Below are 57,671 nucleotides of genomic sequence, written 5' to 3'. Positions count from 1 at the left end.
GAATCCCGCCACCGGGGACGTGATCGGATGGGTGCCGAACCAAGGGGCGGCTGAAGCGACCGCCGCTGTAGATGCCGCTTCTGTGGCGTTCCACCCCTGGGCCGCAAGGACGGCAAAGGAACGCAGCGTCATTTTGCGCAAGTGGTTCGACCTGATTCTTGCCAACCGCCAGGATCTTGCAACCATTCTGACAACCGAGCAGGGCAAGCCTTTTGCCGAATCCTTGGGCGAGATCGACTACGCGGCGTCCTACGTTGAGTTTTATGCCGAAGAAGCCAAGCGCATCGCGGGCGAAGTGCTGCCGTCGCATCGTGCCGATGCCCGCATCATGGTGTTACGCCAGCCGATCGGAGTGGTGGCGGCAATCACCCCGTGGAACTTCCCCGCAGCGATGATCACCCGCAAGATTGCACCAGCGTTGGCTGCTGGTTGCACCGTTGTGGTCAAGCCGGCCCTTGAGACGCCGTTGACGGCGTTGGCACTGGCCGAACTCGCTCATCGTGCTGGCTTTCCGGCAGGGACCGTCAATGTCGTGACCGGCGATGCGCGTGCTATTGGCGGCGTGCTCACCAGCCATCCTAAGGTACGACTGGTCGGCTTCACTGGCTCGACACCGGTGGGCAAATTGCTGATGGCGCAAGCCTCCACGACTGTCAAGAAAGTGGCTCTCGAACTAGGCGGCAATGCCCCTTTCATCGTTTTCGATGATGCAGACCTGGACGCCGCGGTGGACGGTGCCATGCTGTCCAAGTTTCGAAATATGGGCCAGACCTGCGTATGCACCAATCGCATTTACGTGCAGTCCACGGTGCACGACGCCTTTGTGGACAAGCTGACATTACGCGTCGACGCCCTCAAAATCGGCGACGGGTTCAGCGAGGGTGTCAATCAGGGGCCATTGATCACTGAGGCGGCGGTCCGCAAGGTCGAGGCGCATATTGCCGACGCGCTTGCCAAGGGCGCAAATGTTGCCACGGGTGGCGGCAGGCATGCTCTCGGACACACCTTCTTCCAGCCCACGATTCTTACCGGCGTGACGGCAGAAATGACTTTGGCGCAAGAGGAAACCTTCGGCCCACTAGCGCCGGTGTTCCGCTTCGAGACGGATGACGAGGTCGTCGCAGCGGCCAATGACACAGAGACTGGCCTCGCGGCCTATTTCTACGCACGGGACGTGGGCCGCATCTTCCGTGTTATGGAGCGACTTGAATACGGCATGGTCGGCATTAACACCGGATTGATCTCGACCGAACTCGCACCCTTTGGCGGCGTCAAGGAGAGCGGCAACTCCCGTGAAGGATCGTCCCACGGCATCCTGGAATTTACAGAACTCAAATATGCATGCATGGGCGGACTGGCAGCCGAGTGACTTCGCCGTATGAAGAAGAAGACCGGTCGTGATCACTTGGCCGATGGGTGGCCGCGTGGGGGCCGCGGACTGACAGGTCGCCCACCGCCCATTGATATCCCACCATGATCCCAGGACGCGTTTTGTCAGCGATCTGATTCGCCGAGCGCGGGCGGCCGTCGGGATGCCGCTTGGTCGGTGCGGGTAAGGAGACGCTGACGAATGCCGACCGCAACTTCAGCCTCGGCGTGAGAACATTTTGCACGGACCCTCTAATCGACCTTAGCGAGGTGTGAACCACCTAGCCGGCGCTCACTTGGGGTCATCCCGTAGTACTCTTTGTAGCGGACGGCGAAATGTGACTGGCTGCAAAAACCACAAGAGTAAGCAATCTCGGCAATCGGAACGGGCGACGAGCTGCGCACAGAAGACGATCTCAAGAGGCGGTCCGCTTCGCGAAGTCGAAGCCTCAAGAGCTCGCGGCCGAACGTGGTCCCGTGTATCTGAAAGACTTTGTGGACGTAGCGCGGCGAAACCCGCAACGAGTTGGCCGCGTGCTCGGGAGCTAGGTCCGGGTCCCCGAAGTGGTATGAGAGGAAAGCCGAAAGCCGCTGGAACGTAACGTCGGACACAGCCGCCGTGGTGCTCTCGGGGATGTCGCGAACGTCACGAGTCTCCAGCATGAGGCACATCAGATCGAGAATGTTGTCTTCGGTGCGTTTCAGAACGCTGGCATCGAGCGACGGCACCATATGAAAAGTTTGCAGAGCCAATTGCGCTACAATGGGCACCAGACCTGCATTTGCTACGTCTCGACGCCCGTACCTATCGTCGAGGAAGGGAAGCCGCTCGCGGATGAAATTAGCAGGCACTTTGATTGTGACATTCTGTGTTTCGTTTCCGATTTGGGTCCAATAACCCTCGGAAGAATTCAGAATATACATTTCTCCAGGTCCAACGTCGGCTTCAATGCCACGTTGGCCAAAACGCTCGCGTTCCCTTGTTGGAAAGATGAATATCACATCTTCGGTATCGGTCGACTGATGGCGACGTACAGTTCGAACGGCATTGGCCGAGAATTTTGAGATCCCGATTTTATGAAGCTGCAAGGCAGTGAGGCTGCCCTCAAACGAGGCCGGATCCGTGGGAGTGCATTCCAGTGGGAAGTAGACTTCCTGCATGTAGTCGCACCAAAGCTGTGCGCTACGACCCTGTCTCGCCTCTCGAGTTGTGAACAATGTTTTGGTTAAAGGCTGCACGCTCCACTGCTCCCGCGCACGGTCAGCAACGGTAGTAGCAAGCCACACCCCAGGTCAAGCAAGTCGGGACCCTGCGGCCTTAATCCAGGCATCAATCGGCCGCGGGTCATCGCCAACGGTGCAGACCCACAGCGTGAAAAGCGTCGGCAATTCCCTTTTTGATCCGTCTTGTCAATATCGAGACTTGAGGGAGGACGCAGCGCTGAGGTCTCGGCCGCAACACCTTCTGACAGCTCGACGCGCCCGGTCTTTCTTAGGTTGCGCTTTGACCCCCGGGCTGCCGACCTAAGGAACCCTGGGCCTTCCATGGGCGACGCCGCTTTACAGCGGTTCAAATCTGGTACCCTCACCAATTGCGTGCCTGGAGCCCGTGCGCCCTCGGAAAAGTCACCGTTCACTGTGGTGATATACGGTGCCCCCTCCCACTCCTATTCTCTGCAAAATTGACCTGCTGTGATGGCACCAGGCCAGAAGCATGCGGTGCCCAACTCTCGGGGTGCATCAATCAATCGTCACCTACCGCCTGAGGAGATAGTAGAATGCAGATCAAGCGCCCAGGACGCGAAGCCGGCGAGATCATGTTTGTCGGGCAGATCTGAGAGGCATAGCGATGCGCACCAGTGAGCACCGCATGACTGAGTTGAGCGACGTTTTCAAGCGACGTTTCAACGCTCGGCTCCTTGCAGATTTTACGGATGACGTCGTCGCGGCTTATCAAAACGCTCCGCTTGGCCCGCACGATGACAAAACCGCCAGGGTGGTTCGCGCCTTGGGCGGTGCCGCCATTGCTGACAAGGAGATCGTTATCTCGCTCGGCGCAAATGGGCCGTGGGCTATCGGGCGGATCGCCTTGGGCAAGGCCGGAAATTTTGTGCGCCTGGCGGATACTTTCACCAGCTACCAGGACGCGCTGAGAAGCGTCTTTTCAATACGCCACCAAGCATTTCTTGCGACTTTCAGATCTCCCGGTGAATTGCGCCTGAACGAGGGAGCGGGGAACAAGCCATGACGAGCCGCCCCCAGCAGATTTTTGGATACAGCGATAGGTTCGCGGCGCGGCCGGGTGAGGCGTTGTCCTTTCACGTCAGCTGTGAATATGTGGCAAATTATCAGGCGTCACTTGTCAGCCTTCGTCACGGCTTTACTGGACAGGCCGGCCCCGGCTTCCTGGAAACGGCGGTCCCGGCAGAGTTTGAAGGAACCTATCGCGGGGCGTGGTTCGCCTGTCAGCCTGGCTCCTATGTCGAAGTTCTCGACGAAACTGGTGTGCTGGGTGCCCCCGACGACTTCTTGATCGAGGCCCATATTTTTCCCACACTGCCTCAGGGGACGCGCTCCGGGCATTTCGGCGCCTACCATGTGACACAAAACTCGTTCGGCGAAAGTTCGGGTTTTCAGGCCGTACTGGGCAATTGGTCCGAGGCTACCCAATCCGGTTACGCCTTGGTCCTCGACGAGGGCAAACCGGCTTTCATCTGGAACGACGGCGTCGCCACAAACAAGCTATGTCTGGACGCCCCGGTCGAAGCCCATCAATGGTATAGGCTCAGGGTTCGGATCGTCGCCCGCGACGGCAAGGTCCACCTTGAGCAGACCCCAGTCAGCAACATAATGAATCGGTTCTCTGCCCTGGCGACCGGGCTGGCCCCGCAATCGGCTTCTGCGTCGACCTCCGGGCAGTGGTCGCTGAGCGAGGCGCCGTTCCGGATCGGTGCGTTGGCGCGGCGGGACGGATACCGGTGGCTCTCGGCCAACGCCTTCAACGGAAAGATCGGCGGCATCAAGATCTGGCGAGGCCAATCGGACCGCACGGGAGACCTCGTTGCGGCCTGGCATTTCGGGCGCAGCGACCGCGCCGACAGCCTGCTGCTTGACGACGTCATGGATCAATCACCCAACAAGCTCCATGGGCGCTGCTACAATGCGCCGACCCGCGGTGTTGCTGGGCACCGGTTTGCCGGTCTGATCGACGATTTCCGCCTCGCGCCTGATGAGTATGACGCCATCCACTTCCATGACGATGACATCACGGATGCGGAATGGCCGGCGGCCTTTTCGTTCAAGATCCCGGAGGCCCTGCCCAGTGGCGTCTATGCGGTCAAATTGACCAGCGAGGATGCCGAATATTACATTCCATTCTTCGTCCGAGCAGGGAAGAAAAAGGCCGACATTGCCGTCCTGTTCTCCACTGCGACCTATCTTGCTTACGCCAATGACAGAATTGCGTTCGAGGCGAACGGCGCCGAAATCATAGTCAGCCGCACGCCGATCATCGACCGCGCCGATCTAACCCTTCAGGATCATCCCGAATTTGGAAGGTCCTGCTACGAAATCCACAATGACGGCTCGGGCGTGGTGTTCGGTAGTGTGCGCCGACCCATACTGACCCTGCAGCCCAAGCATCGTGCGTGGTTCCAGGCGGAGGGCGTGTGGGGTCTGCCGGCGGATCTCTGCATTGTCCATTGGCTTGAGATCATGGAGCTCGGGTTCGATCCAATCACGGACGAAGACCTGGACCGCGAAGGTTTTGAGCTGTTGCAGGACTATAAGGTGGTGATAACCGGCAGCCATCCCGAATACGTGACACGCAACGAAATCGCCGCGATCGACCAGTTCTGCAGCCGCGGCGGTCGCCTGATGTATTTGGGCGGGAATGGTTTCTTCGCCACCGTGTCGTTCGACCCCGAACAACCGTCCCTGATGGAGCTCCGGCGCTCCGATGCTGGCACCCGTCCGCATCAGTCGCCGTTTGGCGATAGGCGCCACACCACGTCGGGTGAGATCGCGGGCCTTTGGCGCAACAAGGGGCTTCCTCCGCAACGTCTCGTCGGCGTTGGTTTTGCGGCGCAGGGGTTCGACCGTTGCACCTACTACCAGCGTCTGGAAGACAGCCATAATCCCATAGCCGGCTTTGTCTTCGAAGGCATCGGCGCCGACGAGCAGATTGGCGGATTCGGAATAATGGGTGGTGGGGCGGCCGGCGCCGAAGTTGACTGCTATCAGCCGGTCCTCGGAACGCCCCCTCAAGCACTGCTCCTTGCGACATCTGGCCCGCTGTCGGACGCATACCTGCTGGCTGCTGAGGAGGTTTATGAGTCCATTCCTGGAATTGGGGGCACGGAACAGCCGGGCGTTCGCGCGGACATTGTTCTTTGTCCGCTAAGCGGTGGCGGCGGGTTCTTCTCGGTAGGCTCGATCGCCTACACCGGCTCTTTGTCGCACAACAGCTATGACAATAACGTCGCACGAATGACCGGCAATGTGCTTCGCCGGTTCCTACGGCCGGAGCCACTCGACGTCGTCCTTAGAGAAGCTGCAATCGCATGAACGGGCCGCTCACCAAAATAGCAAGTTAGGTGAGAATTCGAGCAACCAAGGGGAACAAAAATGTCGAATCTGCAGAACCCAAACCTTTCAGGAATTTCGCGTCGCGACGTTTTACGAAGCGGCCTAATTGGAGGTGCTGGCCTTGCCTTCGCAGCGTCCTCGGGCCTGTCGGCCTTTGCTCAAAGCTCGGTTCCAAAACGAGGTGGCAATCTACGTGTTGCCTTTCTCGGCGCGACCCCGACCGAGACGCTGGATCCGCACGCGGGGGTGGTCCAGCAGGACTTCGCGCGCGCCCTCGGACTTTATGAGCCGCTGGTGGAAATGCAGGCGGATGCCAGCATCAAAAACGCTTTGGCAGAATCCATGGAGCCGAACGCGGATGCCACCGAATGGACCATCAAACTTCGCAGCGGCGTCAAATTTCACGACGGAAAGACGCTATCGGCGAAGGACGTGGCCTTCACCTTTCAGCGGATTGTCAATCCCAAGGCGCCGCTGAGCGGGGCCATTACCCTGGCGCCGCTCGATGTCGACAACATGAAGGTGGTTGACGATCTGACGCTCAAGATCCCCATGAAGGTGCCGTTTGCGGTCTTCCCAGAATGCATCTGTTCGGCGGTTTACTATGCGATTGTGCCGGAGGGGTTTGACCCGGCCAAGCCCGTCGGCACAGGCCCCTTCAAATTCCAGAGCTTTACACCGGGACAGCAAAGCACGTTCGTGCGATTTGACGACTACCATGGCGGTGGCGCATATATCGATACGCTTACGATCACGTCCTTCGCCTCCGACGTTGCGGCGTTCAACGCGCTGCAGAGCGCGCAGGTGGACGCGCTCGCAGCGGCCCCTCTCTCGCTGGTCCGCCAGGTAGGAGCCGGCGGCGCCATCAAGGCCCTGATTTCGGAGCCTGGGCAATGGACTCCGTTTACAATGCGTGTCGATCAACCGCCATTCGACAAGCCCGATGTCCGCAAAGCCTTCCGGCTGTTGGTCGATCGCAAGCAGATGATCGATATTGCCCTGAGCGGCTATGGCGAAGTTGGCAACGACGTCTTCTCCCGCTGGGACCCCTTCTATGACACTTCTCTACAGAGAACTCGCGACGTTGATCAGGCCAAGTTCCTGCTGAAAAAGGCCGGCGAGGAAAATTTGGCGGTCGAACTGGTCACATCTGACTTCGCTAACGGTGTTCCGCAAATGGCGCAGGTATTCGCACGACAAGCTCGAGACGCAGGCGTCACGGTGTCGGTGCGGCAGGTAACGCCGGACGTTTTTTACGGTGACCAGTATCGCCAGTGGAATTTTGCTCAGGATTTCTGGCTGCATTTTCCATACCTGCCCCAAATTGCTGAATGCCATTTGCCAGGCGCTACCTTCAACGAGACTCACTGGGGGAACGAGCAGTATATTAAACTGTATAACCAAGCCGTTGGGACAACAGACCCGGCTCTTCGGAAAGAGATTGTTCATGCTCTGATGAAAATCGACTTCGAAGAAGGTGGATATATCATTCCGTCATTCAACAAGATGGTAGATCTTTTGGCGAATAACGTGGAGGGACTCACGCAGGCTCGCACCGGTTACGCGATGGGACACTTCGGATGGAAGTCTGTGTGGCTATCGTGACGACACAGGAGAAATCAAGCGGAACGGCCAAAGCCCAGCATCAGTTACTGAGGTTTGCCGTTCGTCGTGTCTGTCTTGGCGCGCTAACGCTCTTCGCGGTCTGCGTTGTGGTTTTCCTGGCGACCCAAGTTCTGCCTGGCGACGCGGCGCAGGCGGTCCTCGGGCGCAGTGCGACGCCGGCACGCCTGCAGGAAATCCGGACTCAACTGCACCTTGATCAGCCTTTGATGATGCAGTTCTGGACCTGGGTTTCGGGAATCTTGACCGGCGATCCGGGTCGATCCCTGGTAAACGGTACACAGGTTTCGGCCTTCGTTTATCCGCGCGTAATCAACTCCGCCATGCTGCTGTTGTTGACATCGGCCGTCAGCTTCCCGGTCTCGATAATTCTGGGCGTGGTGGCAGCCTTGTACTCTGGCCGTTTCATGGACACCGGAATTTCCATCGTCGCCTTGTCGCTAGCGGCGCTGCCTGAATTTGTGGTTGGCATCCTCCTGATCCTTCTGCTGTCGACATCCGTGTTCCATCTCCTGCCGGCGGTTTCCCTGGTCCCACCTGGTAGTTCGGTCCTGCAAAACCCGATCATTCTTGTGATGCCGGTACTGACCCTCTCGGTGGTCTGCTTCCCGTATTTGTTTCGCATGACACGGGCGTCAGTGATTGAAGTTCTGGGGAGCGAATACATCGAAATGGCCCGGCTGAAGGGGGTCAGCACTCCAAGGCTCATATTCGTTCATGCATTGCCAAATGCACTTGCCCCAGTCGTTCAAGTTATAGCCCTTACCTTAGCCTATCTCGCTGGTGGCGTGGTGTTGGTTGAATTCGTTTTTGGATATCCCGGCGTGGGTCAAGGGTTGCTTGACTCGATCGTTGCTCGGGACATCCCGGTGATTCAGTTGATCGTCCTTCTTCTCGCTGCGGTCTACGTCCTTCTAAATCTTACCGCTGATTTGATCGCAGTGTTACTCACACCAAAGATGAGCGCTCACCAATGGCAATCGACTTAAACGGAAGAAGCGCACCGTCCATGATAGGCACGTGTTGGCGGTGGTTTCGCGATCTGAAAGCCGGCGCAGCCGGTCTGGTGATTGGACTTCTCATTATCGGCGGCGCCATCTTCGGCCCTTTTTTGGCTCCTGTGCCGCCCACTGATTTCGTCGGTTCGCCGTTTGACCTTCCCTCGCCATATGCACTCCTGGGAACGGATTTCATGGGCAGAGACGTATTTTCGCGCGTGCTCTCGGGTGGTGTACAGGTCCTCGGGTTGTCAGCCGTCGCGACGGTTGCCGGGGTACTCATCGGTACATTGCTGGGCATTATCTGCGGATATCTGAAAGGGAAAACCGACGACGTCATAATGAGGCTGTTGGACGTGGCGATGGCCTTTCCACAAACTGTTCTTGCGCTCCTGTTCGTTAGCATAGTCGGGCCAAAGCTATGGCTGATCGCACTTCTCGTCGCCGCAATCCATGCGCCGCAAGTTGCTCGCGTCATGCGCTCCGTGGCTCTTCGTGTATCGGAGGAAGATTATATCCGTTACGCCGAGGCGATCGGCGTGTCTACGACGCGGATTATTACGCGAGAGATCCTTCCAAATCTGGCCGCGCCCTTAATGGTTGAGTTGGGCCTGCGCTTTTCCTATTCGATTGCACTGATCGCCGGACTGGGATTTCTCGGTTTGATGGCGGATCCTTCCGTTCCCGATTGGGGAATGATGATCAACGAAAATCGAATTGGCCTCCTTTTGAACCCTTGGGCCGTCGCGGCGCCAGTGTTCATTCTTGCGGTTCTAACTATCGGAACCAACGTTTTTACTGACTCGCTGGCTCGGACGAAGCGTGGAATGCCCGCCGCGGATGTCGACGACACCATCAGCGATGAGATACTCGCCGATGGACAGGTAGCCGGCTTCGGTAATGGCCCTGGTGCGGGCAAGGAGAGGCTATGACTGTGCATCCCAGAGAAACGGACGGCCTTGGTACTGCTAGTCTAGCGCTAGAAATCAGCAATCTACGTGTGTCAGTCGCCGAAAGCGACGTGGACATCGTTCAGGGTGTTTCACTTGCGCTTGCCCCCGGAGAAATTCTGGGCTTGGTCGGAGAATCTGGCTCCGGAAAGACGACGGTGGGGCTCGCAGTCCTGGGTTATTGTCGGAAGGGCCTCACGATTGGCGGAGGGTCGATAAAGATTGACGGACAAGACGTCCTGTCAATGGGAGCCGGAGAGCTTCAGAAAGTTCGAGGGCGCCTCGTATCACTAATACCGCAGGACCCAGGTACTGCGCTCAATCCGATCCTTCGCATCGGAACCCAACTGGCCGAATGCTTCGATCAGAAGAACTCGGTCACGGAGGAAATGCTGCTGGAGCTGCTTCGTCTGGTGAAGCTGCCTGTATCGCCTGAATTTCTTCGCGCGTATCCGCACCAGCTCTCCGGCGGGCAACAGCAGCGCGTTGGCATAGCCATGGCGTTTGCAAACCGCCCGCGGGTAATCGTGATGGACGAACCAACCACGGGCCTTGATGTGACGACGCAATCCCACGTGCTCGACACCATTCGCAGTCTATGCAACGAACACTCCGTCGCGGCGATCTATGTGAGCCATGACCTTGCGGTTGTCGGAGCACTCTGTAACCGAATAGCTGTTATGTACTCTGGGCGAATTGTCGAAGTGGGAAGCACTTTACAATTGCTTTCTAGCCCAGCACATCCCTATACGCGGGCGCTAATTCACGCGGTGCCTGATCTAGACCGCAAATCCGCAGTTAGCGGCATCCGGGGCAGTGCGCCCGAGCCGTCTCGCCGTCCCAGAGGGTGCGCGTTTGCCCCGAGATGCGACGCAGCGGAACATCGCTGCACCACCTCAATCCCAGAGGCTACAGAAATCAGAAAGGGTCAGTACGTAAATTGTGTAAGGGCAGATGAGATTCAGGCTATCTCAACTCCGATTCGATCGATTGAGCTTGAATCCGCCGCCGACCGCCCAGTCGCTTTGGAGGTTATAGAGCTGGAAGCGTTTCATGGAAGCGCTCGGATACTCAAAGGGCTTTCCTTCAAAATTCGTCAAGGCAACTGTGTTGCCCTGGTGGGGGAATCGGGATCGGGTAAAACGACAACGGCACGTTGTCTGGCTGGGCTTCATCGTAATCAAAATGGCAAAATCATCTTCGATGGTAAGATGATACCCCCGCACGCCTCTCACCGGTCAGTCCATGCGCGTCGTCGGATTCAGTACATTTTCCAAAATCCGTACGCGTCCCTGAACCCGAGGAGAACAATCGGCCAGTCGGTGGCCATGGCGCTTGAACAGTTTGAGTCAACGTCGAGCGCAGAGATGCGTAGGCGCGTTCTTGCCTCATTGGATGAAGTGTCCTTACCCTCCGCATCCGCCAATCGATATCCGCATCAGCTCTCGGGGGGTCAACGACAGCGCGTGGCGATCGCACGCGCGTTGATAGTCGGCCCCGAATTGCTGATTTGTGACGAGGTAACCTCCGCTCTGGACGTGTCGGTTCAAGCCGTTGTGGTCGAACTACTTCAGCAGCTTCAGCGCGATCACAATCTCGCGATGCTCTTCGTCACACACAACCTGGCGGTGGCGAGCAATATTGCGCAGCATGTTGCGGTCATGCAGGGCGGGCACATCGTGGAGTTCGGTAGGGTTGAGGATGTCCTACGCGCGCCAGCCGCAGACGAGACACAAAGACTTCTAGCGGACACGCCTAGATTTGCATTTTCAATGGCCTAGCCCGGCCCTGCGCGTTCTGATCGAGCCACCTCAACTCGGTTTCCTGGTTGGAATGATATCGAAGCGTCGCTCGAGCACATCGCCCGTTTGACTGTGCTGCGCCGTGCGTAACTTTCTGCACTTGGCGAACTGATCAAGGACAAGTCTTGCGGCGACAAGATCGCGGCAAACTGAGACCATAAGGAGAATTCATGGACACTGAGTTGCTGATCGGCTCTAGCTTCGAACCAGGAACTGAGTTTGAGGAGACGATTTTTAACCCCAAGACCGGTGGAAGAATCATCGACCTTGCTGAAGCTTCTGAAGGCCAAATCGATGCAGCGGTCCATGCTGCTGAAAAAGCATTCAGCCGCTGGTCGCGCACCACGCCAGCCGAGCGCTCGGCTTGTCTTTTGCAGATCGCTGACGCCGTTGAAAGACATGCCGAAGATTTTGCCGCACTCGAAGCACTGAATTGCGGCAAGCCGATCAACTCGGTGCGCAATGATGAATTGCCTGCGATCATTGATTGCTGGCGCTTTTTCGCTGGCGCCGTCCGATCTATGCACGCGCCTGTGGCCGGAGAGTATCTGCCCGGCTATACCTCGATGATCTGCCGCGATGCAGTGGGTGTTGTCGGTTCGATAGCGCCGTGGAACTATCCTCTGATGATGATGGCGTGGAAGCTCGCACCAGCAATAGCTGGCGGCAATACAGTCGTTTTCAAGCCCTCAGAGCAAACCCCGCTTACCGCACTGAAGATGGCGCGGCTCTTGGCGGACATTCTTCCCGATGGCGTCGTCAACGTTATCCTTGGTCGCGGGGAAACGGTGGGAAATGCGCTAATCAATCACCCCAGCATTAGCATGGTGTCGATCACGGGCGACATCGGCACTGGGAAGAAAGTAATGCATGCCGCCGCCGCGACGATCAAGCGGACACATCTGGAACTTGGAGGGAAGGCTCCGGTCATCGTTTACGACGATGCAGATCTCGAGGCCGTGGTGCAGGGCATCCGTACGTTCGGATTTTACAACGCGGGCCAGGACTGTACGGCCCCGTGCCGTATCTATGTGCAGGATAGAGTCTATGATAATTTCGTCGCAGATCTGAGTGCTGCGGTTTCTACAATCCGCTACAATCAAAGTGACGACAACAGCAACGAGATTGGCCCCCTTGTCTCGAAGCGCCAACGGGACCGCGTCGCAAGTTTCGTTGAGCGGGCGGACGAGCAAAAGCACATCCAGGTCACCACAGGCGGTGCCACCAGTGGCGAACAAGGGTTCTTCTATCAGCCAACCGTTATTGCCGGTGCGACCCAGGACGACGAGATCGTGCGTCGTGAGGTCTTCGGGCCGGTCGTTTCAGTTACTCGTTTCACAGACGACCAACAGGCCGTGGAGTGGGCGAACGACAGCGACTACGGATTGGCCTCCTCGGTTTGGACAAGCAATATCTCCAAAGCGATGAGCGTCGCGTCGCAGCTCCAGTACGGTTGCACCTGGGTCAACGCCCATTTCATGCTCGCGACAGAAATGCCCCACGGCGGCGTCAAGCAATCTGGATATGGCAAGGATATGTCTATCTATGCGCTGGAGGATTACACATCAGTACGCCATGTGATGATCAAGCATTCGTGAGCAACGCGTTCCGGCGGTCAGTTCACAAAGTTTGGAAGCTGGCAGACCTTGATGCCTACCCCCAGTTCGGCGATCCGCCGGCTGGTCGTCGGATGCTCATGGCCCATGGTATTATCGAGCCACGCGACCAGACCAAGCGTGTGTCGAGCGCCTTCGGCGGGCCTATATTCGCAAGACCGAGGCCCGCTTTCGCAGGGCGGTTCCCGAAAGCCGCCTGACAGGAATCGGCCCCATTTCAGACCACTAGTCAGCCAACGAACAAACTTCGGTTGTAGCGCGAGGTTGGCGTCTATGAAGGCTTTTGCAGCATCATCGCTGGCCTCTGAAAAAACCTCAAAAATTCCTGTTGCGGCTTCTCCGCAATGCACTATCCCAAATTTTAGCAACTGGTGGGGGACCGCATGTACCGCATAAAGGCTGATACTGGAGAGATTCTCGTCCCGCACAGGTTCGCGGATACCACATACGGGGCGGCCGATCCGGCGCTTGGCCGGGAACGGCATCACATCGCGAATAGGGTGAAGGCAACGACGCTCGACGAACTGCGAACCTACTTGCGGAGAGGCTGGCCGATCTGGATGGAAATCAGGGGCACGCGGGATCGCCGACTAATTTCTGCCGACATCGTGGACGCCGAGCCACCTGCGCTCGGGGATGCTGTGCCTGCGGAGCCAGTGAGCCGACAGATTTCAATCGAGCGTGTTGTCAAACCTGCCCCTGCGCAAAAAGTACCGTGGCAAAACGCGCCGATTGCAAGCCATACAGAGAGGACCCTGGCATCATCGGGCAACGACAAAGACTACATCAGGCTCGTTCGGGAGATCTCGCTTGCCGAGCTTGCGGGCGAAATCGAGAATCCGCGCACGCTTCTGATGGGGTCGCACGTCTACAAATCGAAGCGGCTCGACATCGCATACGCACCGTTCGGCTACGTCAATGCTGGAGCGGACATCGTGATTGTCGGCATCACCCCTGGCCGCCAGCAAATGCGGGAGGCTCTTCTCGAGGCCAAACGGGCGATGGCGAGCGGAGCATCGCGCGAAGATATCCTTGCACGAGCGAAGGTGCATGCCAGCTTTGCTGGGGACATGAGAAAGAATCTCGTGAGGCTGATGGATGCCGTTGGCCTCAACGATTGGCTGGGGATTACGTCGACCGCAACCCTGTGGACCGTCGATAGCCAGCGTGCTCACTTCACGTCGGCGATCCGCTATCCAACCTTCGTCGATGGCGAGAACTACAGCCGCTCGCCTGACATGAACAAAGTCCCGTTCTTGTTCGACAAGGCCCGAGAGTGGCTCACCGAAGAACTCTCAGCTTTTCCCAACGCCGTGTTTGTCCCCATGGGAGATATGGTCTCGGAGGTATTGGCAAGAATTGGCGGCGAGGTCGGAGTTCCAGAGCGCAGAATTCTGACTGGGATGCCGCACGCCAGCGGAGCCAACAACGGCCCCATCGCATGGTTCTTGGGCGCACAGGGGGAAGAGAACGGTTGGCGTAGGCGCTATGTCGATATCCGGAATAAGGTGACCACGCTTGATCAGCGCCGAGGATACCATCCCGATTCAGGAGCAGCGCTTCAGAATTTCCCGAAATAGAACCTACCCGTCGGCTTGTCGTCCTTCATCCAGATCAGCGCCTGGGTCATGGAGTCGACCTGGTCGTCGTGCTTTCCGTGCGGAAATGCGAGCACCTCAAGCAGGAAGTCATCTCTCCAATGCGCGTCTTTCGGAAGATTGACGTTGCCGTTTTCGATCATTGCGGCAACACGTGACAGCCGGCTTTCCTTGTCGGTTCTGGCTTTTACCGGCGTGGTGCTGATGTCCTGGCTTTCCAAGTCGGCGATGAGGCTTGAGCCGGAACCCGCATCCTCAATGAGGATGATGTCGGGGGAGTGCTCCAGAAGGGAGTTTTTCACCGCCTTGATGAGGTCTGGGTAAGCTGCCCGGACGCGGACGAGATCGAGGAGATAATAGTTGTTGTCGTCTTTGGCCCATGTCGTTCCGACGGAGTAATCGCTGGAGGGGTCGCCCTTAAGCGCGGTGTCCCAGCTTTGAACGATGGTCATCGACCGACGGTCGAACTGATTTGGATCGTAGTCGCGAAACCACACCCTCTTGACCATGTTGCCGTCCGGTGGGGCAGGGGATTGTTGGTACTGCGCGGAAAAATTGAGCGATCCTAATAGGCGCTTTAGACCGTCCAGTTCGGCGTGTCCCAGACGCGCGGGGTGCAGCAAGTCGCCAAGCTTGCGATCGTGCCAGCGATTTACACTTGTCTGGACGCGTTCGTCCTGCTCGGCAATCGCCGACAGGTTCAAATGCTCCCAGCCGCCAGTCTCCAGAAGCACGCCTGCTAGGTCGTCGACATGCAATCTTTGCATGACAAGGACGACGGCACCGGCAGCCGGATTGTCGAAGCGCGACATCAAAGTCGTGCGAACCCAGTCGGCGCACCTATTGCGAGCCGATTCCGAATGCGCTTCATCTGCCTTCAAGGGGTCATCGATAATGATGATGTCGCCACCCCGGCCGGTTAGCTGACCACCGGTCGAGGTCGCCAGGCGTCCACCGCCGAGCGTGGTCTGCAGTTCATTTTCAGTGTTCTTGCGCGGGCTAACCTTGAAGGTCGGAAACATCGACCGGTACCAGGCGGTGTTGACGACCGTTCGAAAGTCGTTGGCGTGCTTGACCGCAAGTGGTTGAGCATAAGAGACGCAGATCATTTTCTTCGACGGATCACGGCCAAGAATCCATGCCGGGAACGCGACCGAGGTTGTGACCGACTTCAACGATCTTGGCGGCATCGTAATGATCAGGCGCTTGCACTTGCCCGCGGACACGCGGTCGAGCTGATGCGCAATGGCGCGAATGTGCCAGTTGGGCAAATACTTGGCGCCTGGATCGACGGCGGAGAAAGCCAGCGCCACGAAGGTCGCCAGGTCAACGCGGGCCGCGCCCAACAGCAGCTGAAGGGCAGTCGGTGCAACGGGCGAAGAGGATGGTCGGCCCGGTAGGGGGATTGGAGCGTTCATTCCTCGTCTCCCTCGTCGCCGGTCTTGGAACGGGTCTCGGTATCGTTCTCTGGCGAGTCCTTGTGGTCGAGATAATCCCGCATCATGTCGACCATTGTTTGCGGATCGAACACGTCGACCTCTGCATCGGGTTGCCGGCTTTCCTCAAGTTCGGCACAACGGGATGCGAGCTGAAGAGCATGGGCCGCCGACCGGAAATCGCCTGAAAGCGCATTGTTGCGCATTTTGAGGAGGATGGCCTCGAGCGCCGTCACCGTCGTCGTCCTGCCATTCTGCTGGATTTGGATCGGCCCAAAGAGCGTCTCGCGTACGATAGTGTTCATGTTCTTTTTGCCTTTCGGCCGGCCTTTCGGATTGCCTGACATTCCTTTCTGGAACCGGGTTTCAGCCGGAGGCTTGCCGTAGCCTATCGAGTAGTCGGCAGATTTCTTTCTCCGGGTGGTCACAGCACGCCTCCCACAGTTTCAGGCGCTGGGGTGGCGGACGCTGTTTTGGCGAGTACGCCGGAAGCTTTGACGCTTCCACGCTGCTCGAACAGTTCCTCGAAAGTCTCGCCCGTGGTGGCGAGCGTTGCCTGCTTGCCCGTATGCCTTTCGAAGCGGCGGATGATCAGATCGCAATAGACAGGATCGATCTCGATAAGGCGTGCGTGGCGCCCGGTCTTGTGCGATGCGAGTAGCGTGCTGCCCGAGCCGCCAAAAGGGTCCAGCACGACGTCGCCGCGGCGGCTGACGTCGAGCAGAGCGTCGGCAACCAGAGCGACAGGTTTGACGGTGGGATGCGCTTCGAGCTCTTCCATTCGCGAGGTGCCAAAGCTGTTGGCGCCGCGATAGGTCCAGACATTGCTGCGGTGACGTCCATGTTTGCCGAGTTCAACATTATTGCGATGCGGCTCCTTGCCATTCCTGAACACCAGCACCAGTTCGTGCTGAGAGCGGTAGAGGCTGCCCATGCCGGCATTAGTCTTGTTCCAGACGCACAGATTGAGCAGATCGCCGAACGTCTGTTTACCCGCCAATGTGGTCTCTGCGATATGACGCCAATCCATGCACACGAAGGCGATAGCGCCCGGCTTGCTCGACCCAGCAATCAGTGAGAACGACTGTTCCAGGAACCCTGCGAACTCGTCGTCGGACATCTCGCCGGATGCCATTGCAAATTCCCGGTGGCTCGTCTTGCCAAGCCCGCTGACGTGTCCGCCGATCGGAACGTTGTAGGGCGGGTCTGTGAAACAGACGGACGCCTTCTCCCCCTGCATCAGCGTCTCGAAATTCGCTGCCGAAAGCGCGTTGCCGCAAAGCAATCGATGATCGCCGAGCAGGAACAGATCGCCAGGCCGAGTTACTGCTGGTCCTGTTGATTTCTCCGGAAGGCCCGGCTCATCCTCATCGACTTCATCGTCCTGATTGTCGGGCGAGAACTCGCTGATGATCAGGTCGACCTCCGGGATATCGAAGCCGGTGATCGCGACGTCGAAGTCGAGATCGACTAGCGCCTGTAGCTCAATGGCCAGGATCTGCTTGTCCCAGCCGGCCTTCTCGGCGAGCCGATTGTCGGCAACAATGTAGGCGCGTTTTTCGGCAGCGCTGAGATGGGTGATGGAAAGCGTCGGCACCTCCTTCAGCCCGAGCAGGCGCGCTGCCGCTAGGCGACCATGGCCAGCAAGGACATTGTTGCTCTCGTCGGTTAGAACTGGGTTGGTGAAGCCGAACTTTTGGATGCTGTCGGCAATCTGTCTGATCTGTCTCTTGGAATGGGTCCGTGCGTTGTTGCTGTAGGGGATGAGTGCGTCGATTGAAACTGAGTTGATTTTGGTGGCCATGAGATCCTCTGAACGTCGAGCGCGTTAACTGACAGCGCCCCTTCGCTGAGAAGAAATCTCAATGTTTCTGATTTAAGAAAAGTGAAAGAAGTGGCCATTCACCGATTTGCTGCCGTAAAAAGATTTCTGTGGACGCAAATGATCGGCACTAGAGAGCGGGATGGCCCGGCAAAAAATTTTGTCGGGACATATGATAATCACAAGGTACCGACAAATATTTTTACTTTGACCTTCTCGGCGTCTGCAGTCGTCCACTCTGATACTGAGGAACGATAGCCTGCCTCAACTGTTCATCACCCAAAGCGCGACTGGGTCAGCCGACAGCTGACGTGCAAGAGTTCATCGATTAAGCAATCGTGCGTCGCAAGCCAAAAGCACATCGCCTAACTAGCGTTCTGGTTGAGCCGCGAAGCCAATGCTTTGGCCTCGGCTGGAGACAGCCGACTGAGCGCCATACGTAGCGCTTCGCAAAGTCCGTCGAGCATCGGCTCGCTACGTTCCGAACCCATATGACGATGCGCTCGATGCTGGAAGAAAAGGCAGAGCCAAAGCTTGAGCGCACTGCCTTCCCATTTGCCGGTCTCGCGGACTCGCGCTGACATCGCGTTGGAAAGTTCGGCAAGAGGGTCCATTCCTCCGGTGACCTCGTAGCCATTCAGGAAATGTGCGAAACGCCCTGATTGATCCCAGGCGAACGGTATCGGCATCGCCGAGAAGTCGCCCTTTAAGGCCAGTCGTTCCCACTTGAGAAGCCGTGTCATTCGGCGGCTTCCGCTAGTACGCTAAGCCGAGGCCGGATCAGAGAGACAAAGCGATTTGCTGCATCGCAGAGCCAGTCGAGTAGCTGGTCATCGCTCGCGAAGTCCGAGCGTGGCCTGAACACGCCGAGTTCCGCACAGAACGGTGCGGCGGATTTCGACCTCGCGATCAGGTCAAGGCTACCTTCGCTGCGCAGCTCTGCAATGTCGTTGTGGAACTCATCAAAAAGGGTCTGACCGTCCTCGTCACGAAAGGTCAGGAACAGCCCGACCTCAGCTCTGGTGCCGGTCGAACGAAAGCCTGTTATCCAGCCGATTGGCTCGGGTAGGGGAATCCTGACCCAATTGTCGCCGCCATGCCGCGGGGGCAGTTGGTCTGAGTGGTCGAATTGCACCTGATCAATGAAGCGCTGCCAGAACGCGCGGTTGATGCTTCGCCGGTTGACGCGGTCTGGATCGACAACGCTCTCCATACTCTCGTCAGCCTGGGTAGCCCCTATCTCTTGGGTCTCCAATTGGAGCGGTATGCCTTCACCGTTGACCAAAACTCTCTGCTGAAGGACTTCGGTACGCAGTGGCACCATTGGCACCACGACAATGGCTCCTGATGCCGCCTGCCAAAGCTGGATCTCAAGCAATGTCAGTTGCGCCAGGCCGGCGCCTTGCGAATTTAGATGCTCGGCAATCGCATGCGTATCCGAGCGGATGCCATCTCCGGCGATAATGAGCTGAAAGTCACCCAGCTTTAGCGATTGCGTCATGGCATCAACAAATGGAGCCTCCTCGAGCTCTGGCCACCGAAGCTTCGCCGCGGCAAAGATCGGGTTCGGCACATGGGTTGCCAGCTTGCGTCTTATCCCCGCGGTCAGATCGCCAAAGCTCCAGCGTCGCAGCAGCGCGGCATACTCCAGGATTTGCGCCAACACCTCCCGACGCGCCTGCGGGTTACGCCAAAGCTTGCACTCAATAATGACCAGTCGGCCGGTTCTTGCCACGCCCAGAATATCCGCGAACACTGTCCCGCTTGCACGAGGAATGGCGAGTTCCCGGCATAAGGGGACGACATCGCTCAAGCCGCCATCAAGCCGGTCGGCCACGATCAACTCTGGATGCCGAAACAGCAGATCTTGTAGCCAACGCTCGTCATAAGCGTGCTGCGACAGCGCATTCGAATCTGGCGCCTGGCCTGATCTAGGCGTTGCGTTTTGCGTTAGAGAACGACGGGCCAGTGTCTCGGTATCTGTTGAATTGAAGTCGGAAAATAATAAAGCACTCATTCGAGGGTCGCCATCTCCAATATTTTGTCATGAAAATGGAAACCATCATAGGAAATATTTCGATTATATTATTCCGACGTTCACGACAATTCATGATACGGATTTGCGCTCGATCTGGAACGACAGTCAACTCGAATTGTCGAGGCCATCTGCTCTCGGCGAGCGAATTGGGCACACGGCGCCCAAAGTCGCATAATATGCAGTCGGGAACTGGCGACCGGTTGACCATCAGCTCCAATAATGCGGACTTGAGCGCCTGCACGGGCCTTGCAGCTAGAAGGATGGCGGACGAAATCGAATAGGTCTGACGGGCGAGTGGGATCTGGGCGACCCGGGACCTTTTTGGGCTCTTCCGAGAGTTCGGAAGGCGGAGGGTTCACAAAAGGGAAGACATCTAGGGTATGTGCAGGGCGGTGTTACCCGACGCGGTTCTAGGTTGTGGACTTATAAGCCCGAAGCCACAGCCGGACGGATCGACCTTGCGATTCGTTTCCAGGCACCGGTTGGGTGGCTACGATCCGGCATTCGTGGTATGTTTTTGCGGCCTTGAAAGCATGACCCGTACCGCAGTTTGCCTTGGGAGATGCCAAATGCGCATGTCCTTGCTTTTCATTCCACTACTGCTTGCACCGATTGTATCGCATGCCGCCGGCATTCACGACGCCGCCATGAAGGGCGATGTCGCGGCGATCACGGCAGCGCTCGACGCTGGTGCCGGCGTCGATGAGAGCGACGGGCGCACGACACCACTCTATCTTGCGGTCAAAGGCGGTCATTTTGCAGCGGCAAAACTGCTCATTGAACGCGGTGCCGACGTCAACGCCGTCCCGGACCCGCGATTGGGTCCTGCCCTTATTCTGGCTTTGGCAAAACGCAGAACCGATTTGATCAATCTGTTGCTGGACGGGGGCGCAAATCCAAATTCGAAGCGCAGCCGCGAAAACGTTATCCACATCGCGGTCAATCTCGGTTGCCTCGATTGCGTGAAAGCACTGGTTGAGGCCGGCGCGGACGTGAATGCGAAGACAAAGGACGGCAAGACACCGCTCCATCTGGCAAAATTCAAGGGGCAACGCGAAGTTGCTGACTATCTCATGTCGCACGGCGTCGTGTTGCCAACGCCAGCTCCGATCTCGATGAAGTTGGCTGCTGCCGATGTCGAGAAAGGCCGAACCTACTTCACACACGTGTGCCACGGTTGCCACAATGCCGAGCCACAGGGAGGGATCAAAACGGGACCGAACTTATGGGGCGTCGTCGGCCGCGATAAGGCATCCATGGCAAACATGCGTTACTCCGACACCTTGCTGGCTTTAGAGGGTGTATGGACGTACGAGGACCTGAACAAATATCTGCTTGAGCCCATGCTCACCACGCCGGGTGTTTACATGGAGGTGCCTGGCGTCCCGGACGAGACCGAACGGGTCAACCTGATCGCCTACTTGCGTACACTCAGCGACAAACCGCTCCCACTGCCCTAGGAGCTATTAGGCAAAAGGGCCGAGGTTGGTCGAAAACGTTGACCGACTGAACGTCGTTTATGAGTACACGCCCTAGCAACGGATTCGTTCTGGAAGTCCCTTGCATGGACCTTGCTGATTTTTATCATCTTTCAGGTTGCATATTTCCTATTTTCATTCGCGCTTTTCGACAAGTTTTGGATGAAAAGGACCGAAGAAAAACCGAACCCTGCCGAGCCTACCTGTCGAGACGGCGGTGTCTCATCTGAAGGGCGGTCGATGACGCTTTGAGGGAGACCGCCAGACACGAGAGCATGCGATCATGCTAATCTTTGCGAACCATGCGAATGAAGGAAAGCCGTGGCAGCGCCAACAATCATCGAAAAGCGCGCTGGCGCTGGATGTCGCCACGGAGATCGTCGACAGGGTGCGGACCGACGACGCCGAAGCCGAGGAGCGCGAGGTAGGTCTAAGGAGGAAACACAGATGGCTGCCTATCTGATAGCGGATGTAGACGTAAAAGACGCTGCCTTGTTCGAGGAATATCGGCGGGACGTTCCCGCTACCGAAGAGCGGTACGGTGGGCGGTATCTGGGCCGCGGTGGCGCCACCAAGGTTCTGGAAGGTGATTGGGATCCACACCGACTGGTCATTGTCGAATTCCCCGACATGGCGTCATTGATGGGCTGGTATAATTCGCCGGAATACGCCCGGCTGATCGAGATCCGCAAACGTTCCGCTAACACCAGGATCATCGCTTTAGAAGGGATTGCAACGCCTGCGGCGTGACCCATGCAGCCAGCGGACCCGACGACAGTTGGCGTCCTCAGCGTCATTTCTTCCTCACGGCGAGATGCCGTCGGCAGGGATCAGGCAGCGTTTGGACATGAAGGCGTCGCGGAACGCGGGTGCTGTATTGATGCCCTCCATCCTCGCGTTGTCTTCGCACAGGCCGTCAAGGACGCCCTCAGCCAGAGCCATAAAGTCCCGCGCGCTTCCGTACCACGGCGAACGGCCGTCCAGGACATCTCTGGCAATTCTGCGGTGCAGACGAGCGAATTGATCAAACCGCCCGCCTCCTTATAGCCATTCATGAAATGCGCAAAGCGCGCTGACTGACGCCAACGGAAGGGACGCGGCATTTGCGAGAAGTCGCCTTCCAGGGAGCGTCGCTCCCATTCCTTCAACTCGTCAGGTGTCTGGTGACCGCCGTGTTATCCCGATCATGCGAAGACGTTCGCTGGTAGTGTGCTGAGAGTTCTGCAAATTCGCTGAGAGGGGGCGGTCATGGCAGGCTGGTGATTGTTCACGTCACCTGATTCCCGCGAAGGAACGCCACCATGACCAAGACTGAAGTTAAGACCGCCAGCGCTGCCGTCAAAGACATTTTGCTTTCGAACCCGGATGGATTGCACGAAGTGCTCCGTGCGGTGATGCAGGAGGTGCTTGAGGCCGAGATGGACGAGGCGCTGGGTGCCTCGAAGAGCGAGCGCACGCCCGAACGGCTTGGCTATCGCTCGGGCTATTACGGCCGCACCCTTGTGACGCGGGTCGGCAAGCTCGAGCTGCGGGTTCCGCAGGACCGGGCCGGGCGCTTCTCCACCGAGCTGTTCGAGCGCTACCAGCGTTCCGAGCGGGCCTTGGTGGCGACACTGGCGGAGATGTATGTGCAGGGCGTGTCGACCCGCAAGGTGAAGGCGATCACGGAAGAACTGTGCGGCCATGCCTTCTCGGCCTCGTCGATCTCGGCCATCAACAAGCGGCTGGATGAGAGCCTCGCTGCCTTTGCCAGGCGCCCCCTTCAAGAGCCGTTTCCTTACCTCATCCTCGATGCGCGCTACGAGAAGGTGCGTGAAGCCGGTGTTGTCATGAGCCAGGCGGTGCTGATAGCGGTCGGTATCGACTGGGACGGAAGGCGCCAGATCCTGGCCGTGGAGATGGCCAATCGCGAGAGCCGCTCGGCCTGGAGGGACTTCCTCGTCGGCCTCAAGGCGCGCGGCCTCAAGGGCGTCGAGTTGGTTGTGTCCGACGATCACGCCGGCCTGGTGGCAGCGATCGGCGAGGTGATCCCCGAAGCCGCCTGGCAACGCTGCTACGTGCACTTCCTCAGGAACGCGCTCGATCATCTGCCGAGGAAGCACGGCGACGACTGCCTTCAGGAATTGCGCTGGCTCTACGACCGGCGCGATCTCGCAGAGGCCAGGGCTGATCTTGCCGCATGGCTTGCCAAATGGTCGGCACGCTATCCGCGCCTGACAGGCTGGGCCGAGGATGCCATCGAACAAACCCTGACCTTCTTCAGGCTGCCGAGACAGCACCACAAGCATCTCAAATCCACCAACATGCTGGAGCGGCTCAACGAGGAAATCCGCCGGCGCACCTATGTCGTGCGCATCTTCCCCAACACCGAAAGCTGCCTGCGCCTGGTCAGGGCCTTGGCCGTCGAGACCAACGAAAACTGGATGGAGGCCAACCGATACATCAACATGGACGACCTGCGCGAGCACAAGAAGCTCGCTCTGCGCCAAGCCGCATGACCAGCATCATGGCTGCCCCATTTTGCAGAACTTGACGCACACAACCCGTTCGCTCCGGTGCGGGACGACTTCAAGTCCTTTTCAAGGGTGTTGGGAGGTTGGCCCTGCACAACCAAGGGGCACGATCAGCTTCTGCACCTTCAGACACATCGTGATAACCTGTCGGCCATGAAATCGGAGGCTTGAGAGAAACGTGGGCGGGCCCAGGAGACTAATTTCTGCCCATGGGAAGGCGATGTCCGCGCTAGCCGGAATGTCAGCTACCGAAGATCCGCCGCCTGAAGGCTGCCAGTCCGCTAATGGCCGCCCCAAAGCTGCCGGTCAACACAAGATCGCATTGGAACCGATCCTTCGCATCCCCCGTTATCGAATGGAAGGGACATTACTTGTCATTAGGAGATGAAGAATGAAGCGGCTTCTTTTTGCCACTGCCATGATGGCTGTTTCCAGCGGGCTTGCGTTCGCGGGGACGACGGGGACAACAGGGACGACGTCGAGTGGCTCCTCCACTACCACAACGATGCCGACGACAGATAACAACACGGATTCGACCACAACGAAGTCGACCAATTCGAACTCAGCGAAGGACTGTGCGCCGGGCCAGCAGAGTGGCAGTGCCAAGCAGGCCGCTCCTGGTCAACAGGATGACACCAGTGCCAAGTCCGCAGCCCCTGGACAGATGAAAACGACTGCCGAAGGTTGCTAATTGTGCCGGGAGAGGCCTGTTTGCACCGGCCGGAATGGATGCCTCCCGCTGCCGACCGGCGGCAACGGTCCGGCCCGTGCGCCTTCGATCAGTGCGGGCCGTTTTTCTGAAAGAACCTCCCTTAATCGTCCAACGAGCCTGCAGCCTTTTCTTGGGCGAGCCGGAATGCATAGTTGGTTGCGATGTGATTGTTGAAAGCGGCCTTGGCGAAGGCAGATTTGAACGCGACAAACGCCTCAAGCGGCACGTCCAGGAAATCGTATTGCTTCCCCCCTGGCTCAAAACCAGACAGAGAACCCTGGTCCGGGTCAATAGTCGAACTTGGGCATCGAGGTCGACGGCATGGTGCGTTTCAAGAAACCAGCGTGAGCCGCGGCCAGCCGGGTATGGACCGCCCTACAGGCTGAACTGTATTCGAGTGGCCGGGCGTAGAATGACGTCTCGTTCCGCCGCTTCGCGCGCCGCCCTGATCGGAGTTTTCGCGTTGACGGTGTGGGTGGCCGTCACGGCATCGCCTGCCATCTCCTCAACACGGTATTTCGGCACTTTTGTTCCTACGCGTCGGTAGCAACTCCGCTTGTTTGGGGGTCGCCCTCAAAGAGGAGAATAAGGTGGCAAGCTCGGGTCGCCCTGCCGCCGGCATAGGCGCTAAGATAGCTTTGGCATGGACTGAAACTTGCGCTTTCGTGGTGGTTCGCGCCAGCGATATCGCAAGGCATGGAGTTTTTGGCGCAGGGCCGCCAAGGAAGGTTGAGGAAAGATGGTCGCGATCAGAGAGGCGACGATCTGGCGGGTTGCGCGCCACAGCAGCGGGCGCCCGTCGCTCAAGGGGGAGAGACACCCAACTCCTGCGAGAGGGGTTCGGTCACGAGCGCGATGAGGAAGTGTGCAAGGATCCAAGGCTTTGCGATCCTTGGGTCTTTGGCGGGAGGAGAGCGCAGCCCGATCAGGCTCTTCAGGCGCTTGAAGGCGAGCTCGATGCGCCAGCGCATGCGGTAGAGCTTGAGGACCGTATCGGCGGGAAACTCCTCCCGGTCAAGCGAGGTCACAAGCAGGACGAAGCCGGCCGCAATCAGCGTCTGCGGTTGAACCTTGTTGCCCTTGGCCCTGGCTTCCTTGTTGATTTTGCGCCGCGCTTCTTGTGCCGCGGCCTCGGATTTGCGCAAGGCGATCAGGCGCATCTTCACAGGCTCGCCCTTCTTGAGTGCCAGCCGGGCAGGCGTTTCGCAGACTTCCTCCCGGCAGCTCTCCAGGTAGCCGATGAGATCGAACGCCCTGCCGTTGGCGTCGAGCCATCGCGCGTTTTTCCACGACGCGCGCACAACAACATCGCCGCCTTGCGCCATCACCTTGGCGATCCGCTCGGCCTGCAGATAGGCGCGGTCACCGATGCGGATCTCGCCCGCCACCACCGGCACGCGGTCGATCAACTCGGCCTCGCTCTGATCGGTGATCTCGATGAAGTCGAACTGCTCGCGCTCAAGCTCGAAGGCGCAGTGCATGCGCCAAAGACCATTGTTCTTCTTCTCATACGCACCGGCCTTGGCAACCGCTGTCGCATCGAGGATGCGAACCAGTCGGCCTTTGGCCAAACCTGCATCCTCGCGCTTCAAAAGGTGCCCAATCAACTGCTGCAGCCATGGTCCTGCATTGCGCAGCCGGCCAAGCAGCGCCACGTCCGAAATGTCGGCTATCCCGCTCGCCGCCGCCCAGGCCACGACGCCCCGCATGCCAACCTTGCCAAGGCAGTAAGCCAGTGTCAGGCGCAACAGGTCGCTCGCCGACCTGACGCCGCGCGGGCGCAGGAACGCCTTCGTCTCGCGGGCACTTCCTGCGATCAACTCTTCGCCGCCCAGAAGCTCAATCGTCTCGGCCCAGCCGTCATCAACAAGCGATTCGTGTGTCATCGCAGCGTAGAATCACACCCGATTCCGCAAGGCAATACCTATCTTAGCGCCTATGCTGCCGCCGGGGGGGTGACCCGGCGGCTTGCACGTTCGACTAGGGTCGCTTCACCTGTGACCGCCTTACGGCGTTGCCGCAGGAGTCTGCTTGGCAGCCATCTCGTCGATCTTCTCGGCAAGCACGCCGTTGGCCCATTCGGTGACCTCGGCGTCGACCGGCTTGTTGGCCATATCGGCGAGCGCGTCATCCAGCGACGGGACGGCGGCAGCAGCATCGGCCGCCGCTATATTGGCGGCATCGAGAGCCGCCTGCGCTGCGTCAATCTGCTCCTGGGTCGGGACTTGGTCGGCCGGAGTATTCGGGTCGTTCAACTTGGCGTTCAACGCGTCGACTTCGGCTTGGGCGGCATCTACCGCGGCTTGGGCACCCTTGGCGGCCGCCGACGCTGTCACATAAGCCTGAATGCCGGCGAATTTCTTGCTCTTGGAGTTCATATAAGCGTTGATGTTGCGCTGCAGCGAGTTCAGCCGGCCAAGCTTGGCGTGAATGTTCTTGTCCTTAGGCGTCGCGGCGACCTCAATGTCGTCGACGGCGACCTGGTCTTCGCCCGAGGCCTTCTTTCCGGCGTGAGCCGATGCCGACTTGCTGTGCGAAGCGCTGTTGCCGGACTTCCCGCCGCTGTTGCCGGACTTGCCGCTATTGCCGTGACCACCGCCATTGCCGTGACCACCGCCATTGCCGTGACCACCACCATTGCCGTGACCACCACCGTTTCCACCCGCGCCAGCGAAAGCAGGAGCGGTCACTAGCGCAAGCGCGGCAAGCGCTGCCAACAGCGTTTTTCGGGATGTCATGGTACCTCCTCAGGCGAATAGCCACCTCGCCGATTCGTTATAGAGCGGCTTATAAGAGTTTCCTAATTCGACTGAATGAACTTTAGATAAATGCTTGTTGCAATGAGCGACTGACGACTGCGGAGCGCTTTGTAACCCTCTGAAATGTAGCAAAAAATCCGGAGTCGCAGACCGTATCGCCCTTTGCGCGACTGAAGTCCCATACCGATCGACTTGGTCGGGCGATGCACAACTGCGGAATGCTTGCGGCATTTCGGAGTATGGCGTCACCGTGTGGCTGTGACTGCGCATTGGTAGACAACTCGCCGGGCGAAGACCCCAACTACCTCGAGCCCGGCGAGCCTACACCTGATCAGAGTACGCGATCAGGACCGGGGATCAGCCGGCGAAAGATGTGGGTGCAATATGGGCGCCAAACTATTCGTCCCAAATTGGGACCATGCTGCGGCCGGCAAGCTGCGCTTAGGTCTCATAAAAGACTTAGGCGCTGGCATCGGAAATGACGATCGCTGGTTAGATCGCTCCTTCCTCCGTTTGTATGATTCGTTGGCATTGGCAGTCGTGCGCATATTGTTTGCCGGACGGCGCTGAGTCTCACCGGTCGAGCCCAGCGGCCCGCCCGCCGCAAAGTGTCCCCCCGCTACAAAGGCTGCTGGGCCGTCCTAGCGCCGATCTGCTCCGGCAATGGCCGCGTGAATGCCCGCTCGACTCCAGCAACAGCTTCATCCTTGGTTGCGACGGTTCCGCGCGCGCCGCCGTCATCGAGCGTATCTTACTCGCCTAACCCGGATCGTGCCGCGTCCGCTTTCCGGGACGCACGGATCTATGCTCAACAGCTAATGTCAGGCGCGTACCTGAATTGGTCCTCGAGCCGAGATAGCGCGTTAGTCGATACACGACATTGCGATGTCCAGGAATTGACCGTTTCGCGAACAGCGATGACTACTCGGAGCTGCTATCTCGTTTGCGCCACGAACTGTCCCCTGCCCTCAATGCTTCCAACGTCTCATTTGGGGCCGTATCCGGACGGTCTGCTTCTAGGAAGCGCTCGTCGGTAAGCTGCCGTTCGAGTTCACGGTCATCGAGCGAAGTTTGCCTTGTCAACTGACGAATACGCTGCTTTGACGACCAAGTTTAGCGGGCGCTCTTACCGGCCGGCCCCTTGGCGGCTGGAACAGGGCCGGTAGCGGATCGGCAGCTTGCGGAGCCACGCAGCCGAAGAGCGGTCATTCCATGACGTTGCTTACAGCTCCAGGAGGAGTGTCACCCCTCCTGGAATAACAACCTGCCATTCGTCAACGCCTCCTTCCAACCTGGGGAGAACCGCCGGAAATCAGGCTGTCAGATGCACACCGTCGCGTGGAGTCATTCATCGCGCCAGTATGGGTGGGAACAGCTGAATTGGCGCGAGCCAACCAGACGGCGTTTGGTCTCCGATATCGGTCCTCGGACGGGCAGATCATTCGCGGTCATGTTGGGTACGACGCTGTAACCCTGATCGACAAGCTGCAGTTTCAGCTCCGCGAGGTGGCGCCTGAATCCATTTTCGATGTAGCTGCGCGGATACCGCCATCCGTTCCTGCATGCTCGCACGAGAATGTCGGAATACAGTTCAGAGCTGGCAGCTTGCAGCGCTTCTTCGGAAGTCAGTTTGCTGTTGGTTTGGGTACCTTCGGACAAGCATGGCCCCACCGACACCAAAAGCACCAGTATTACGGTCAAGACAGACAACTTTGTCATGGAGCCCTCCGTGTTCTGGATCGACCAGGCCTGCCAAGCAACCTGCCCTGCCGATCTGCAGAGACTAGGATGCTGACCCGTCGCATGGAATCGTGCAAATGCAGTGTTTTCGATATCGCATCTGTAGTATTTTCATCCTGATGTAAGGCCATCGGGTTCTGGCCACAGGTCGGCAGCAAGGAAAATGGAACGATGCTTCGCGCCGTAGGCAATCCTCTCGCCGGCTTATCGGATCGGGAGTTGATGGTCGCGGCAAAGTTTGCGGAGGGCATGACTTATCGCGAAATCGGCGAAACACTTTTCATAGCGCCTACCACCGTTCGGACCCATCTTTCGGCCATTTATCGGAAGCTCGATGTTCGCAGTAAAGTGGCGCTTGCTGGGTTACTTGCCGATCACCGCCAGCAGGACCGCAGCCATGCACCACCCGGAAGTCTTTCGACCGACGAGCCGGGTCCGCCGGTCCTCGCAGTTCTCCCGTTCGACAATTTAAGCGGAGAAGAACGCTGGACTCGTATCGCTGATGGTTTGTCGGCGGACCTCATAGTTGATCTCTCTCGCTACCGGGACCTTGCGGTGATCGCCCGCCAAACAATGCTTTCCTACAAGGGACGGCGTGTTGACGTGCGAGCTCTCGGACGAGAGTTGAATGCCGACTATGTGATCGAGGGAAGTTTTCAAGTGGACGGGCAGCGGGTGTGCATCCGCGTCCAACTCGTCGACGCCCACACAGGGGTCGATGTCTGGACGATGCGTTACGATCGTTCCGCGAACAACCTGTTTGCGATGCTGGACAGCGTGACCGAAAACGTCATCAATGTCCTTGCAACTTGCCACGGTCAGCTCGCCAATCTGCGACGTGATGCGGCTCGTCGGAAGGCTCCAGCAAGTTTGCAGGCCTATGACTGCTATCTGCTTGGGCTTGAGCAGAAGCACCTTTTCACCCGTGAGTCGAACAAGGAGGCGATACGGCTACTGGCGCGTGCGATCGAACTCGACCCGGGTCTAGCAAGAGCTTGGACGGCGCTGGCACTTGCGCATGCTGTGGAAGCTATCAACGGGTTTACCGACAACCTTTCCGGCTCGATCGAGAGCTGGAGCCAATGTGTCAAGCAAGCGCTGGCGCTTGATCCGGCCGACATTTACGCCCGCATAATGCTTGCCGATCTTCGGGCATTGCAGGGCGATGTCGAAGCTGCTGTCGAAGAACATGACCGAGTGTTGGTGGCTGCTCCAAATGACGCGGACTCACTTGCCTTTCTTGCGGGTAGCCTTGCTCTTGTTGGCAGCGACCCGAAGCGTGGCTACGAACTGGCCAAGCGAGCGGTCCGGCTAAATCCTTATGTTCCCTGGTATTATGGAATGCTCGCTCGATGCAGCTACGTTCTAGGCTTTTACCGTGAATCACTGGTCGCGCTACGTCAATCTGCGCCAGATTCGCCCGCCACCCTTCTGTTTGTGGCAATGGCTCATGCGATGCTCAATGAAACTCCTCAGGTCGCCAGGATCAATTCGCGACTGAAGGACGAGTTCCCGAATTTCACGGCTGAGGTGTTCATCAGAACCTATCCGGTTACCAATCCTGTCGCCATTGCTGCAATCAGAGAAGGCGCCCGTCGTGCGGGTTTGGCCTAGCTTCTTCACTCTGGTCACCTCAGAGGCGCATTGCTCCTGGGCAGCATTGGGGCCGCAAGCGGACCGTCAGCTTCGCGGTGAAAATCCTCAGAAAGCGGGCCAGCATGTAGTCGTCGCGGCTGAAAGAGGGGCGTGACGCGCAAGGAATAGGTCCTGGTTTCACCTGATCACCTACGCAGGCAGTTTGACGATCATTGAGCGGCGAGAACGCGGCCCGAGGCAGGAGCTTTGAGCCGATTTTACGATCGACCTTCAGGCTTGTCGAGCCGTCTCGAGGTTACTGCCGAAAAACCGAGCCTCCATGCCGGCGCCCTGGGGAGGCAAGACAGCCAGCAACTGGACGGCTCGTGGATTTAGCACCGTTCAACCCAGAGCGTTTTGTCGAGATGCAGGCGTATCCGCTGGCCTTCCGCGAAGGACAGCGCAAAGGATTCCAGGCCCAATGAGCGTGTAATTTCCTGGTCGGTCTCTATGATGCGGACGACCCATTCGCCACTGGCTCCGACTACTTCCACGCAACGCGTGGCCCTGCGAATTGGCACCACGTGCCCATCACATCCTCCCTACGAAACGCAATGGCAAGTCGATTTAAGACGGTCGTAGTCGGGAATTCAATAACAAATGCTTGCTCGGAATCGGACGAGCCATCCTGGAAGGGCAGTACGAAGGCGTTGAATGGCTAACTTGTCATGCCACCTCGGTCAGGCGAGCCCTCCGGGGAGCCTCCCGTGAGATAGCCTCTGCTTCAGGTCGTTGGCATTCAGGATGGCTGCCAGCTCTTCAGCATACTCCATGTCGGGAAGGTCGACAGAAGGGTGGCCCACTACAATAGCCGGCTGCCCGGTGAAAACGTCGAACACCGCCCACGTCCCATCCGGTTCCCGCCTTACCTCGTACCGCAGAGTTGCCATGAGGGGATCACATAGGTCGCCGTTAGGGTGGGAATATTTGGTCCACGGTGACGCGGGGCCGCCTGAAAGCACCGAGACACAGTCGGCGCTCAGTAACGCGCCCGCCCACCCGACATGTCGAATACCGCGCCGGTATTGAAGTTGCTGGCGTCCGAGCACAGCCAGGCCACCATGTGGGCAACTTCTTCGACCCGGCCGAGCCGGTTCATTGGACTATCGACGATCATTGTCTCGACAGCTGCGACCCCGAGGTTTCGGATCATGTCCGTATCGATTGGCCCAGGAGCGACGCAGTTCACGCGTATGTTTGTATTGGCGACCTCACGCCCAAGCGCCTTTGTGAAGACTACGATACCTGCGCTGGAGGCTGAATAGGCGGCAAGGTTGGCAAGACCTTCCTTGCCCGCCAAAGAGCCCATATTGACAATGCGGCCAACACCCCATTTTCGCATGTGGGGCAAAACCAACTGCGTCACTTGCATCGTGCCGATCAGATTGGTTTCGATGATGCTTCGCCAGTCTGCAGGTTCGTGTTGGTCAAACGGGTGAAGGGTTCCTAGATAACCGGCGTTGTTAACCAGAACGTCTATACGCTGGCCACGACCGACGATCATGTTGATCGCATGGGTTACCTGATCGCGGCTGGTAATATCGACCTTCGTAGACACCACACCCTTCAGTTCGATCTGATCTCGATCCCACACGTGCACTGCAGCACCCGACGCTACAAGGCGCTCTACGATTGCCTTGCCGATACTCTTTGCTCCGCCGGTTACGACGGCTGTCTTGCCAATGAGGTCATATGATACCGGCACAAAGCCCCCATTCATGCGTGTTCACACGGGCTAAGTTTAGCAGGATCGCATATTTTCGCCAGCGGCCAGACCGGTGTCACCAGGTCTTGGCAGCGCCGGAGCCAAGCTATGACCTGGTCGGCAGCGAGCTCCAGATCGTACACCGACGATGTTGTTCTTTGTCCCGCTCTCCTCCGGCGACACGCCATTGCCCAGTTTGAAAGAACCAAAGAGACAATCAGGACAGGCCGGCGATATTTCGATGAGGGGGGCTTTCGCCATTAGTTAGCGCAGGCTAATATGTGTTCTTCGCGGTCAGAGAGCCGCCTGCATGTTGGGCAGAGATGCTTTAGCACCTACTACAATCGTGCCAGCCGCGATGCCTATCCCCATTTGCCTTGGCGTCTCCCCCGACGGGCTCTGGCTAGAAGCATTCCAAACCGATCAGGACATCCGCGCGTATTGGAGGCGTGGTGCGCGCCGTTTTGCTGATCATCGAGCTTGTGGCAATTCACCTGCTGCCCTGACGTAGCAGCGCTGTCTTGATGGCGCTATCGCTGTAGCGGTCGGACGGCTCTAGTGCGCCTTCTCCGCCTCCATCGTTGAGCGTCAATTTCAGCTCGAGCGGGCTGGACGGGGGAAGCGCGGGCGCATGACCGTGGTGCCTACATTCGTCGTGACCAGGCGCCCACCTCATATCGGCCGACCACCACGCTTCCGCTTGCATAAGCCTCGGCGCGAATTCGATCTTGCAGCGTTTCGGGACCGAGTTCTGAAGCTGCGATAACGCCCATCTGCTCCATGACCGGAGCCATGGTCGCTGCGAGATCGGAGATCAGATCAATGCCGCTCATACTGTCTGATCCACCTCCGGCGAGAGCACTTACCGCCATGCTAGGGGCCGGCAGCCCGGCTTTTACGAAGGTCGCATGGAGCTGCAGGCCCATGTTGGGGTTGGTCCCTACACGACGAAATGTCTCCACAATGCACCGAAAGCAGTTGTCGTACGTTGGGACGGAGGGAAACGAGGCAGCGCCAGTCCAGTCGACTTCGTGGAATACCATCACGCCCCCGGGACCAAGATGCCGCGCAACCCCTCTCAACATCTCGGCCGGATCGGGCGCGAACATTAGGACGTATCGGCCAACAACGGCGTCGAACGCTATATCGAAAGTGAAGGTGGCAGGATCACACTGGTGGAAGATTACATTCTCCAAACCACGTTGCGCGGCTCTCGCCCGAGCAGCGTCAAGAGCCTCCGCCGACCTGTCAGTGCCGATAACAAGACCTGTGGGTCCGACAATATCAGCCGCGAGAAAGGCGACATCGCCAGCGCCGCTCCCCACGTCAAGGACATGCATTCCCGCTCGAAGGCCAGCTCGCCGCAGGTAATCCCGCGTCATCGGGTCAACCAATGCCGCCTGCGTCGCCAGCCTTCTCAGTTCTCGTTCCGAATGTCCCAACTCGTATTCGTGCTGACGTTCGCTTGTCATACTGGCGTCCCCCGGATGAAAAAGCACAACAAATCAGGGCTTGAATGCAGGCCTTGGCGCAATCCGAAGCCGAGCGGCTCATGCCTACTTTAGAGATGTCTAACATAAATATCTGCAAGGGTGCCGTCTAGGCGCACCTCAAACGAGAGAAGTCCTTCAGAGAGGGCGCGACGGCTTGGCCACCAGCACGGCAGACGACAAAAGCGCGTTGTCCAGCAGGGGCCTTCTGGCTTCTGGTCAGGCACGGATGGGCTCAACTCAATGTCACTCCGATTCGAGCGCGATTGTATCGCCCGCGCTCTGGAAAGAAGCTCAACATGGCGTGGAGCACGGGCGGCCTGTTGAACAGCGTAACAACTCAGCATAACGTCTTGAACACCGCAGCCGGGTGGCAAATGCCTTCTGATCTCGCAAATGAATTTCTTTGCCTGGCAGACTTCGAACCTGCTGCACGTGATCGTTTGCCCCATGCCGTCTATGAGTTTATCGTCGGCGCGGCTGGTGACGAAATTACGATGCGGGACAATGTAGGTGCGTTTGACCTGCTGCGGATCAGGCCGCGGGTTTTGCGGGACGTCTCGAAGATCGACACAAGCATTACGCTCTTCGGTGAAAGGCTCTCTCATCCGATCTTTCTGGCGCCAACGGCATTCCAACGCATGTCACACCCCGAGGGCGAGGTGGCTGCCGCTCGCGGGGCGGGCGAAGCCGGTGCGATATTCACTCTGGGGACCAGCGGAACAGCAACCATCGAGGAATGCGTGGCCACAAGCCCTGTGCCGATCTGGTTCCTGTTGTATTGGCAGAGCGATCGAGGTTTCAACCGTGACCTTGTCGCCCAAGTCGCTGCGGGCGGAGCGAAGGCGATCTGCGTAACGGTGGATATGCCAACACTCGGCGATCGGCGAAGGCAAATGCGAGCCGGTTTCAAAATTCCCGATGCGCTCGCCACCCCTTATTTCAATGACCGCAATACAGGCCTCTTCAAGATCGGTGGTTCGCCAAAGCGTGCAATATTGACATGGCCGGATGTTGAGTGGCTTCGTTCTCTCACAGCTCTGCCTATCGTGTTGAAAGGCATCCTTGATCCTGAGGACGCTGAACTGGCGATAAGCTCAGGCGCCGACGCCATTGTGGTTTCCAATCATGGCGCACGGAACCTCGACACGCTGCCGGCAACGATCGATGCACTGCCGGCAGTTGCCGAGCGGGTGGCCGGCAGGATTCCAATTATTATCGATGGCGGCATCAGACGGGGAACGGATGTTTTGAAGTCTATCGCTCTTGGAGCAACCGCGGTGATGATCGGCCGCCCATATGTTTATGCGCTTGCCTTGGGCGGATCCGATGGGGTCAGGCACTGTGTTGACCTGTTACGCCGGGAATTTGAAACGGCAATGGCGTTAACCGGGAGGACCTCAATTGGCGAGATTGATCGAAGTCTCATCTGGTGACAAGCAGGGGGATGGATGTCGCTGAGGGCTCCGGGGATGCCGACACGGACCATCTACTTGTGCTCTGGCCAAGGTTGGGACGTTGCTTCGATGTGCATTTCAGAGTGGCGGGCGGGTCCTTACAGGAGAAGAACATTTGCTTGAAGTGAGAGGGGTCCACAATCATCATGAAGATAATCTCACATGCGGAACAGCGGCGGGAGGAATGGCGAGTTGGAGTAGAAACCCGGATGCTTATATCCGCTGAGAACGGCGCGCTTCAGCTGTGCATTTTCGAGCAATGGGTAGCGCCGGCTATGGGCGCCCCGACGCACAGTCACCGTGTTGAAGAAGTGCTCTCTGTGGTCACCGGCAAAGCAGAATTTGGATCGACAACGAGTCGGTTAGCATAATCGAAGGGCAATCACTTGTTGTTCCGGCTAATCGAAAACACGGGTTTCGAAACGTCGGCTCTGAAACCCTTCACATATATGCCGTGCTCGCATCATCAATTTTCGAGGCGGCCTTTGATGATAGCGAGCCTGTCCGTCGCTGGGTTCTATCGGCGGCAGACTGATCCCGAATTTCGACGATTATCGAGGCGCGCAGTACGCGATCCGTGCCGTGGGCAACGAATGGGTCAAAGGAGTTCTGCGCTCTTTGATCGACAAAATGATAGCCTGCCCCAAAGAAGGTCATCGCACGCTCGCTGAGCGTATCTTGCTCGCCTAACCCACATCGCGCCAGAAGCCAGAGTACGCCGCGTCCACTTTGCGGTACTCACGTTTTTCTGCTTAACGGCTGAATTCAGGCGCATTGCGGTCGGAAATATTGGGCCGAATGCGGACTGGCGGCTTTCAGTGAGCAGCAATCAACAACGGACGATTGCACCATGCTTTTGAGGCCAGCCAAATGGCATTGTCGTCCTGGGCGGGTTGCATAAGGCTGCACTCCAAACATGGCTTTCAAGAAAGCTGGACGATTCCCTCAAGCGCCGCGTAGACCGAGATTCGCAGCCAACGGTCCATGCTTCGCGCGAGGCCGGGGTCGCCGATGAGGAAAAGGCCGCCCCTCTCTTTCTCACGCTCGATGCTGGAGCGGCCCTCCAGGATGGCTCCCAGCGAAACAACGCCGGTCTCGACGTAAAGATCGACGTCCCGGCCGGGGTCGAGCGAGCATAGCTCGGGCAAGTCTGAGCCTGGCTCGACCACAAACCAGTAATGGGGACACCTCGGTGGGGGATCGTCGCGGAAATGGAAGCGGATGACGGCGCGCCGCCGCGGCAGTTCAGCGAGGTCAATCTTTCGCCGCACGGCCCACATGAGGGTCGAAACATCCACGTCGGCGAGCGCGATCTCCGCCTGGATGTTGCATTGCGCCCATTCCGCCAGCGCGTTCATCGCCGGCTCGAGCCTTATCGACTTTTCGGTACGGAAATAGCTGATGGTGCCCGTCGCCCCGTCCTCGACGCGCTCGACCAGGCCCAACGCTTCCATTTCCTTGAGCCGCCTCGACAAGAGGGCGGACGAGACGTTGCCCACCCCTTGCGAATGTCATTAAAGCGGGTCGAGCCGTTCCAGAGCTCGGTCAGGATTTGGATTGTCCAGCGTGGCTCCAGGAACTCGCAGGCGTGCGAGATCGGGCAGACCAGTCCGTAAGGCCGTCGCGTCATGGCTGACCGCTCCTTTGCCGCAGGTTAGGCCTTTCGGAGGTCTGAGGCCAGTTCACAATCTGAAGCGGAACGCTTCCGAAGCTGCCCTGGTGCCTTCTCGCCTTCTGCCGTCACGTGATCGTCATTCGCATCCCCGATCAACGGAGGTTCACCATGACCTGGCGTAACATGACGCAAACTACACCAGGCCAGACCGCACGGCGCGTGCCGCGCACTTTTCTTGACCCTCCGCTCGAACGCCTGCTGGCCCTTGTCCGTGAGTGGAGGACCCGCCGCAACATAGAGCGCGGGCTCGGTCACCTGTCCAACTTCCTTCTGCGGGACGTTGGCTTGACCGAAGCGGACGTCGAAGCGGCCTGCGCCGACAGCTTCGATAGGTCCGCCTCTCGCGCGCTCCAGAGTGCAGCGCAGAACCGCACGGGAAATTGGTGAGAAGGGAGAGCCCCGGGAGCGGAAGCCGTTTTGACGGCGGCAATTGATCAGCCGAACTCAGGGCCATCCCCAGTAGCGCCTTGGTTTCAGAGATCTAGCGCGCCGAAGCGATTCGAATGCATACTTCCAAGTGGTCGGCCGGCTCTTCGGATTCATCGTGAGGAACGTCTGCTGTTGGAAGAAACCCACCGAAGCTTTGACAACCGAGTTGAGGCGCTGAGCGCACGCTCGTGCGGTATAGTAGGTCCGATAGCGAGCTACGAGCACGGCACGATCCGCAACTATCGAAGCCCGGCAATGCGCAGCCCCTCTACATAGAGAGCCCGGTGCTTGTAGTGAACGATCGGATGAAACTTGTCTACCCATTGAAGGGATAGGGACGGTTGAAGGCGCTTGGCCTGCGAAAGCGCATGAACCGCGATGTCCATTTCACCGGCCATCCCAGCGGCCGCCGCGTACGTCCGCCATGCAGACCCAAAATGGGGCCGGAGTTCAACCGCGCGACATTCGCATTCGACCGCGTCTGCATATCGTCCAGCCATGAAATGACATAAGCCAAGGATGGAGAAATTCGCAGCATATGTGTGATCGCGAGGACTTAGCCTACCCGCGATTTCAAGATGGTCGAGCCCCTCGGCGGGCATGCCCCCATATCCGTAAGTTGAGCCCAGGATCGAATGCGCAAAGGCGAAGCTCGGGTTTAGCTCGATCGCTTCATTTAGTTCTCTCACAGCAGAGTCGAAGCCGCGCGAAATCATGTGGACAAACCCTGCCGCTAAATGCGTCCACGGGTCCTCGGGGTCGCCTTGGATTGCCCGCTGCGCGAGGGCGCGAGAGGTGGGCAGAATGTCTGCTGCGTTGGCCCATCCTGACAAAACGCGGGCCGCGTGAGCCCACGCCAACAGGCTGTTGGCGCGGGGATAGTCAGGATCGAGGTCCGTAGCCTGCTTCAGAAATCCCTGTGCAATCTCGATTTCCGTAGCCGAACTCCAGGTCCAGACATATGGCATCGCCTTCATGACGAATCCCCAAGCGTCAAGATTGGTGGGGGACCTGCTCTGAAAGCGTTGCTGTTCCGCCGTGTAGAGCCGCGGCTCGATCGTAGCGATGACACTTTCGGCAATCTGATCCTGAAGCGCGAAGAATTCCGACAATTCCACATCGTATCGTTCAGCCCACACTTGTACCCCGGTCGATGTGTCACTGACTTGCGCGCTTATCCGGAGGCGATGACCTGAGCGCCTTACACTTCCGTCCAGCACATACCGCACACCAAGCTCTCGACCGACTTGTTTTAAGTCGACCGCTTTTCCCTTGTAGGTGAACAAAGAGTTGCGGGCGGACACGAAGAGCCAACGAAGACGCGACAGCCGAGTAATAATGTCTTCGGCAAGGCCGTCGGCGAAGTATTCCTGTTCGGGGTCGCCGCCCATGTTCTGGAATGGCAAGACAGCAATCGAAGGGTTGTCGGGCAGCGCCAGCTGTTCGGAGGACCCGGCAGTCGCAGCCAGATCGGTTTTTGGGACTGTGTCGCGCATACGTAGACGATAGGTGCGCACCGGGCGTGCGATATTTTTGAGCTCTTTCTCGCCCAGATCGACAAATTCTTCCTTCAGTTTGTCGCGCACCTGTTCGTAAGCGGCGGCCGATAAACAGATGCCGTTCGGCTCAGCGATGCTTTCTAGACGGGCGGCAATATTGACACCATCTCCCATCAGATCGCCGTCGCTCTCCTCGACAACATCGCAGAGATGAATGCCGACGCGAAATTCAATGCGTCGCCCGGGCGGTAAGCCAGCGTTGCGCTCAACCATGCCGTTCTGCATTTCGATTGCACAGCGTACGGCGTCAACAACGCTCCGGAACTCTACGAGGGTACCGTCACCCATAAGCTTCACAACGCGCCCATTGTGGACAGCGATGGTCGGATTGATGAGATCGCTCCGGAGCGCCCGTAGCCGTGCCAGCGTTCGATCTTCGTCCGAGCCCGCCAACCGGCTATATCCGACCACGTCGGCGACCAGGATCGCCGCAAGTTTCCGCGTCTGGCTCACTTTGCCCACTCCTGTCGACTAAGTGGCATAGCACAGAATACAGGATCCCGTTTTCGAAGGCGACGTTCGATAGGTGAATTCCGAGATGCGGATGGCCAGGCTTTCCGCGACAAGGAGCCCACAATCCTGGTCGTTCGCCCCAGACGGCTGAACCCGCCACTAGGATTGCCGCAATCATACGGCGCTTCCGTCATTTCTGCTGCCAAAACCGCCACAAGCTTTCGTTCTGGGCGCGCCACGATCCCCTCCGGCGCTACACGTGGGTTTGCTGTAACGTGGCACCCCTGCCTACGCGCAACCAGCCACCAGAGTCCGCTTCAATCGGCGGCAGAGCTCGGCCCAATGGCCGAATTGCGGCGCATAGCTGACATTTGGCGAAGCGCCCAGACTTTGGAGCAGGACTTCAAAATTTGCCGAAATAGAACCTACCCGTCGGCTTGTCGTCCTTCATCCAGATCAGCGCCTTGGGTCATGGAGTCGACCTGGTCGTCGTGCTTTCCGTGCGGAAATGCGAGCACCTCAAGCAGGAGGTCATCTCTCCAATGCGCGTCTTTCGGAAGATTGACGTTGCCGTTTTCGATCATTGCGGCAACACGTGACAGCCGGCTTTCCTTGTCGGTTCTGGCTTTTACCGGCGTGGTGCTGATGTCCTGGCTTTCCGAGTCGGCGATGAGGCTTGAGCCGGAACCCGCATCCTCAATGAGGATGATGTCGGGGGAGTGCTCCAGAAGGGAGTTTTTCACCGCCTTGATGAGATCTGGGTAAGCTGCCCGGACGCGGACGAGATCGAGGAGATAATAGTTGTTGTCGCTTTGGCCCATGTCGTTCCGACGGAGTAATCGCTGGAGGGGTCGCCCTTAAGCGCGGTGTCCCAGCTTTGAACGATGGTCATCGACCGACGGTCGAACTGATGTGGATCGTAGTCGCGAAACCACACCCTCTTGACCATGTTGCCGTCCGGTTGGGCAGGGGATTGTTGGTACTGCGCGGAAAAATTGAGCGATCCTAATAGGCGCTTTAGACCGTCCAGTTCGGCGTGTCCCAGACGCGCGGGGTGCAGCAAGTCGCCAAGCTTGCGATCGTGCCAGCGATTTACACTTGTCTGGACGCGTTCGTCCTGCTCGGCAATCGCCGACAGGTTCAAATGCTCCCAGCCGCCAGTCTCCAGAAGCACGCCTGCTAGGTCGTCGACATGCAATCTTTGCATGACAAGGACGACGGCACCGGCAGCCGGATTGTCGAAGCGCGACATCAAAGTCGTGCGAACCCAGTCGGCGCACCTATTGCGAGCCGATTCCGAATGCGCTTCATCTGCCTTCAAGGGGTCATCGATAATGATGATGTCGCCACCCCGGCCGGTTAGCTGACCACCGGTCGAGGTCGCCAGGCGTCCACCGCCGAGCGTGGTCTGCAGTTCATTTTCAGTGTTCTTGCGCGGGCTAACCTTGAAGGTCGGGAACATCGACCGGTACCAGGCGGTGTTGACGACTGTTCGAAAGTCGTTGGCGTGCTTGACCGCAAGAGGTTGAGCATAAGAGACGCAGATCATTTTCTTCGACGGATCGCGGCCAAGAATCCATGCCGGGAACGCGACCGCAGCGGGGGATAGAAGCAAGGCGCTCATTTCTGATTGGTGCCGCCCTTACGTCACTGTTCATGTTTTTCAAGAGATACGAAGTAGACTTCATGGCGACGACCAATGCTGAAGCTGACTTCGTTGTCAATTCGAAATACCGAAGTCACGTTTCGAGTATGAGCGACTCTTTAAAGCGGACTATAGGCGCCCGAGATCAAGCTGCGCGGCGCGGCGCCAACTTCAGTCAGGAGGTTATGGCTGACCGCGTTGGCCGCACGCCAGAGAGCATCTCGAACATTGAGCGCGGCAAACAACTTCCCAACATCGAGACGCTTGCAGAGCTTGCTCGCGTGCTCAACGTACCGCTGACGGATTTCTTCGAAGGTTTGGAAAAGAGACGCACAATTTCGCGCGAGCGGGCGGAACTGGAGGCCGAACTCCTCGAAACCGCACGCCAATTGGCACCGCGACTTGTCAAAGTTGCGGTGGAGCAGGTGAAGGCGCTGAGGCAATTGGGCTAGTGATTGAGCGAACAGCTCGATCTGTTATGCCAGGCTTCAGATTTGATCGACAACGCCTTTAGTGGCGCTTGATCCGGCCGTTCGATTTGCTACATGGAATTTTGGGCAGCAGGGGGTTCTCCGTTTCTTATGCGATGGGCATTCTTCAGCGCGTGGTTGGCGTTTGCGCTGATCTCGGGGCGCGCAGCGGCGGCGGATATTCAACTTATCGACTCCAATGGCACAGTCGATATCATTGGCGTTTCGGGCGAGATCGTTCAGGGCGATGCTGATCGCTTTTACGATCTTACGCTGAACCGCGGGCGTGTCCTCGTTCTCCTCCAAAGCCCCGGAGGCTTGATAGAGGAAGCGCTCCAAATTGGGGCCAGAATCCGTCTCAGCAGCTATGTGACATCGGTGGGTGCAGATGGAGAATGCTACTCGGCATGTGGTTTGATTTGGGTCGCTGGTGTTCGCCGCTATATGTCGCCCACCTCGAAGATCGGATTCCATGCGGCCTATACGGAAGAGAACGGCCAGTACAAAGAGAGCGGGGTCGCGAACGCCGAGGTCGGATCGTATCTGACCCATCTTGGACTTCGTATCGAAGCTATTCGCTTCTTCACGATTGCTGGGCCAACCGAGGTGCGGCTCCTTTCCTCGGAAAGTGCGAGAGCTCTCGGCATTGATGTTTTTGAACAGGACAGCGGGCAACTGAGCACCCCGAGTGACGCGCCGACTGCGGACGTCTTTGCCGATCGGTTCGTGTCCTACACGCTCTTGCAGTCACGCTGCGCGGAGTTTTTCCAACCAGACAAGGACGTTATCGATCGGGCTGTCAGGGAAGCCTTTGATGAAGGGAATCGCATTGCCGGTAAGGAGAACTGGATAGGCTTATGGACGCCGATGCTCGACGAGGTGAAGTCGGCACTAAAGAGCCGAGGAGCTCTCTTCGTCTGCTTGGAAACCGTTGCGTTCATGGCAGACCACCAGCAGCCAACCGGTATTGGCAGCCCAAGTTTCGATTGCTCGAAAGCGATGACGGCAACTGAGAACGCGGTGTGCTCTGACGACCACTTGTGGGCCAAGGACCGGGCAATGAATGCAATCTACCGATATATTCGGGGCTTCAACAATGTGAACGTTCGCAAATCCCTGCTAGCCAACCAACGCGAATGGCTACAGCACCGGAATGCGTGCGGTGGGAGCAGAGCCTGTCTCAATCGCTCCTACGACGACCGATTCCAGCTGATGAAGGATATCGACGTATCGGTGCCGGTGAATGGGCAGTGAGGTTCAAAGGCCCAAGTGGCGTTCGCCTGCCTCGGTCGTAAAACGCTCGTTCCTACACCTATCACAACTGGATGCTCGAATCTCTTCAATCTAAAGACAGAGATTCTTTGACCGCAGCTGGAAGGGCGATTTGGGATGGCCCGAAACGCTCATCGTGCTTACAGACACACCCAACAGCAGCCGAAAGCCAATATTGACACCGCCGCGCCTCACCCGGGTCTCCAGTTATTGCCAGTCCCTCATGATATCGATAACATGTTCTTGGTATCGGGTTCCGGAGGTGGTTCATGAAGGCGAATAGAGACCAGGTAAGCCGTTTCGCGAAGCGTGAAACGTTCGCGGCGCGAGCAACCGCCGGAGTGGCTTGATGGCCAAGGCAGTGTCCTCAACGTCCGGCAATAACCATGCGCCAACTATGGTTGACGTGGCCCTGCGGGCAGGTGTGTCCACCATGACCGTTTCACGCGCACTGAAAGAGGGCAGCCGGGTTTCCAAGGCGACACGGGAAAAAATCATGGTCGCGGTCAACGACCTTGGTTATGTGCTTGACCAGTCAGCCGGCAGCCTGTCCTCGCGCAAGACAGGGTTCGTTGCGGCTATCGTCCCGTCGATCAACAATTCCAACTTCGCTGATACCGCTCGCGGCATTACCGACGAGCTTGAAAGCACGGGGCTGCAACTTCTGCTCGGCTACACCGACTACACGGCTGAGAAGGAAGAACGGTTGATCGAAGCGATGCTCCGTCGGCGGCCGGAAGGCATTATCCTAACCGGCGGCGCTCACACGGATCGCGCCCGCCGCCTTTTGAAAAACGCCGGAATTCCAGTAGTCGAAACCTGGGAGTTGCCGGTAAAGCCGATCGATCAAGTGGTTGGGTTCTCCAACGAGGAGGCGATGGGGCTTCTCGTCAAGACGCTCGCCAGGAAGGGTTACCGAAAATTCTGTTACATCGGTGGCACGACCTCGCGCGACACGCGCGGCAGCCAGCGGCGCGAAGGCTTTGTCAGAGCCATTGAGGAGCTCGGCCTGCCGACCGGGCGCCTCGTTTCCTTTGGCGTGCCGCCGATATCCATCGAGCAGGGCGGCCAGGCCGTCGTCAGCATGCTGGAGCGTTGGCCGGACACGCAAGCCGTACTCTGCGTTTCGGACCTTTCGGCCTTCGGCGCACTGATGGAATGCAAGCGCCGGGGCATGCGGATCCCGCAGGATATCGCAATTGCCGGCTTCGGCGACTACGAGGTAGCCGCCTTTTGCCATCCCGGCATCACCACCGTGAATGTCGACTGCTACGGGATCGGGCAACAGGCCGCTCGCAGATTGATCCAGGTGATCCGAGGCGACGAGAAACGACACGGCCAAGAAATCGTGCTCACCGGCTATCGCGTCGTCGAGCGCGAAAGCACCTGAGTTCCTGCATCGATTCAAACGCAGCGAAGGGCAGCCCAATAGCGATGTTTCGCGAGACCATCACCCTCACGCATCACGGTGCTTTGAAGGCCGTTGCAGCCGGAGCAGCGCGCGCCGTCACGATGGGCGTGCCGCAATGTCTCGTGGTCGTCGATGCGAGCGGCGAAGTCCTCGCCAGCCTGCGCATGGATGGCGCGCGGTTCCTCAGCATGCGTACGGCGCAGGCGAAGGCGCGCACCGCAGCGTCAATAAACGCCGCTACCGGCGGCATGGCGTTCGAAGCGGCGCTCTCAGCCGGTATCACTTCGCAGGGCGGCGTGACCAATTTGCCCGGGGGCTTGCCGATCCGCTTCTGCGGGCGGCATCGGCGTCGGTTCGGGAACCGGCGATCAGGATTCGATGTGGCACGCGCCGCGCTGGCGGCGATTGGCGCCGACGTGATTTAAGGCGATGTGCCGATGCGCCTCCAGCGCAACCGAAGGATCTTCAGAACGCGATCTGAACCTTCATGGATTTGTTTCGGTCACCGGCGATGTCGAAAGCCGCGACAGCCTCGTCGAGAGGATAGATGCCGGTCAGCAGTGGTTTGACATCCACCCGGCGGTGATTGATCAGGTCGACCGCTAGGGCGAACTCGTCGTGGAAACGAAAAGTGCCGCGCATCTCGATCTCTTTGGCGACGATGAGGTTCTGCGGGATCGACAGATCGCCGCCGAGACCGAGCTGTATGAGCACGCCGCGCGGCTTGATCACATCGAGCCCTGCACGCACAGCGCGCTCGTTGCCGGAGGCCTCGAGCATCACATCGAAACTGCCCTTGTCGACATTGTAAGCGGCGAGCTTTTCGCCATTGGTCGCGACATTGATCGTACGGTCGGCGCCGATCTCCAGGGCCTTGGCCAGCACGGCGTCTATGACATCGGTGACGACGATCTCGCGCGCGCCGTGGACGCGTGCGGCAAGGATGCAAAGCGCGCCGATCGGCCCGCTGCCGGTGACCAGAACCCGCTTGCCGAGCAGCGAGCCGGCGCGGTTCATGGCATGCAGCGTAACCGCAAAAGGCTCGGCGAAAGCGGCCTCGTTGATGGAGATATGGTCGGCGATTTTGTGGCACTGCCACGCCTCGGCGACAAGGCGCTGGCGGAACGCGCCCTGTATATGCGGCATCGGCATGGCACTGCCATAGAAGCGCATGTTGAGGCACTGGTTCTGCATGCCTTGCAGACAGTAGCGGCAGGTATTGCAGGGACGGCTGGGCGAGATCGCGACGCGGTCACCAATGGCAAACGCGGAAACGCCGCTGCCCACGGCTTTCACCGTGCCAGCGACTTCGTGGCCGAGGATCATCGGTTCGCGCAGGCGGATCGCGCCGAAGCCGCCATGATTGTAGTAGTGCAGGTCCGAGCCGCAGATGCCGCCGGCTTCGACTGCGATCTCGACCTGTCCGTCGCCAGGGGAGCCCGGATCGGTCTCCTCGACCCGCAGGTCTTTTGCCGCATGGATGACGATCGACTTCATGATGGGATCCTTTCTCAGACGACCGGTGTCAGCAAGGCCTGTCCGCCGAAATGGGCCGCGAGATTGTCGCGAACGAGCTGACCCATGGCCTTGCGGGTCTCCACCGTGCCGCTGGCGTGGTGCGGTTGCAGCACGACGTTGGCAAGCTTCAGGAAGCGCTCGTCGATGGTTGGCTCGTTCCAGAACACGTCGAGCCCGGCACCCTTTATGGCACTGGATTCCAGGGCCGCGAGCAACGCAATCTCGTCGATCGTGCTGCCGCGCGAAATGTTTATGACAATACCGTCTGCTCCGAGCGCTGCCAGCATCGACGCATTAATCATGTGTTTCGTGCTTTCGCCGCCGGCGAGCGTTACGATCAGAAATTCGCTATCGCTCGCCAGTTCGAGCAGATCGCTGACGAACGTATAAGGAAGATCGTCGCGCTTGCGGTTGTCGAAATAAGAAATCGTGCAGTCGAATGCAGCGGCGCGCTTCGCCACCGCCGCACCGACGCGGCCCATGCCGACAATGCCCAGCCTTTTTCCACAGACACGCGTGACCAGCCCCATATTGCCCTTGCGCCAGCTTCCATCGCGCACGTAGGCGTCGGCCTGCGGGATTTTTCGCGCCACGGCGAGCAGCAGCCCGATGCCGATATCGGCTACGTCCTCGGTTAGGACATCAGGTGTATTGGTGACACGAATGCCATTCGCCTTGGCATAGGCAAGGTCGATGGCGTCGGTGCCTACGCCGTAGCAGGAAACGATTTCAAGCTGCGGCAGCTTCGCCATCAGCGCAGCACTTGCGCCAAGCTCGCCGCGCGTAGCTATGGCGCGGATCGCGCCGGCGTGGCTTGAGAGCAGCGCGTCCTTGTCCTCGGACTGCCAAAGTTTATGGACGCGATATTTCGCTTCAAGATCTCCCATGTCCCAATCCGGATAGGGACCTGTCATCAAAATGTCGGTCACGGCGTCATCTCCTGTGCATTTTTCCAATTGACTATGTTATCGATAACATTCATGTCAATAGGGACTGGCGGCAGGTGCGTTGGAAATCGTGGCCGCTCCAGGAAACATTGCTCAGGAGGAGCGTTTGGGCAGTTCGTTGTTCGATTTGACCGGCATGCGGGCGCTGGTCACCGGCTCGGGGCAAGGGATCGGCCTGGCGCTGGCCGAGGGGTTGGCGCAGCACGGCGCCGAAATCGTGCTCAACGGACGCAGCGCCGAAAAAATGAAAACGGCTGCGGATGCACTGACAGCGAAGGGACATAAGGCCCATAGCGCCGTCTTCGACGTCACTGATCATGCAGCGGTGGCGAACGGCGTCGCGGAGATCGAGGCGACTATCGGCGCCATCGATATCCTTATCAACAATGCCGGCATGCAGTTCCGAATGCCGCTCGAGGATTTCCCCGCTGACAAATGGGAGGAACTCTTGCGCACCAACATCTCCAGCGTGTTCTTCGTGGGACAAGCGGTGGCGCGGCACATGATCCTGCGGCGGCGCGGCAAGATCATCAACATCGCCTCGGTGCAAAGCGAACTGGCACGGACGAACATCGCGCCCTATACGGCCACGAAAGGCGCTGTGCGCAACCTGACGCGCGGCATGTGTGCCGATTGGGCGAAGCATGGCTTGCAGATCAATTCCATCGCGCCGGGTTACTTCAAGACGCCGCTCAACCAGGCGCTGGTCGACAATCCCGAATTTTCGGCGTGGCTGACCAACCGCACACCGGCGGGTCGTTGGGGCGATGTCGGCGAATTGGTCGGCGCGGCGATCTTTCTGTCGGGACCGGCCTCATCCTTTGTCAATGGACACACGCTCTATGTCGACGGTGGCATCACGACCTGCCTTTGAACCCGCGCTCATCGTCGTGATGGGTGTCAGCGGCTGCGGCAAGACCAAAGTTGGCGTCGAGATCGCCGCGCGGCTTGGCCTTGCCTTCGTTGAAGGCGATACGCTGCATCCGCGCAGCAATGTCGAAAAGATGTCGGCGGGCATACCGCTTGCAGACTGCGATCGATTGCCTTGGCTGGATCTGGTCGGCGCAGCCTTGCGCCAGGCTCGTGAGGAGGGTCGCGGGCTAGTCGTCAGCTGTTCCGCGTTGAAGAAACCCTATCGCGATAGGCTTCGCGATGCGGCGGGCGAGTCGCTGGTTTTCGTATTCCTGGAGGGGTCGCATTCGCTGCTGCAAGCCAGGCTAGCCGCGCGCCGCGGCCACTTCTTTCCACCGGCGCTGCTCGACAGCCAGTTCGCCACCCTGGAGCATCCAGGCGACGAGCCGCTGGTGGTCACAGTGGACATCGACGCGCCTGTCGACACGATTGCCGATAGAGTGTTGCAGGGCCTGGGTGCACTTGGGGTCGACCCTGCCGGGATCAAGGAAAAAGGCACGTTGAAATGACGCAACCAACAAAAGTCGCCGTTGTCGGCGCCGGCATCATGGGGTCGGCGATCGCCACCCGCCTGATCGAGACTGGGCTAGCCGTGACGGTGTTCGATCTGGACAAGGTCAAGGTTGCAGCGCTGACTGCAAAGGGTGCGGCTGCGGCCGTGTCGGTTGCCGAAGCAACGCGGGAGAGCAGCTTCGTCATCCTCAGTCTCAACCATGCCAATATCGTGCGTTCGGTGGTGTTTGGCGATGGTGGTGTGGCGGCTGCGGCGTCGTCGGAAAAGCTGCTGATCGACATGTCTTCGATCGATCCTGTCGACACCGCGCAGATGGCCGGGAAGCTGTCTGCCGAGACCGGCATGAGATGGCTCGACTGCCCGCTTTCGGGCGGCGTTCCCGGCGCGCTGGCCGGCCGGCTGACCGTTATGGCGGGCGGTGAGGCGGCAGACTTCGAACACGCGCGCACGGTGATGCAGCATCTCTGCGCCAACTACACCTTGATGGGACCGAGCGGGGCAGGCCAGACGACCAAGCTGATCAACCAGCTCTTCTGCGCGGTGCTGTTTCAGGCCGTCGCCGAAGCGGTCAAGCTTGCTGAGGCCGGCGGCGTCGATGCGAAGGCAATCCCCGCGGCACTCAAGGGCGGGCGGGCCGACTCCAGCATTATGCAGGAGTTCATGGCAAAATTCGCTGCCCGCGATTTTTCGCCGACCGGCCGCATCGATAATATGCTGAAGGATCTGGATTCGCTGCAGGCCTTCGCGCTGAAAACCAAGACGCCGATGCCAATGACCGGGCAGGTGGTAGAGATCCACCGTCTGCTTTGCGCCGCAGGGCTGGGGCCAAGGGATTCGGCTGAGATGATGCTTCTGCTCGACGGCAAGACCAGTTGATTGGCTGGCCTGAATTTTCGTCGTCGCTTGACGCTTAGAAATGTTATCGATAACATCATTGGGGCGATCTTGGGAGGAACGCATTGTGACCGAGGAAAAACTGATCGAGTTCAAGTCGATTACCAAGGAGTTCGGCGGCACCCGCGCGATCTCCGACGTGTCGCTCGATCTGCACAAGGGCGAGATCCTGGCGCTGCTTGGCGAGAACGGCGCCGGCAAGTCGACACTGATCAAGACGCTCGCCGGCATCCACCGGCCGGACGGCGGCAGCATCCTGTTTCGCGGCGAGCCCTATCACCATCGTCCGCCGCAGCCGAACCACCGCCAGCCCGTCGCCTTCATCCATCAGGATCTCGGTCTCATCGAATGGATGACGGTCGGCGAGAATGTCGGCTTGGCCCAAGGCTTTTCGCTCCGCTCGGGGCTCATCGACTGGCGATCGACCGAGGCGAGAGCGCGTGAGGCGCTCAAGCTGGTCGGATGCGATTTCGATCCGACGACACGCGTTCAGGATCTGACGCGCACCGAAAAGTCGCTGGTTGCCATCGCCCGCGCCCTGGCCACCGAGGCCGATGTGCTGGTGCTCGACGAGCCGACAGCCAGTCTTCCCGCTGACGAAGTCGAGCGGCTGTTCGACGCCATCCGCCCGCTCAAGCAACGCGGTGTCGGTATGATCTACGTTTCGCATCGGCTCGACGAGATCTTCCGCATCGCCGACCGGGTCGCCGTGCTGCGCGACGGCAGGCTGGTCGGCCAGAAGAGAGTCGCCGATACCAGCCCGGACGAACTTGTCGAGATGATCGTTGGTCGCCCGGTGAACCAGGTTTTCAGCAAGGCTCAGACGCAGGCCGGCGAAACGGTGTGCACGGTCCGTGACCTGGTCTGCGCCGGTGCCGGCCCTGTCTCTTTCGACGTGCGCAAGGGTGAGCTGCTCGGTCTGGTCGGCCTTCGCGGCGCCGGGCAGGAACTGGTTGGTCGGACGCTGTTCGGGTGTCAGGTTTTCTCCGGCTCGGTGACGATCAATGGCGTTGTGCCCGACCTGTCGAGCCCGATCGCGGCAATGTCGGCCGGCGTCGGCCTCATCGCACGCGACCGGACCGAGGAATTGATAGCAGCCTCCTTGTCGATCCGCGAAAACAGTTTTCTCAATCCCGGCGCCGGTAAGCGTGGCCTGTTCTCGTTTTTGGCGCCCTACAAGGAGGCGGCGCTGGCGCGTGAGATCGGCGGGACGGTCGGGCTTCGCCCCAACGATCCTAACCTGCCGATCGAAGCACTGTCCGGCGGCAACCAGCAGAAGGTGATTGTCGGCCGCTGGCTGCACACCGACCGAAAGTTGCTGATCGCCGAAGACCCGACCGCCGGCGTCGACGTCGGCGCCAAGGCCGAGATCTACCGGCTGATCGGCCGCGCACTTGAAGCCGGCCTCGCCGTCGTCGTGGTGTCGACCGATTTCGAGGAGATCGCCCATATCTGCCACCGCGCCCTGGTGTTTTCACGCGGACAGATCGTGCGCGAACTCACCAGCAACGACCTGACCACATCCGCCGTGATCACCGCGGCATCGGCTTCGGAAGCCGCCTGATCTTTCTGGGAGCGAACCTCATGCAATCGATCGAATCCAGCGCACTCGAACCGACCCGTGGCGAAATGGCAGGCTTGTCGTTGGGGCAGAAAATCATCCGGCTGCTGCCGGTCTACGGGCTGGTGATCCTGACGGCGCTGCTGATCCTTTTGTTTTCGATCCTGCTGCCAAACACCTTTCCAACCCTGCTCAATTTGCGCTCGATCATCTCCGACAAAGCAATCATCGCGCTGCTGTCGCTGGCGGCGATGATCCCGATGGCTTCTGGCCGCATCGACCTCACCGTTGGCTACGGCATCGTGCTGTGGCACATTCTCGCCATCAGCCTGCAGACCATGTTCGGCGTTCCGTGGCCGCTGGCGGTGATCATCGTGCTGCTTCTCGGCGCTGCGACCGGCTTCCTCAACGGACTACTGGTCGAAGTTGCCCGCATCGACTCTTTCATCGCCACGCTCGGCACCGGCACCGTGCTCTATGCGCTGGCGCTCTGGCACACCGGCGGCCGGCAAGTGGTCGGCGTGCTGCCCAACGGCTTTTACGCCCTCAATGGCACGATGGTATTCGGGCTGCCTATCACCGGCCTTTATGTGCTGGCGATCGCCGCAGCACTCTGGATCATCCTCGAATATCTGCCGATCGGCCGCTACGTCTATGCCATCGGCGCCAACCCGAAGGCTGCGGCTCTGAACGGCATTCCGGTGCGCCGCTTCGTCATCGGTGCCTTCATCTCGTCGGGCTTCCTGACGGCGCTGACAGGCGTGCTGCTCGCCTCTAAGCTGCGCATCGGCCAGGCCAGCGTCGGGCTGGAATATCTGCTGCCGGCGCTCGTCGGCGCCTTTCTCGGTTCGACCACCATCAAGCCCGGACGCGTCAATGTCTGGGGCACGATGACCGGCGTTGTCATCCTGGCGGTCGGCATTTCCGGCATCCAGCAGTTCGGTGGCTCGTTCTTCGTCGAACCGCTGTTCAACGGCGTGACGCTGCTCGTCGCCATCGGCATTGCCGGTTACGCCCAACGCAAGCGCGGCGCGGCGAACAGGGCCAGGACCAAGACCGCAACGCAGCCCTCGAAGTGACCAGCCGAACCCATCCGGGAATAGTGGAATGAGCGACTACGAGATTCTGGACGACCGGTTCCGAAAGCTGACGATCGGGCATGCCAAGCTCGAACGGCTGTGGACCGGGAGCCGCTGGGCGGAAGGACCGGTCTATGTTCCGGCGGCAAGGCATTTGCTGTGGTCGGATATCCCGAACGACCGGTTGCTGCGCTACGACGAAAGCGACGGCTCGGTCAGTGTCTTCGAAACCCATTGCAACAATCAGAACGGCCATACGCTCGATCGTGAAGGCCGCGTCGTCGCTTGCGACCATCGCGGTCGACGCATCTCCCGGCTTGAGCATGATGGGCGATGGCAGTCGCTTGTCGAAGTCATCGACGGCAAGCGGTTCAATTCACCGAATGACGTGGTGGTCAAATCCGATGGGACGATCTGGTTCACCGACCCCGTGTACGGCATCGACAGCCACTATGAAGGCATGATTGCCCGACCAGAGATCGGCGGGTCCCATGTCTACCGGTTCAACGAAGCAACCTGCGAGGTGGGTGTCGTCATCACTGATCTGGTGCAGCCGAACGGGCTGGCCTTTTCGCCCGACGAGACCATCCTCTACGTGTCGGATACTGGCGCAAGCCATGTTCAGGGCCTGCCGCGGGCGATCAAGACCTATGATGTCGCCGCGGACGGACGCTCGCTGCGGTCGCACGGCACGCTCGCCGAATGCGAGGCAGGATTTTTCGACGGCTTCCGCGTCGATCGCGATGGCAACATCTGGGCCTCCAGTGCCGATGCGGTTCGCGTCTACGCGCCGGACGGGACGCTGATCGGGCGCATCCTGGTTCCCGAAATCGTCTCCAATTTGTGCTTCGGCGGTCCGAAGCGCAACCGGCTCTACATCACCGCCCAGACGTCGCTTTATTCCATCTATGTCAACGCGCATCCAGCCGGTTTGGGCCCGGTGGCTGGGCAAATCAGCCAGTGACTTGGCGCCCGAAATCGAGTTCCGGAAGACCAGACAATTTTTGAAACCAAGGGAGGTACCAACATGCAACGCAGAACATTTCTAAAATCATCCATCGCCTTGATGGCCATCACAATCGCTGCTCCGGTCCTGTTCGCCGGCCAGGCACGGGCGGACGCGATGGCCGACGCCATGGCGGTGGTCGAAAAATATGCCCAGAAGGTCACCGCCTGGGACGGCCCGGCCACCGGTCCGAAGGCCCAGCCGGGCAAGACGATCGTCGTGCTCGCCGGCGACCTCAAGAATGGCGGCATTCTGGGCGTCACCACCGGCGTCGAGGAAGCCGCCAAGGCGATTGGCTGGGAGGTCAAGGTGATCGACGGCGCCGGCTCGATCGGTGGCCGCACCGCCGCCTTCGGCCAGGCGATGGCTCTGAAGCCGAATGGCATCGTCATCAACGGTTTCGACGCCATTGAGCAGGCGCCGGCGCTGGAACAGGCGAAGGCCGCCGGAATCCCGCTGGTTTCCTGGCATGCCGGACCGGTGATCGGACCCGACGAAAAGAGCGGCGTGTTCGCCAACGTCTCGACCGACGCCATGCAGGTCTCGACGGCTGCGGCCGACTGGGCCTATGCCGACGCCAAGGGCAAACCCGGCGTCGTCATCTTCACCGATTCGACCTACGCCATAGCCATCGCCAAGGCCGACAAGATGAAGGCCGAAATCGAGCGGCTCGGCGGCAAGGTGCTCGAATATGTCGACACCCCGATCGCCGAGACCTCGCAGCGCATGCCGCAGCTGACCACCTCGCTCTTGCAGAAATACGGCGATGCCTGGACGCATTCGCTGGCGATTAACGACCTCTATTTCGACTTCATGGGACCATCGCTTGCCGCTGCCGGCAAGGCCGGCACCGACGCGCCGATCAATGTAGCCGCCGGCGACGGTTCGGAATCGGCCTATCAGCGCATCCGCGCCGGGCAGTTCCAGAAGGTCACGGTCGCCGAACCGCTCAACTTGCAGGGCTGGCAATTGGTTGACGAGCTGAACCGCGCCATCGCCGGTGAAAAATGGTCGGGCTATCTGTCGCCGCTGCATGTGGTGACGGCCGACAATGTCGAGTTCGACGGCGGCCCGAAGAACGCCTTCGACCCGGAGAATGGCTACCGCGATCAGTACAAGAAAATCTGGGGCAAATAGGCCACCGAGGAGGGCGCATCACCGATGCGCCCTCATCCATGCAGACAATCAGGAACTTCAACATGATCATCCGCTACGCCCTCTTCGAAGGTGAAATCCATGCCGGGCGTGAGAACGAATTCCGGCACTTTGTCAAGGAGAAGCTGGTGCCGCTGTGGACGCAATTTCCCGGGGCGCAAGAGGTTCGCGTCCTGGATGGTACCGCGCGTGACGAGGGTGCTCCCGTCTACGCAATGGCTCTCGCCATTCGCTATCCCGACATGGACACCTGCAACCGGGCGCTTCAGTCGGATGTGAGATTTCAAAGCCGCGACGTGACGGGGGAATTGCTGAAGATGTTCACTGGGCGCGTTCATCATCATGTCTTCGAGGCAAATGAGTATCCAACCGGCTAGATCGAGCACGGCGACGTCTCTGCCAGATCTCGCAAACGCCCCCGGCATCTACATCGCCAGAACGTTCAAGTTGAAGCGCCGTTCTGTTTGGATTTCCCTGTTGGGCCACGATCATTTCGCTGTTAGCCCGCGCAGGGAATCCCTTACTAAGGCATTGAATCTGCGCCGAGATTCCGGCGCAAATTCGCCTTGAGCGCGGAAAATCGCCGAAATTCGCTGTTTTTCGGCGGCTAACAGGGAAAATCAGACAGAGACTGGTTCGCCAATGACTGCCAGCACCACCAGTTTATTATATATCAATACCTTACGCCTAATTATTTGAGTTTGAGTTGAGCGTTATCGGGTAAATCTATGGCTTCTGGGCAAAATGGTTTTGGGGCCCGTTCGTCAATTTTCTCCGTCTCGTTGATGGCACTGTCACACCTAGCTCAAGCCCCCTGGGTTCGAAATACCCTGCAAGGATGCCTGCGGCAATCGGCGGCAACGACGTGCAATTAGGCGGGTTCTGAACTCGGCCGCAGTCTCAAAATGCGCTTGCCAGTTCGGTTGATCTGTGCGGATCTGGCAGCCAATTCCGACAGAATTCTCTTACCCAGCCCGGACAGGTAAAGGCTGAGGAAATCATGAGAATGGTAATCGGTAATGTCCCCAACCGCATCGTTTTCCATCGGTCGTGCTTTGAAATAGATCTCAATCGCGACCGCGACGGCGCCGTGTACTTGACGCCGGTGCAGCTCAAGGCGTGGTGAGAGCCGCCACCAATCGAAGTCCTCGAGGTCTCCTTTCGGGTGCATGACGCGTTTTTACACACGTGGGCTCGACCCCTACTTGGGTGAAGTGTCGGAAACGCAGCGTACTCCTTTCAACGGGCAAGAATTGCAGCGGAATCGACGCGGGCAACCGAGCGTTCAGATTATGTCAGCCCTGCGCGCCAATTGTTCGCTTGTCATCACGGATTGCAGGTGGTGCCGAATATCCGGCAGCAGCCCGGTGACGCTCCGATTGTGCCGTTGGATGCAAGTGAAAAAAACTACCGGGCAATCAAAGCAGACATTTCTGGACTGTTTGCCGACCGGGGCGGAGTTTGGTGTAACGCTTGAACTTCAGCCAGGACCGAAATGGCCTTACCGTCCGATCCAGATCACGACGCCCGCGAAACACTTCGACTGATCGGTCCCGATCCGCAAAATTGGGTGCCGGATCGGGAGGGCATCGACCACAATGTCTTTGTCGTTGGCGGCGGGCAGACGGGCGCGACCTTCGCCTTCGCGTTGAGGCGGGCCGGCATCGGCAAGGTCACGGTCATCGATGCGGCGCCGGATGAGGGCAAGGCCGGCATCTGGCTCACGCATGCGCGGATGAACCGGCTGCGAACACCAAAGGGCCTGCCGGGACCGGAACTCGGCCTGCCGGGCCTGAGCTTTCAATCCTGGTACGAAGCGCGCCATGGTGCCGAAGCCTATGCAGGCTTCGACCGCATCGCGCGGACGGATTGGGCGAATTACCTGAAATGGTATCGCGACTTTCTCGGCATTGGCATTCGCTACGGCACGCGTCTCCTTCGCATCGAGCCGGCTGACGGGTATCTTCGCCTCCACCTCGATGCCGGCGGCACGCCATTGATCGAAACGGCGCGGAAGATCATTCTGGCCAATGGCTTTGGCGGCAGCGGCGGTCCAATGATACCGGCGGTGCCCGCTGCTCTGCCCCAGGGCTTTGTCGCACACAGTTCTGCAGCAATCGATTTTGCCTCGCTCAAGGGCAAAGCGGTCGCTGTCGTCGGGTCGGCGGCTTCGGCATTCGATGCGGCGGGGACAGCCCTTGAGGCCGGCGCGCAATCGGTGCGCCTGTTCGCGCGGCGCACCAGTATCGCCAGCGTGCCGATCAACCGCGTGCGGGGTTATCCCGGCGCCTATGACAACTATCCGCGCTTGCCCGATCCGGTGCGCTGGCGCCAGGCACTGCGCTTCCGCGAGGCCGGTTCGACGCCACCGCCCGATGCCGTGGAGCGGGTAGTGCGGCACAAGAATTTCCACCTGCATCTCGGTGCCCCCTGGACGAATGCGGATATCGACGGCGGCAAGGTCGTCACCGACATCGGCGCCGAGACGTTCGCTTTCGACTTCGTCATCGCCGGCACCGGCTATTTCGCCGACCCGACGCGCAAGCCGGAATTTAGCAATTTCGCCGCCTCGATCCGGCTGTGGCGTGACCAATACGCGCCGGCGGAAGGCGAACTGGATGAATTTTTCGGCGCCCATCCCTATCTCGGCCTCGGCCATGAATTCCTCGAGAAAGCGCTGGGGGAGGCGCCGTTCCTGAGGAACATCCACGTCTTCAATCCAGGCGGCTTCGTCAGTTTCGGCCTGCCGATCGGCGATGTTCCCTCTATCAGGCGCGACGTGCCGGCTGTCGTCGCCCGCATCAGCCGCGATCTCTTCCTTGCCGATCTCGACAGCCATGAGAGCCGGATAACCGGCAGCCATCCGGCCGAGTTCGGGGAGGAGGCCTACGCCTCTGCCGTCTGGCGACCGGCACAGACCATTGCGGCGGAATAGACGCATTTCCATGGACAAACGCCGATGACCTTCAGCCCTGACCTTTCCGACCCGTTCGTCGCCACGGCGGTCGAGCTGCGCACCATCTTCGATCGCGATGCGGTGGCGCGCGACAAGGCTGGTGGACGACCGGTCGAGCAGATCCGCCTGCTCAAGGAAAGTGGACTGCCGTCGGCGCAGATTCCCAAAAACTATGGCGGCAAGGGCGCGCCCTGGCTGTCGGTGCTGCGCGTCGTGCGCGAATTTGCCCGCACCGATGGTTCGCTAGCCCATCTCTACGGCTACCATCATCTGCCGCTCAACGGCGTGTTATTTCGCGGTACGGACGCGCAGAAGGACCAACTGCTGACACGCTCGGCCCGCGAGAACTGGGTCTGGGGCAATTCCGGCAATGCCATGTCGAAGACCTCTACGGCCAGGCGCAACGGCTCGGGCTGGATCCTGAACGGCTTCCGGCCGTTCTCTTCCGGCTCGCACATCGCCGACTATATCCAGGTGGCATGGGAAGACGGCCAGGACCGCCTGGCAGCTGCGATCCCGGCCGATCGTGAAGGTATCGTCATCGAGGATGACTGGGATGGCGTCGGCCAGCGGCAGACGGGTTCCGGTAAAGTCACGTTCAAGGATGTGCATATCGGTGATGACGAACTGATCGGCTCGCCCGCCGTGCCGCTGACGCCGTTCCAGACGCTGATTTCACTCTTCCAGCAGGCGGTCCTGCTCAACCTCTTCGTCGGCAGCGCGCAAGGAGCGCTGAGCGAAGGCCGCGACTATACGGTCTCGCAATCGCGACCCTGGGTCTATTCCGGCTATGAGAACCACACCGACGATCCGTTCGTTCAGCGCAAATATGGCGATCTCTATATCCGCACGCTGGCTGCCGCCGAACTCGCCGATGTGGCGGCGCGC

48 protein-coding genes and 1 pseudogene (2 of these 49 running past the window's edge) are annotated in these 57,671 nt (G+C 59.0%); 30 read left to right on the top strand and 19 right to left on the bottom strand.

All coding sequences use genetic code 11. The features are described from left to right. Positions 1 to 1,369, top strand: the 3' portion of a protein-coding gene (locus ACYG9V_RS26780; RefSeq protein ID WP_023727428.1) for an NAD-dependent succinate-semialdehyde dehydrogenase. The gene continues 86 nt to the left of window position 1, outside the view; only the last 1,369 of its 1,455 coding nucleotides appear in the window; its start codon lies off the left edge, out of view; its stop codon occupies positions 1,367 to 1,369. Positions 1,370 to 1,620: 251 nt separating this feature from the next. Here the strand turns inward: ACYG9V_RS26780 and ACYG9V_RS26775 are convergent, their stop codons facing one another. Next, a complete protein-coding gene (locus ACYG9V_RS26775; RefSeq protein WP_023727427.1) occupies positions 1,621 to 2,529 on the bottom strand; it encodes a helix-turn-helix domain-containing protein in 909 nt (302 codons plus the stop codon). A gap of 709 nt (positions 2,530 to 3,238) precedes the next feature. Between ACYG9V_RS26775 and ACYG9V_RS26770 the strand changes: the two genes are divergently transcribed. From ACYG9V_RS26770 to ACYG9V_RS26735, 8 genes are all read left to right on the top strand, one after another. Then, the gene (locus ACYG9V_RS26770; protein ID WP_156929743.1) at positions 3,239 to 3,616 is read left to right on the top strand and encodes a hypothetical protein; all 378 of its coding nucleotides are present in this window, start codon (positions 3,239 to 3,241) and stop codon (positions 3,614 to 3,616) included. Continuing rightward, positions 3,613 to 5,934, top strand: coding sequence for a N,N-dimethylformamidase beta subunit family domain-containing protein (locus ACYG9V_RS26765; protein ID WP_084014403.1), 2,322 nt, complete (start codon positions 3,613 to 3,615; stop codon positions 5,932 to 5,934). The genes ACYG9V_RS26770 and ACYG9V_RS26765 overlap by 4 nt, the downstream gene beginning before the upstream one ends. 60 nt (positions 5,935 to 5,994) lie before the next feature. Next, on the top strand, positions 5,995 to 7,560 hold the full coding sequence (locus tag ACYG9V_RS26760) for an ABC transporter substrate-binding protein (RefSeq protein ID WP_023727423.1): 1,566 nt from the start codon (positions 5,995 to 5,997) through the stop codon (positions 7,558 to 7,560). After that, on the top strand, positions 7,548 to 8,567 hold the full coding sequence (locus tag ACYG9V_RS26755; RefSeq protein WP_023727422.1) for an ABC transporter permease: 1,020 nt from the start codon (positions 7,548 to 7,550) through the stop codon (positions 8,565 to 8,567). Before ACYG9V_RS26760 ends, ACYG9V_RS26755 begins: the two co-directional genes overlap by 13 nt. Beyond that, positions 8,552 to 9,508: an ABC transporter permease gene (locus tag ACYG9V_RS26750; protein ID WP_198018670.1), complete on the top strand. Its 957-nt coding sequence runs from the start codon at positions 8,552 to 8,554 to the stop codon at positions 9,506 to 9,508. The genes ACYG9V_RS26755 and ACYG9V_RS26750 overlap by 16 nt, the downstream gene beginning before the upstream one ends. Next, a complete protein-coding gene (locus ACYG9V_RS26745) occupies positions 9,505 to 11,307 on the top strand; it encodes a dipeptide ABC transporter ATP-binding protein (RefSeq protein ID WP_023727420.1) in 1,803 nt (600 codons plus the stop codon). The genes ACYG9V_RS26750 and ACYG9V_RS26745 overlap by 4 nt, the downstream gene beginning before the upstream one ends. A 191-nt stretch (positions 11,308 to 11,498) precedes the next feature. Further along, a complete protein-coding gene (locus ACYG9V_RS26740; RefSeq protein ID WP_352762269.1) occupies positions 11,499 to 12,926 on the top strand; it encodes a gamma-aminobutyraldehyde dehydrogenase in 1,428 nt (475 codons plus the stop codon). 401 nt (positions 12,927 to 13,327) lie between these two features. Next, entirely contained in the window at positions 13,328 to 14,524 is a 1,197-nt protein-coding gene (locus ACYG9V_RS26735) for a uracil-DNA glycosylase family protein (protein ID WP_023727419.1), read from the top strand. On the opposite strand, the gene terL (ACYG9V_RS26730) is transcribed toward ACYG9V_RS26735, so the two are convergent. The 5 genes from terL (ACYG9V_RS26730) to ACYG9V_RS26710 form a co-directional block, all read right to left on the bottom strand. Then, positions 14,506 to 15,960: a phage terminase large subunit gene (gene terL, locus ACYG9V_RS26730; RefSeq protein ID WP_352608611.1), complete on the bottom strand. Its 1,455-nt coding sequence runs from the start codon at positions 15,958 to 15,960 to the stop codon at positions 14,506 to 14,508. The two genes, ACYG9V_RS26735 and terL (ACYG9V_RS26730), sit on opposite strands and share 19 nt — an antisense overlap. Then, positions 15,957 to 16,406 carry a DUF5681 domain-containing protein gene (locus tag ACYG9V_RS26725; RefSeq protein WP_023726890.1) on the bottom strand — a complete coding sequence of 150 codons (450 nt, stop codon included), beginning with the start codon at positions 16,404 to 16,406 and terminating at the stop codon, positions 15,957 to 15,959. The genes terL (ACYG9V_RS26730) and ACYG9V_RS26725 overlap by 4 nt, the downstream gene beginning before the upstream one ends. Further along, complete coding sequence (locus tag ACYG9V_RS26720; RefSeq protein ID WP_023726889.1) at positions 16,403 to 17,782, bottom strand: site-specific DNA-methyltransferase; 1,380 nt, start codon at positions 17,780 to 17,782, stop codon at positions 16,403 to 16,405. The genes ACYG9V_RS26725 and ACYG9V_RS26720 overlap by 4 nt, the downstream gene beginning before the upstream one ends. Positions 17,783 to 18,165: 383 nt before the next feature. Continuing rightward, a complete protein-coding gene (locus tag ACYG9V_RS26715; protein ID WP_023740372.1) occupies positions 18,166 to 18,543 on the bottom strand; it encodes a hypothetical protein in 378 nt (125 codons plus the stop codon). Further along, positions 18,540 to 19,817, bottom strand: a complete 1,278-nt coding sequence (locus ACYG9V_RS26710) for a PDDEXK family nuclease (RefSeq protein WP_023726887.1) — start codon at positions 19,815 to 19,817, stop codon at positions 18,540 to 18,542. Before ACYG9V_RS26710 ends, ACYG9V_RS26715 begins: the two co-directional genes overlap by 4 nt. 590 nt (positions 19,818 to 20,407) lie before the next feature. Between ACYG9V_RS26710 and ACYG9V_RS26705 the strand changes: the two genes are divergently transcribed. Both ACYG9V_RS26705 and ACYG9V_RS26700 read left to right on the top strand, forming a co-directional pair. Continuing rightward, positions 20,408 to 21,298 (top strand): ankyrin repeat domain-containing protein, encoded by an 891-nt coding sequence (locus ACYG9V_RS26705; protein WP_023740374.1) that lies wholly within the window; start codon positions 20,408 to 20,410, stop codon positions 21,296 to 21,298. Positions 21,299 to 21,763: 465 nt separating this feature from the next. After that, the gene (locus ACYG9V_RS26700; RefSeq protein WP_023670645.1) at positions 21,764 to 22,066 is read left to right on the top strand and encodes a DUF1330 domain-containing protein; all 303 of its coding nucleotides are present in this window, start codon (positions 21,764 to 21,766) and stop codon (positions 22,064 to 22,066) included. Between the two features lie 54 nt (positions 22,067 to 22,120). Here the strand turns inward: ACYG9V_RS26700 and ACYG9V_RS26695 are convergent, their stop codons facing one another. After that, positions 22,121 to 22,207: a hypothetical protein gene (locus tag ACYG9V_RS26695; protein WP_348524486.1), complete on the bottom strand. Its 87-nt coding sequence runs from the start codon at positions 22,205 to 22,207 to the stop codon at positions 22,121 to 22,123. 410 nt (positions 22,208 to 22,617) lie between these two features. On the opposite strand from ACYG9V_RS26695, the gene ACYG9V_RS26690 reads away from it, so the two are divergent. Continuing rightward, positions 22,618 to 23,814 carry an IS256 family transposase gene (locus tag ACYG9V_RS26690; protein ID WP_286456782.1) on the top strand — a complete coding sequence of 399 codons (1,197 nt, stop codon included), beginning with the start codon at positions 22,618 to 22,620 and terminating at the stop codon, positions 23,812 to 23,814. Between the two features lie 363 nt (positions 23,815 to 24,177). Here the strand turns inward: ACYG9V_RS26690 and ACYG9V_RS26685 are convergent, their stop codons facing one another. The 4 genes from ACYG9V_RS26685 to ACYG9V_RS26670 all read right to left on the bottom strand — a co-directional run bounded on the left by ACYG9V_RS26685 (position 24,178) and on the right by ACYG9V_RS26670 (position 29,019). Next, on the bottom strand, positions 24,178 to 24,435 hold the full coding sequence (locus ACYG9V_RS26685) for a hypothetical protein (protein WP_023731955.1): 258 nt from the start codon (positions 24,433 to 24,435) through the stop codon (positions 24,178 to 24,180). Positions 24,436 to 25,344: 909 nt separating this feature from the next. Continuing rightward, entirely contained in the window at positions 25,345 to 26,427 is a 1,083-nt protein-coding gene (locus ACYG9V_RS26680; protein WP_352967966.1) for a transposase, read from the bottom strand. 120 nt (positions 26,428 to 26,547) lie between these two features. Continuing rightward, on the bottom strand, positions 26,548 to 27,279 hold the full coding sequence (locus ACYG9V_RS26675) for a hypothetical protein (RefSeq protein WP_023749671.1): 732 nt from the start codon (positions 27,277 to 27,279) through the stop codon (positions 26,548 to 26,550). A 1,365-nt stretch (positions 27,280 to 28,644) separates the two neighbouring features. Continuing rightward, positions 28,645 to 29,019, bottom strand: a complete 375-nt coding sequence (locus ACYG9V_RS26670) for a hypothetical protein (RefSeq protein ID WP_023749672.1) — start codon at positions 29,017 to 29,019, stop codon at positions 28,645 to 28,647. A gap of 192 nt (positions 29,020 to 29,211) precedes the next feature. On the opposite strand from ACYG9V_RS26670, the gene ACYG9V_RS26665 reads away from it, so the two are divergent. Continuing rightward, on the top strand, positions 29,212 to 30,654 hold the full coding sequence (locus ACYG9V_RS26665; RefSeq protein ID WP_352766004.1) for a LuxR C-terminal-related transcriptional regulator: 1,443 nt from the start codon (positions 29,212 to 29,214) through the stop codon (positions 30,652 to 30,654). Between the two features lie 1,000 nt (positions 30,655 to 31,654). Here ACYG9V_RS26665 and ACYG9V_RS26660 read toward each other — a convergent pair. Together ACYG9V_RS26660 and ACYG9V_RS26655 are read right to left on the bottom strand one after the other, a co-directional pair. After that, a complete protein-coding gene (locus tag ACYG9V_RS26660; RefSeq protein WP_023728049.1) occupies positions 31,655 to 32,395 on the bottom strand; it encodes an SDR family NAD(P)-dependent oxidoreductase in 741 nt (246 codons plus the stop codon). 629 nt (positions 32,396 to 33,024) lie between these two features. Next, entirely contained in the window at positions 33,025 to 33,852 is an 828-nt protein-coding gene (locus ACYG9V_RS26655; RefSeq protein ID WP_023740360.1) for a class I SAM-dependent methyltransferase, read from the bottom strand. A 371-nt stretch (positions 33,853 to 34,223) separates the two neighbouring features. Between ACYG9V_RS26655 and ACYG9V_RS26650 the strand changes: the two genes are divergently transcribed. Together ACYG9V_RS26650 and ACYG9V_RS26645 are read left to right on the top strand one after the other, a co-directional pair. Further along, a complete protein-coding gene (locus tag ACYG9V_RS26650) occupies positions 34,224 to 35,306 on the top strand; it encodes an alpha-hydroxy acid oxidase (protein ID WP_352608605.1) in 1,083 nt (360 codons plus the stop codon). A 361-nt stretch (positions 35,307 to 35,667) separates the two neighbouring features. After that, positions 35,668 to 35,862, top strand: a complete 195-nt coding sequence (locus ACYG9V_RS26645) for a cupin domain-containing protein (protein ID WP_306413648.1) — start codon at positions 35,668 to 35,670, stop codon at positions 35,860 to 35,862. Positions 35,863 to 36,250: 388 nt separating this feature from the next. Here ACYG9V_RS26645 and ACYG9V_RS26640 read toward each other — a convergent pair whose 3' ends face one another. Further along, entirely contained in the window at positions 36,251 to 36,826 is a 576-nt protein-coding gene (locus ACYG9V_RS26640) for a winged helix-turn-helix transcriptional regulator (protein ID WP_352766000.1), read from the bottom strand. 284 nt (positions 36,827 to 37,110) lie between these two features. Between ACYG9V_RS26640 and ACYG9V_RS26635 the strand changes: the two genes are divergently transcribed. Continuing rightward, on the top strand, positions 37,111 to 37,389 hold the full coding sequence (locus ACYG9V_RS26635) for a DUF1127 domain-containing protein (RefSeq protein ID WP_023728164.1): 279 nt from the start codon (positions 37,111 to 37,113) through the stop codon (positions 37,387 to 37,389). 281 nt (positions 37,390 to 37,670) lie between these two features. Here the strand turns inward: ACYG9V_RS26635 and ACYG9V_RS26630 are convergent, their stop codons facing one another. From ACYG9V_RS26630 to ACYG9V_RS26620, 3 genes are all read right to left on the bottom strand, one after another. Next, positions 37,671 to 39,443, bottom strand: coding sequence for an adenylate/guanylate cyclase domain-containing protein (locus ACYG9V_RS26630; RefSeq protein WP_023728163.1), 1,773 nt, complete (start codon positions 39,441 to 39,443; stop codon positions 37,671 to 37,673). A gap of 425 nt (positions 39,444 to 39,868) precedes the next feature. Continuing rightward, entirely contained in the window at positions 39,869 to 40,264 is a 396-nt protein-coding gene (terL, locus tag ACYG9V_RS26625) for a phage terminase large subunit (protein WP_460222041.1), read from the bottom strand. Next, entirely contained in the window at positions 40,183 to 41,067 is an 885-nt protein-coding gene (locus tag ACYG9V_RS26620; protein WP_460222040.1) for a hypothetical protein, read from the bottom strand. The genes terL (ACYG9V_RS26625) and ACYG9V_RS26620 overlap by 82 nt, the downstream gene beginning before the upstream one ends. Before the next feature lie 62 nt (positions 41,068 to 41,129). Here ACYG9V_RS26620 and ACYG9V_RS26615 point away from each other — a divergent pair, with 62 nt between their 5' ends. From ACYG9V_RS26615 to ACYG9V_RS26600, 4 genes and pseudogenes are all read left to right on the top strand, one after another. Next, the gene (locus tag ACYG9V_RS26615) at positions 41,130 to 41,540 is read left to right on the top strand and encodes a helix-turn-helix domain-containing protein (RefSeq protein ID WP_198020081.1); all 411 of its coding nucleotides are present in this window, start codon (positions 41,130 to 41,132) and stop codon (positions 41,538 to 41,540) included. A gap of 93 nt (positions 41,541 to 41,633) precedes the next feature. Then, positions 41,634 to 42,812, top strand: coding sequence for a lysozyme inhibitor LprI family protein (locus ACYG9V_RS26610; protein WP_156933481.1), 1,179 nt, complete (start codon positions 41,634 to 41,636; stop codon positions 42,810 to 42,812). A 367-nt stretch (positions 42,813 to 43,179) separates the two neighbouring features. Beyond that, positions 43,180 to 44,220: a LacI family DNA-binding transcriptional regulator gene (locus ACYG9V_RS26605; protein WP_050589318.1), complete on the top strand. Its 1,041-nt coding sequence runs from the start codon at positions 43,180 to 43,182 to the stop codon at positions 44,218 to 44,220. 38 nt (positions 44,221 to 44,258) lie between these two features. Continuing rightward, positions 44,259 to 44,666: pseudogene (locus ACYG9V_RS26600) on the top strand (GlcG/HbpS family heme-binding protein). Between the two features lie 40 nt (positions 44,667 to 44,706). On the opposite strand, the gene ACYG9V_RS26595 reads toward ACYG9V_RS26600, so the two are convergent. Both ACYG9V_RS26595 and ACYG9V_RS26590 read right to left on the bottom strand, forming a co-directional pair. Then, on the bottom strand, positions 44,707 to 45,738 hold the full coding sequence (locus ACYG9V_RS26595; protein ID WP_023716361.1) for an L-idonate 5-dehydrogenase: 1,032 nt from the start codon (positions 45,736 to 45,738) through the stop codon (positions 44,707 to 44,709). 14 nt (positions 45,739 to 45,752) lie between these two features. Next, positions 45,753 to 46,673, bottom strand: coding sequence for a 2-hydroxyacid dehydrogenase (locus ACYG9V_RS26590; RefSeq protein WP_031198705.1), 921 nt, complete (start codon positions 46,671 to 46,673; stop codon positions 45,753 to 45,755). 169 nt (positions 46,674 to 46,842) lie between these two features. Between ACYG9V_RS26590 and ACYG9V_RS26585 the strand changes: the two genes are divergently transcribed. From ACYG9V_RS26585 to ACYG9V_RS26540, 10 genes are all read left to right on the top strand, one after another. Continuing rightward, positions 46,843 to 47,580: an SDR family oxidoreductase gene (locus tag ACYG9V_RS26585; protein WP_031198706.1), complete on the top strand. Its 738-nt coding sequence runs from the start codon at positions 46,843 to 46,845 to the stop codon at positions 47,578 to 47,580. Next, positions 47,549 to 48,127, top strand: a complete 579-nt coding sequence (locus ACYG9V_RS26580) for a gluconokinase (RefSeq protein WP_023716364.1) — start codon at positions 47,549 to 47,551, stop codon at positions 48,125 to 48,127. The genes ACYG9V_RS26585 and ACYG9V_RS26580 overlap by 32 nt, the downstream gene beginning before the upstream one ends. After that, positions 48,124 to 49,008 (top strand): NAD(P)-dependent oxidoreductase, encoded by an 885-nt coding sequence (locus tag ACYG9V_RS26575; protein ID WP_023731657.1) that lies wholly within the window; start codon positions 48,124 to 48,126, stop codon positions 49,006 to 49,008. Before ACYG9V_RS26580 ends, ACYG9V_RS26575 begins: the two co-directional genes overlap by 4 nt. An 85-nt stretch (positions 49,009 to 49,093) precedes the next feature. After that, positions 49,094 to 50,590, top strand: a complete 1,497-nt coding sequence (locus tag ACYG9V_RS26570) for a sugar ABC transporter ATP-binding protein (protein WP_460222039.1) — start codon at positions 49,094 to 49,096, stop codon at positions 50,588 to 50,590. Between the two features lie 20 nt (positions 50,591 to 50,610). Next, entirely contained in the window at positions 50,611 to 51,666 is a 1,056-nt protein-coding gene (locus tag ACYG9V_RS26565; RefSeq protein WP_023716367.1) for an ABC transporter permease, read from the top strand. 28 nt (positions 51,667 to 51,694) lie between these two features. Next, on the top strand, positions 51,695 to 52,630 hold the full coding sequence (locus tag ACYG9V_RS26560; RefSeq protein ID WP_023716368.1) for an SMP-30/gluconolactonase/LRE family protein: 936 nt from the start codon (positions 51,695 to 51,697) through the stop codon (positions 52,628 to 52,630). 102 nt (positions 52,631 to 52,732) lie between these two features. Beyond that, a complete protein-coding gene (locus ACYG9V_RS26555) occupies positions 52,733 to 53,809 on the top strand; it encodes an ABC transporter substrate-binding protein (protein WP_373432856.1) in 1,077 nt (358 codons plus the stop codon). Positions 53,810 to 53,871: 62 nt separating this feature from the next. Beyond that, entirely contained in the window at positions 53,872 to 54,204 is a 333-nt protein-coding gene (locus ACYG9V_RS26550; RefSeq protein ID WP_023716370.1) for a hypothetical protein, read from the top strand. A 1,118-nt stretch (positions 54,205 to 55,322) separates the two neighbouring features. Further along, positions 55,323 to 56,762 carry an NAD(P)/FAD-dependent oxidoreductase gene (locus tag ACYG9V_RS26545; RefSeq protein WP_352765572.1) on the top strand — a complete coding sequence of 480 codons (1,440 nt, stop codon included), beginning with the start codon at positions 55,323 to 55,325 and terminating at the stop codon, positions 56,760 to 56,762. A gap of 24 nt (positions 56,763 to 56,786) precedes the next feature. After that, positions 56,787 to 57,671: the 5' portion of an acyl-CoA dehydrogenase family protein gene (locus ACYG9V_RS26540; RefSeq protein ID WP_023670851.1), read on the top strand. The gene runs 291 nt beyond the window's last position; only the first 885 of its 1,176 coding nucleotides appear in the window; it begins with the start codon at positions 56,787 to 56,789; its stop codon lies off the right edge, out of view.

The sequence above is a fragment of the Mesorhizobium sp. W016 genome (assembly GCF_054719485.1).
Note: the sequence above shows the minus strand (reverse complement) of the source record. Positions and strands in the feature narration are given on the sequence as shown.

Coding starts and splice junctions, on each gene's coding strand:
- ACYG9V_RS26595 (WP_023716361.1), bottom strand. CDS start 45,738: ATGAAGTCGATCGTCATCCATGCGGCAAAAGACCTGCGGGTCGAGGAG.
- ACYG9V_RS26635 (WP_023728164.1), top strand. CDS start 37,111: ATGACCTGGCGTAACATGACGCAAACTACACCAGGCCAGACCGCACGG.
- ACYG9V_RS26680 (WP_352967966.1), bottom strand. CDS start 26,427: ATGACACACGAATCGCTTGTTGATGACGGCTGGGCCGAGACGATTGAG.
- ACYG9V_RS26560 (WP_023716368.1), top strand. CDS start 51,695: ATGAGCGACTACGAGATTCTGGACGACCGGTTCCGAAAGCTGACGATC.
- ACYG9V_RS26715 (WP_023740372.1), bottom strand. CDS start 18,543: ATGACACGGCTTCTCAAGTGGGAACGACTGGCCTTAAAGGGCGACTTC.
- ACYG9V_RS26745 (WP_023727420.1), top strand. CDS start 9,505: ATGACTGTGCATCCCAGAGAAACGGACGGCCTTGGTACTGCTAGTCTA.
- ACYG9V_RS26605 (WP_050589318.1), top strand. CDS start 43,180: ATGGCCAAGGCAGTGTCCTCAACGTCCGGCAATAACCATGCGCCAACT.
- ACYG9V_RS26695 (WP_348524486.1), bottom strand. CDS start 22,207: ATGGAGGGCATCAATACAGCACCCGCGTTCCGCGACGCCTTCATGTCC.
- terL (WP_460222041.1), bottom strand. CDS start 40,264: ATGGGCCAAAGCGACAACAACTATTATCTCCTCGATCTCGTCCGCGTC.
- ACYG9V_RS26610 (WP_156933481.1), top strand. CDS start 41,634: ATGGAATTTTGGGCAGCAGGGGGTTCTCCGTTTCTTATGCGATGGGCA.
- terL (WP_352608611.1), bottom strand. CDS start 15,960: ATGAACGCTCCAATCCCCCTACCGGGCCGACCATCCTCTTCGCCCGTT.
- ACYG9V_RS26545 (WP_352765572.1), top strand. CDS start 55,323: ATGGCCTTACCGTCCGATCCAGATCACGACGCCCGCGAAACACTTCGA.
- ACYG9V_RS26590 (WP_031198705.1), bottom strand. CDS start 46,673: ATGACAGGTCCCTATCCGGATTGGGACATGGGAGATCTTGAAGCGAAA.
- ACYG9V_RS26550 (WP_023716370.1), top strand. CDS start 53,872: ATGATCATCCGCTACGCCCTCTTCGAAGGTGAAATCCATGCCGGGCGT.
- ACYG9V_RS26735 (WP_023727419.1), top strand. CDS start 13,328: ATGTACCGCATAAAGGCTGATACTGGAGAGATTCTCGTCCCGCACAGG.
- ACYG9V_RS26765 (WP_084014403.1), top strand. CDS start 3,613: ATGACGAGCCGCCCCCAGCAGATTTTTGGATACAGCGATAGGTTCGCG.
- ACYG9V_RS26670 (WP_023749672.1), bottom strand. CDS start 29,019: ATGACAAAGTTGTCTGTCTTGACCGTAATACTGGTGCTTTTGGTGTCG.
- ACYG9V_RS26775 (WP_023727427.1), bottom strand. CDS start 2,529: ATGCAGGAAGTCTACTTCCCACTGGAATGCACTCCCACGGATCCGGCC.
- ACYG9V_RS26615 (WP_198020081.1), top strand. CDS start 41,130: ATGGCGACGACCAATGCTGAAGCTGACTTCGTTGTCAATTCGAAATAC.
- ACYG9V_RS26575 (WP_023731657.1), top strand. CDS start 48,124: ATGACGCAACCAACAAAAGTCGCCGTTGTCGGCGCCGGCATCATGGGG.
- ACYG9V_RS26720 (WP_023726889.1), bottom strand. CDS start 17,782: ATGGCCACCAAAATCAACTCAGTTTCAATCGACGCACTCATCCCCTAC.
- ACYG9V_RS26585 (WP_031198706.1), top strand. CDS start 46,843: ATGCGGGCGCTGGTCACCGGCTCGGGGCAAGGGATCGGCCTGGCGCTG.
- ACYG9V_RS26665 (WP_352766004.1), top strand. CDS start 29,212: ATGCTTCGCGCCGTAGGCAATCCTCTCGCCGGCTTATCGGATCGGGAG.
- ACYG9V_RS26740 (WP_352762269.1), top strand. CDS start 11,499: ATGGACACTGAGTTGCTGATCGGCTCTAGCTTCGAACCAGGAACTGAG.
- ACYG9V_RS26750 (WP_198018670.1), top strand. CDS start 8,552: ATGGCAATCGACTTAAACGGAAGAAGCGCACCGTCCATGATAGGCACG.
- ACYG9V_RS26710 (WP_023726887.1), bottom strand. CDS start 19,817: ATGAGTGCTTTATTATTTTCCGACTTCAATTCAACAGATACCGAGACA.
- ACYG9V_RS26760 (WP_023727423.1), top strand. CDS start 5,995: ATGTCGAATCTGCAGAACCCAAACCTTTCAGGAATTTCGCGTCGCGAC.
- ACYG9V_RS26555 (WP_373432856.1), top strand. CDS start 52,733: ATGGCCATCACAATCGCTGCTCCGGTCCTGTTCGCCGGCCAGGCACGG.
- ACYG9V_RS26705 (WP_023740374.1), top strand. CDS start 20,408: ATGCGCATGTCCTTGCTTTTCATTCCACTACTGCTTGCACCGATTGTA.
- ACYG9V_RS26655 (WP_023740360.1), bottom strand. CDS start 33,852: ATGACAAGCGAACGTCAGCACGAATACGAGTTGGGACATTCGGAACGA.
- ACYG9V_RS26675 (WP_023749671.1), bottom strand. CDS start 27,279: ATGACATCCCGAAAAACGCTGTTGGCAGCGCTTGCCGCGCTTGCGCTA.
- ACYG9V_RS26620 (WP_460222040.1), bottom strand. CDS start 41,067: ATGAGCGCCTTGCTTCTATCCCCCGCTGCGGTCGCGTTCCCGGCATGG.
- ACYG9V_RS26565 (WP_023716367.1), top strand. CDS start 50,611: ATGCAATCGATCGAATCCAGCGCACTCGAACCGACCCGTGGCGAAATG.
- ACYG9V_RS26580 (WP_023716364.1), top strand. CDS start 47,549: ATGTCGACGGTGGCATCACGACCTGCCTTTGAACCCGCGCTCATCGTC.
- ACYG9V_RS26690 (WP_286456782.1), top strand. CDS start 22,618: ATGACCAAGACTGAAGTTAAGACCGCCAGCGCTGCCGTCAAAGACATT.
- ACYG9V_RS26660 (WP_023728049.1), bottom strand. CDS start 32,395: ATGAATGGGGGCTTTGTGCCGGTATCATATGACCTCATTGGCAAGACA.
- ACYG9V_RS26770 (WP_156929743.1), top strand. CDS start 3,239: ATGACTGAGTTGAGCGACGTTTTCAAGCGACGTTTCAACGCTCGGCTC.
- ACYG9V_RS26700 (WP_023670645.1), top strand. CDS start 21,764: ATGGCTGCCTATCTGATAGCGGATGTAGACGTAAAAGACGCTGCCTTG.